Raw genomic sequence first — 41,259 nt, 5'->3', positions numbered from 1 at the left:
ATTACCAAATATTCCTGTGGATCACGCAAAAGCGTTTATTGATGCGGTGAAGGAGTACGGGAAATAGTATACAGTAATTAGTGTTCAGTTTGCAGTCTTTACTACAAGGTTTTTTGGAAGATAAAGTGTACACCTGGGTATTATTGGGAATTAATTTAGATACTTTTAGTCGCTTTTTAGTCACTTTTTTTAAAGCATTATTATTTAGTGGTTTAAAAAAACTAAAAAATAATTTAAACACTTTTAACTTAAAATGAAACAACAATTTTACACCTACATACAAAACCTTCAAGACCAAATCTGTAAAGGATTAGAAGCGGTTGAAGGTCAAGCCAAATTCCGTGAAGACCTTTGGGAACGGCCGGAAGGAGGAGGAGGAAGAACCCGCGTGATCGAAAACGGCAAAGTTTTCGAAAAAGGTGGTGTTAATATCTCAGCCGTTCATGGGAAATTACCAGAAGCCATGCAAAAAATGTTTAATGTGGGCGAAGCTGATTTTTTTGCCTGTGGATTAAGTTTGGTAATGCATCCAAAAAATCCAATGGTTCCTACGGTTCATGCCAACTGGCGCTATTTCGAAATGTACGATGATAACGGAAATGTAATTCAGCAATGGTTTGGTGGCGGACAAGATTTAACACCCTATTATCTGTTTGAAGAAGATGCAATTCATTTTCATCAAACCTGTAAAACTGCTTGCGACAAACACAATCCGGAGTTTTATCCAAAATATAAGAAACAATGTGATGCCTATTTCTGGAATGCGCATCGCAATGAAGCGCGGGGAATTGGCGGATTGTTTTTCGATTATTGCAAAGAAACACCAGAGCGGAGTATGAAAGATTGGTTCAATTACGTTTCAGAAGTCGGCAATAGTTTCCTTGACGCATACGTTCCAATTGTGGAAAAAAGAAAAGATTTACCCTATACACCAGAACAAAGAACGTGGCAGGAAATACGCCGCGGTCGTTATGTCGAATTTAATTTGGTTCATGACAAAGGCACTTTATTTGGACTAAAAACCAACGGAAGAATCGAAAGTATCCTGATGAGTTTGCCACCAAATGTACAATGGGTGTACGACCATCATGCAGCAGCAGGAAGCGAAGAAGAGAAATTAGTTCACGTATTAGAAAACCCGAAAAATTGGATTTAAATACTTTATCAATTAAGCGATTAAGAAAAATTAAGTTTAAGAGCTTAATGAACCTTAATTTCTTAATGGTACAAAAAATAAATTAAAGTTTAACTTTAAACGAAAATATATGTTCCCATTACACAGAGGCAGAAGATTAAGAACGAATGAATCCATAAGAAGTTTAGTTCGTGAAACCAGTTTAAGTCCATCAGATTTTATGTTTCCTATGTTTATAGCTGAGGGCGAAAATGTACAAGTAGAAATTTCTTCCATGCCGGGTATATTCCGTCGTTCGATAGATTTAACTGTAGAAGAAGTCAAAGAAATATTTGCATTGGGCATTCGTGCAGTAAATATTTATGTAAAAGTAAGTGAAAATTTAAAAGACAATACGGGACTGGAAGCGTGGAATCCAAACGGATTGATGCAAAATGCCATACGTGCCATCAAAGCTGCTTGTCCGGAAATGATTGTAATGCCTGATGTGGCTTTGGATCCTTATTCTATTTATGGACATGACGGAATCATTGCAAAAGGTGATATAGAAAACGATTCGACGAATGATGCTTTGGTAAAAATGGCTGTTTCTCATGCGCAGGCCGGAGCCGATTTTGTAGCGCCATCGGACATGATGGACGGACGTGTATTGCGTTTGCGCGAGGGTCTGGATACTGCCGGTTTTCATAACGTAGGTATTATGAGTTATTCGGCAAAATACGCATCTGCTTTTTACGGGCCGTTCCGTGACGCGTTAGACAGCGCTCCTGTTGACGCCACTGAAATTCCTACAGATAAAAAAACATACCAAATGGATTATGCGAATCGCATTGAAGCCATCAAAGAAGCGTTATGGGACGTGGAAGAAGGCGCTGATATGGTCATGGTAAAACCTGGAATTGCCTATTTAGACATTGTTCGCGAAGTTAAAAATGCGGTAAATGTGCCGGTAACAGTCTACCACGTTTCGGGTGAATATGCAATGATCAAAGCCGCTGCCGAAAGAGGTTGGCTCGATCACGATAAAATTATGATGGAGCAATTAATGTGTATCAAACGAGCGGGAGCCAGTTTGATTTCGACCTATTTTGCGAAAGAGGCTGCAATACTCCTTAACAAATAGAAATGAAAAAATGTTTAATAATAGTGGTTTTATTGCTTTCCAATAGCATTTTTGCACAAGCGGAAGTAGTTTCTACTTTCATAGAGAAATGGGATAATTCCAAAGATTATTTAGTGGCCGTTGCAGAAGCTATGCCGGAAGATAAATATGATTATAAACCCGCTGAACGTGAAATGTCCTTTAAAGAACAATTATTTCACATACAAGATAACATGAATTGGTTGGGCACAACTTATTTTTCGGAAGAGAAATATGTGAAAAAAGAAGCCGCAAAAGGGCTTTCAAAAGCACAAATAATCCAAGAGATAAAAACCTCTTTTGATACAGCAAAAAGAGTTGTCCAAAAAACCAATGATGCTGAATTATCCCAAAAAGTTACTTTTTTTGCGGGTCAAAAATCAAAATTGCAAATACTTAATTTGATGCAAGACCATGTCACCCATCACAGAGCACAAATTTTAGTATATTTGAATCTGAATCAAATTCAGCCACCCAAGTATATTGGATGGTAATTCTAGCCACTGAGCCACCTATAATTAAAAAAATTAACATGAGAAAGACATTATTTTTATTAGCCGTTTTAGCCTTAACTTCTTGTAAAAAAGAAGAAGCCAAAAAAGAACCTTTATACCCAACCACTACCGAAGAAATTGCTCAAACACCAGAGGAATTAGGAGAAGAAATTTTCAATGGAAAAGGTAATTGTGTCGCCTGTCATCAAGTAGACAAAAAGGTAATAGGGCCTAGTCTGCAGGATATTGCTAAGATTTATAAAGATAAAAACGCAAGTATCGTAACGTTTTTGAAAGGCGAAGGCGAGCCTATTGTTGATCCTAGCCAGTATGAAGTGATGAAAACAAACTTCGTGGTTACCAAAGCCATGTCTGATGACGAATTGAAAGCCTTGGAAGCATACGTATATTCCAATTTGAAATAATCCTGGCGTTTTTCAGGAGCTACTCCCGCTATCCGCTGTATTCCCGATAAATAAAAACTACGGATAAAAAGCCTTGTTTTTCTAAATCGCGAGATGCCGCTGCTATCGGGGCTAAAATACAAGAACCATTCGTCTCTGCGAATGGTTTTTTTATGCTCAAAACACTTTAAGTGCATTTATTTCTGAACTTTATTACTTCTTTAGGAACAATGTGGGTATTTTTTTTATCTTTAAAATATGGAAACCGCATACATCAAAACGCCATTGGGAATTGCCAAAATCATAGGCGATGAAAGTGGAATATCACGAATTTTAGTCACCGAAGAAGGGTTGTGTTCAAATACAATTCAGGCTGTTTTACAACAAGCCGTTGTACAACTCAACGAATATTTTGAAGGCAAGAGAACCGATTTCGATTTTAAATTAAATCCAAAAGGGACTGAATTCCAACAAAAAGTCTGGAAATCTTTACTGGACATTCCTTATGGGAAAACGAGAACATATCTCGAACAATCCAAAATTTTGGGTGATGTCAAAGCCATTAGAGCCGTTGCATCTGCTAACGGGAAAAATCCACTTTGGATAGTCGTGCCCTGTCACAGAGTCATTGGAACAGATGGTTCACTAACAGGATATGCAGGCGGATTATGGCGAAAAAAATGGTTATTGGAACATGAAAACCCAACGACGCAACAAAGTTTGTTTTAGTTGTTGATGAATAAATTTGGTATATTCGTTTAAGAAAATCTGTAAAAATCCACGTAAGCTGCGTGCCATCAAATGATAGAAAAAATAAACCTCAATAACATTCTGTTTCTGGACATCGAAACCCTTCCGGAAGCCGAAGATTTCAATGCATTAGATTCTGAAATGCAAGATCTTTGGGAACATAAAACCCAATACCAGCGTAAAGACGAATATACTCCCGAGGATTTCTACGATCGTGCGGGAATTTGGGCCGAGTTTGGGAAAATCGTTTGTATCTCCGTGGGTTATTTTACTATCAAAGGCGATATTCGGAATTTTAGGGTGACTTCTTTTTTTGGTGAAGAAAAGAAACTATTGTTAGATTTTAATACTTTGCTGAATACTCATTTCAACCAGCCGCAACATGTTTTGTGTGGGCACAATGCCAAGGAATTCGATATTCCGTTCCTTGCCCGACGCATGATTATCAACCAAATCGCCATTCCAAACAAACTGAATTTATTTGGAAAAAAACCATGGGAAATCCCCCATTTGGATACCTTGGAATTATGGAAATTCGGGGATTACAAGCATTTTACTTCTTTGAAATTGATGTGTAAAGTCCTTGGAATTCCTTCGCCAAAAGGCGATATCGACGGTAGCCAGGTAGGACATGTATTTTATGTAGACAAAGATATTGATCGTATTGTAACCTATTGTGAGAAAGACACCATTGCCGTGGCGCAGATTTTCTTGAGATTAAGACGGGAAGAATTATTGATTGAGGATGAGATTATTCATGTATAGATGAAGTAACACAGGTTTAATCTGCGTAAATCCGTACAATCTGTGTTTGAATTTTTGGTGCTTTGTATGCTTAAATAATTACATTTACAAAAATTATAGATTATGGTATTGAGTAGATTTTGGTTGGTCATTTTTATTTCAGCAATTGTATTTGTAGTGTTTAGCTTGTTTTCGGGAGACAGTTATACTATTGACCACGTTTTGAACGGAAAGAAAGATGATCCAATTCTGGTTTCGGAGAAATTTCCCGAAGAACTTCCTGCCTTTATTAAAGACAGCATCAAAAAAGCACCCGAACAAACCATGATAATTAATCGTGATACGCTAAATGCGGATACGACTTATGTTTATAAAAACAAAACCGTAAAAATATACAGTGGCGTTCAAAAATCAGATGGTTTACTGCCAACGTGCAAAAGTACTTTGCTTGATTTAGTCCTTCCGTTGATGGCTTACTTGGCCTTTTTCTGTGGATTAATGGAGCTTTTAATCATTTCCGGAGCTTCTGGAAAGTTAGCGAAAGCATTGAGTCCAGTTTTTGTAAAAGTGTTTCCTAGTATTCCTAAAAATCATCCTTCCATTTCCTATATGACCTTAAATTTTGCTGCTAATTTCTTAGGATTAGATTCTGCTGCAACTCCTTTTGGTCTTAAAGCCATGGAGAGCTTGCAAGAAATAAATCCTGATAAAGACAAGGCCAGTGATGCACAAATTATGTTTATGTGTTTGCATGCTTCGGGTCTTACTTTGATTGCAACCTCTATTATAGGGTATCGTGCTGCGGCTAATGCCAGCAATCCGGCGGATGTGATGTTACCTTGTATTATCACTTCTTTTATAGGAACTATTGCAGCATTTCTAATTGTTGGAGTGAAGCAAAAAATCAATTTCAAAAGTGCTTCTCTAGTGATTGTATTGATGGTTTTAATAGCTGCAATTGTTGGTTTGTTGATGTATGTAAACCATTTAGATTTAATCGGGAAAAACTATTTTACGGCTAATCTTTCTGCTTTAATATTAATTGGAATTATTGCTTTTACCCTGATTTTCTCCTTTATAAATGAGAAGAAGTTTACGGTCGCAAGTACTACAGTTTTTGATTCTTTTGTAGTAGGAGCAAACAATGGTGTGAAAACTGGAGTAACTATTTTTCCTTATGTATTGGGAATGTTGGTTGCCATTTCTTTATTTAGAAACAGTGGTTTATTTGAAATTATTAGCAATTGGATCGCTTTTATTTTCTCAAATATGGGTGTTAGCAAGCAAATCACGGATGCCTTACCAGTTGCGTTGCTTCGTCCCTTTAGTTCTGCAGGATCAAGAGGATTTTTGATTGATTCAATGAATACTTTTGGTGCTGATTCCTTAACGGCAAGATTGAGTAGTATTTTTCAATGTAGTGCCGAAAGTACTTTCTATGTGATAGCCGTTTATTTTGGTTCCGTAAATATTAAAAATACGCGTTATGCATTAGGAACGATGCTTATAGTCGATTTGATTTGTGTGATTACGGCTATTTTTGTGGCGACTTGGTTTTTCTAAAAGCTGAATTAAAAGCTGAATTTCCCTGTAAAAATCAAAAACAACTGATTATTTGAGATTTTTGTTTTGAGATTGAAATTACTACAAATGCTATTTTAAAAGTAAGTAAAAACGAATCTTTCTCTTTAATCACCTCTTACAAAAAAACAAAGTGAATTTTGGTTTTAAAATTGATTTTAAAATTGATATAATTAAAAATCATAATACTCAATTTAATTTAAAAACTAGATCCTTTATCTATTCACTATTAGATACTCCATGTTTTTTTTTTGAAGTATCTATTTTAAACAAAATTAATTACACAAACATGAAAAAAATAATAATCGTAATGGTTTGTATTTACTCTTTGTCGGGATTTTCCCAAACTAAAAAAGACATTATAAATTCAATAGGATTAGATGAAGTGGTTGTAAGTACACAACGATTTGCAAAACCAAAAAGAAAAATTACGCAACAAATTGAAAGTATTTCTAAAAAAGAAATCGAGTTTAATAACTTCCAGTCCAGTGCCGATGTGTTAGGGAATTCGGGGACTTTAGCAGTTCAAAAATCGCAACAGGGCGGCGGAAGCCCTGTTATTAGGGGTTTTGAATCCAGTAGAATTTTATTACTCGTTGATGGAATCCGAATGAATAACTTAATTTACAGAGCTGGACATTTGCAAAACATAATTACTGTTGATAAAAATATGCTTGAAAATGTAGACGTGCTTTTTGGACCATCATCTACTATTCACGGAAGTGATGCGCTTGGCGGAGCCATTTATTTACAAACTAAAATTGCAAAATTGCTTTCCGATACGGAAAACCAAAAGGTTAGCGGAACTGCTTTAACAAATTATAACTCTGCAAACCAAGGAAAATCAGGTCATTTAGATTTCAACTTTGCGGGTCAAAAATGGGGTTACTTAACTTCATTCTCCTATAATGATTATGGGGATTTAAAAATGGGAAAACATAAAAATGGTAGCAATGATTTTTTTGGAGAAAGACCTTTTTATGTGGTAACCAAAGATGGTATTGACACTAAAGTTGCTAATGATGATAAATATGTGCAAAAATTTTCTGGATATAAACAATATGATTTTATGCAAAAAATTATTTTTCAGCAGAATATCAGCACACGACATAGTATAAATTTACAATTTTCTACCACATCAAACATTCCCAGATATGACAGGCTAACTGATTTGAGTTCAAACGGAAAATTTAAATCTGCAGTTTGGAATTATGGTCCACAAAAAAGGTTAATTTCTTCTTATAAATTAGACAAAAAGAAGGTATTCTTAAACAGTGATATGAATTTGGTTGCCAGTTATCAAAACATCGAAGAAAGTAGAATTACCCGTAATTTCGGCAATCCAACGCAAAGTTCAAGGATTGAAAAAGTTTCGATATTTGCCATCAATTCTGATTTTAAAACAAAAATAGGTAATGGTGATTTTATTTATGGCGCCGATGTTTATTATGATAATTTAAATTCTTTAGGAAATAAAAAAAATATTTTAACTAATGCTGAAAGCATTACTGATTCGCGTTATCCAGATGGAAAAAACAATACTTTTAGAGCCGAAGGTTTTGCATCCTACAGCAATGACATTAACAAAACAGCCTCGTGTAATGTAAGTGCTAGGGCTGGTTACACGACTTTGAATAGCGAAATTTTAACCAATTTTCTGAATTTACCTTATACTAGCGTATCACAAAAAAACTTTACCTATAGCGGTGCCGTTGGAATTGTAAATAATGCCAGCGAAAACACAAAAATAGGTTTTAATTTAGCTTCTGCATTTCGAGTTGCAAACATTGATGATTTAGCAAAAATATTCGAATCGGCAGCAGGAACTTTAATTGTACCAAACAAAGATTTGAGGCCTGAAAAATCAGTAACGGCTGATTTGAGCATTACTTTTTGGGAAGGTAAACGTTTTCAGTTTGAAAATATTTTTTATTACACAAGACTGTATGATGCAATAATAACGGGTTCTTTTACGTTAAACGGACAATCTTCGATTGTTTATGAAGGAAAAAACAGTCTCATTCTTGCCAATCAAAATCAAGGAAAAGGAAATATTAGCGGAATTTCCTCTACCTTAAGAAGTTATATCACAAAATCATTCTTGTTTTATGGCGTTTTCAATTTTACTCACGGTAGAGTCCAAAATGCGGGGGGTAATTTTCCTTTAGACCATGTTTCTCCATTTTATGGAAAAACAGGTTTTAAATATGAAAGTAAACTAGTAAATTTGGATTTATATATGTTGTATAATGGAAAAAAAGAGTTGAGCAATTACTCGCCTAGTGGAGAAGATAATTTGCAATATGCTCCAAAAAATGGAATGCCTTCTTGGGAAACCTATAATTTGAAAGGATCATTATCTTTAACGGAACAGTTCACTGTTTATTCCGGTATTGAAAATGTTTTAGATATACAATACAGGACTTTTGCCTCTGGAATTAATGCTAGCGGAAGGAGTATTTACCTTGGAGGGAAATACAATTTTTAGAACCTAAATCACTAAATACAAAAAGCCCTAAATTTCATTAAATTGTGTTTTTTTTGTGTTTTTAAGACTCGGGCTACTCAATAACCATTTCCGGAATTTCACCTTCTATGATCAAATCCGCCTCAGTAGAAGCAATAATATGCGCTACAGTTACACCAGGCGCGCGTTCCAATAATTTGAAGCCTTGTGGGGCTATTTCTAAAACGGCTAGTTCAGTAACGACTTTTTTAACGCAACCTACCCCCGTTAAAGGCAAGGTACATTTTTTAAGTATTTTAGATTCGCCAGCTTTGTTGACATGCATCATGGCTACAATAATATTCTCGGCAGAAGCCACTAAATCCATTGCCCCACCCATTCCTTTGACCATTTTACCAGGAATTTTCCAGTTGGCAATATCACCATTTTCGGAAACTTCCATTGCACCAAGGATTGTTAAGTCAACATGTTGTCCACGAATCATTCCAAAACTGAATGACGAGTCGAAGAAACTTGCTCCAGGCAAAGTAGTTATGGTTTGTTTTCCGGCGTTGATTAAATCAGCGTCTTCATCGCCTTCTAAAGGGAATGGACCCATGCCGAGAATTCCGTTTTCACTTTGAAATTCGACGTCAATTCCTTCTGGGACATAATTAGCAACTAATGTTGGAATCCCGATTCCGAGATTCACATAGTAGTTGTGTTTTAATTCTTTTGCAATGCGTTTTGCAATTTGATTTTTATCTAAAGCCATAATCAGAAAATTTTTCTCACGGTTCTTTGTTCAATTCTTTTTTCATATTTCACACCTTGAAAAATTCTATTTACAAGTATTCCTGGAATATGAATTTCGTTTGGATCTAAACTACCTACAGGCAACAATTCTTCTACTTCGGCGATGGTTATTTTTGCTGCTCCGGCCATACAAGGATTAAAGTTTCGTGCTGTTCCTTTGAAAACAAGGTTGCCGGCTTCATCACCTTTCCACGCTTTTACGATGGCAAAATCAGCTTTGAAAGCGTATTCCATAAGATGCATTTTTCCATTGAATTCCCGTGCTTCCTTCCCTTCGGCTACTTCAGTTCCATAACCGGCAGGGGTAAAAAAAGCTGGAATTCCTGCTTGTGCCGCACGACATCGTTCTGCAAGAGTTCCTTGCGGGATTAATTCTACATCGAGTTCTCCAGATAGCATTTGACTCTCAAATTCGGCATTTTCACCTACGTAAGAAGAAATCATTTTTTTGATTTGGCGTTTTTGCAAAAGCAATCCAAGGCCAAAATTATCTACTCCTGCATTGTTTGAGATACAGGTTAAATCCGTAGTTTCTTTTTTTACTAATTCGGCGATGGAATTTTCTGGAATACCGCATAATCCGAAACCGCCCAGCATGATGGTCATCCCGTTTTCAATTCCTTGAAGGGCTTCATGTACGTTATTTACTTTTTTGTTAATCATAAAATTGAATGCTAGTTGACGAATTTTAATTTAAAGAAGAACCCAATCTGTTTGTAGTATTAATAACAACAAGATTTAATTTTAAGAACGAATTGCCTAGCCCAGATAGAAGCGACATCCTTTTAGTCTTCTTTTTTAAGGAGACTAAAAGATATAGCGGATGGCTGGATTAGCTCCAGATGAAAATTTTACAATTCAAATTCATCGGTATTTTGTTCAATATTAGTGGTGTCTATTACTTTTGGAGCGGTGTAGCAGTCTACTTTTATGGATAGATTTGCGGGCCTTTCAAAGGATGCTTTGGATACTTTTAGAGCGGGATCTTCGTAACAAAGTTTCATAAAATAACCCCAAACCGGCAGTGCTGCTGTGGCACCTTGTCCGTAAGTTATGCTTTTGAAACGGGCAGAACGGTCCTCGCAACCCACCCAGACTCCAGTTACAAGATTAGGAACCATTCCCATAAACCATCCGTCAGATTGGTTTTGTGTAGTTCCTGTTTTACCTGCAATAGGATTTTTAAATTGATAGGGATATCCTGTCCAGCGTTTGTCTCCGTTTCCGCCGCCGGTGGTGCGCAGACGATCTCCGGACCCGCCTTCCGTAACGCCTTCTAATAATTTGATGACGGCATACGCGATGTCTTTGTTTAAAACATCATGTGATTCAGGGATGGGTTCGTAAATAATTACGCCACCTTTATCTTCGATTCGAGATATAAATTGGGGTTTCATATACACGCCTTGATTGGCAAAGGTGCTGTAAGCAGCAACCATATCTTCGACGGTTATTTCAACGGCTCCCAAAGCAATGGAAGGCTGAAGCGGAATCTCTGATTTGATGCCTAATTTATGGGCTAAATCGACTACAGCTGCCGGACCTACTCGGTCTATTAATTTTGCGGATACAATATTGATGGAATTTGCCAATCCTCGTTTTAGGGTTACCATTCCGCTGTATCTGTTGTTGGAGTTTTTTGGTTCCCAATCTTCGGTAACATTATGACGTCCTTTTCTAATCATAAAAGGGGAATCAATAATGGAATCACAAGGTGACATATTCAATTGCTCTATGGCTGTAGCATAAACAAAAGGCTTGAAAGTGGAACCAACTTGTCTGGCACCTTGCCCTACGTGATCGTATTGAAAATATTTATAATCGATACCCCCAACCCACGCTTTTATATTTCCCGTTTGAGGTTCCATCGCCATGAGTCCGGATTGTAAAAAATGTTTGTAATACCGAATGGAATCCAATGGCGTCATAATAGTGTCTTTTTCTCCCTTCCAAGAGAAGACTCTCATTTTAGTTTTTATGCTAAAGGATGCTATAATTTCTTCGTCCGTTTTTTCCAGTGATTTTAATACCGCCCATCTGTTCGAGGATTTCATGGCTTGGCTTAAAATGCGTTGTGTTTCTACAGAAGAGATGTTGACAAATGGCGCATTTTTATTTGTTTTGGATTGCTCGAAAAATTCTTCTTGAAGATTGGCCATGTGCTCCGTTACTGCTTTTTCAGCATGCAGTTGCATTCTGGAATCAATGGTAGTATAGATTTTTAGACCATCTTTGTAGATGTCATAATCTGAACCATCCGGTTTTTTATTTTCCTCCGCCCATTTTTTTAGGTAGTCTCTTAAATATTCTCTGAAATAGGTTGCTGTTCCGTCTTTGTGCGTTTCTAATTTGAACTTTAATGTGATTGGTAAAGCTTGCAGTCTTTCTTTTTCTTCTTTTGAAATTATTTTTCCTTTTTCTAATTGCAGAAGCACTACATTTCTTCGGTTTATCACTCCTTGTGGATTTCTCACAGGATTGTAAAGACCAGAATTTTTAAACATTCCCACTAATATTGCCGACTCGCTGATGGTTAAGTCCTTTGGTTCTTTAGAAAAATACGTTTTTGCGGCTGAACTAACTCCGACAGAATTGTTTCCAAAATCGTATACATTACAATACATGGCAATGATTTCATTTTTAGTGTATTGTCTTTCTAATCGGATGGCAATAATCCATTCTTTTATTTTTTGTACAATTCTAAAAGGCAGGAATTTAGATCCTTCTCCGTGAAATAATTGTTTGGCTAATTGCTGCGTCAAGGTACTGGCTCCTCCGCTGGTTCCTAAGCTCGAGATGGCTCTCAAAGTACCTCTTCCGTCAATGCCGGAATGCTCATAAAAACGAGCATCTTCCGTTGCGATTAGTGCTTGAACCAAATTTTTTGGCAAGTCAGAATACTTTAATTGAGATCTGTTTTTTTCGAAATATTTCCCTAAAACCACTCCGTCAGCGGATATGATCTCAGTCGCTAAATTAGAATCGGGATTTTCTAAATCTTCAAAAGAGGGCATCGAACCGAAGATTCCCCAGGAAGCAAACAGGAAAAATAAAGCAAGACTTCCTAACCCTACAAAGAATATTTTCCAAAAAATATTTTTGTAATGAGCCATGTCTTTGTCATTATCTTTAGCGGGACTGTTGTTTTTTTTGATAGCCATAATACTATTTTATTCTTTTTTTTCTATTCTAAAACCTACATCTGTAACTCCGTCTAAAGCCGTCACGCCGGGAACTTTGCCGTTTTCTCTGACTGCTTGCTTAATATGAACGGTGTATTTGGATCGAAACCGTACATTTTCCTTATAAAAAAGTTTGCTTTCTTTTATGTCTGAAAATCCATTCCCTAATAGTAATCCCTCCGGATCAGCCATTTGGTATTCGAGCGTGTCTACTTTTGTAAAACCATTAGGTAGTTCTAAAGCTACAATTAAGAACAAATTGTTGTATTGATACGCATTATTCGCTCTCAAATTCACAAACAAATTATAGCGTTTTGTGGAATCTAGTTCTGGTAAATGGAACGTTACAATGCTGTCTTTATGCCACGCACTACCCACAGATTGATAGTCATCAAAAACCCTTTTTTTATCACACGACCAGAATAGAATTACTACCAAAAGAAGTAAAGCGCTATTTTTTATCCACATTTTTAGTAATAATTATAGGTTTTCTTGGCTCCACAGGCTTTTTGTCATTTGGAGTTTGACGGGTATTGTTTGCAGGTTTGTTGCTGTTTGCTACAATTGCATTTTCACCGCCCGGTTTTCGTTTTTTATTTGGTTTTTTCTTCGTTTTGGGTTGGTCAAAACGAGTTAAACTTTCTTGTCCCATTGCATTATTGAAGTTTTTCTCTGGTTCTGCAATGATTTCTATTGCAAAATCTTCTAGCGAAGAAACTTTATTTTTCAGTTTGTTTTCAGCGATGATTTCTCGGACTTGATCAATTTTCAATACGTGCCAATTTGCAAAATTATTGGTGTAGGCAAACCACATTAATCCTTTGAAAATATCTTGTTTCTGGCAAATGGCATCTCCTTTTTCCGTTACCAATTTTGTTTCAAAATCCGGGAAGTCTTTCAAAGCATCCATGTACGTATCCAGTTCATAATTCAAACAGCATTTCAATTTTCCGCATTGTCCGGCTAGTTTTTGTGGATTCAAAGATAGTTGTTGGTACCGTGCCGCTGAGGTATTTACACTTCTAAAATCCGTCAGCCAAGTCGAACAACACAATTCTCTTCCGCAAGAACCTATTCCGCCTAAACGAGCTGCTTCCTGACGGAAACCTACTTGTTTCATTTCTATTCGGGTACTGAATTCTTTAGCAAAATCTTTAATTAATGCTCGAAAATCAATTCGGTCATTTGCCGTGTAATAAAACGTAGCTTTTGATCCGTCCCCTTGAAATTCGATATCTGAAATCTTCATTTCCAGTTTTTGAGCAATCGCCAGTTCCCGTGCGCGCACCTTCATTGGCTCTTCTTTTTCCCGTGCCGCAGACCAAATATCAATATCTTTTTGGGATGCTTTTCTATAAATTTTCGGAATTTCGTTGCCCAGGTGATTGGCTCCTTTTTTCTTCATTTGAATTTTAACTAATTCTCCTGTCAAAGTAACAATTCCTATGTCGTGTCCCGGAGAAGCAACAGTAGCCACGATATCGCCCATGCTTAACGTTAATTTCTCTGTATTGCGGTAAAATTCTTTTCTGCCGTTTTTGAAGCGTACTTCCACACAGTCAAAAGGGGCGTCACCATTAGGCAGACTCATATTAGAAAGCCAATCAAAAACCGTCAATTTATTGCAGCTGTCGGTGCCGCAAGTCCCATTATTTTTACAACCTTTAGGTGATCCACCATCAGAAGTTGAACAACTTGTACATGCCATAATTTTATATATAGTGTTGCGACGAGCACAACTTATGTTTTTAAAACGTTTAATGTGTAAAGATAGTATTTTTTAATTTTACGTCACAACGCATAAAAGCACGAATGCCTCATAAATTTTCAATAAAAAAACCCATTACAAATTAGTTTGTAATGGGTTAGTTTTGAATCCCTTCTTATAAAGATATGATGTGTTTTATATCTATTTTGATTTCAAAGATTGCCCCATGAATGTCTCCAACCGTTGAAACGGTTGGCTATAGTTTAATAGATGTGTTTGTTTTTTGAACATAGCCCACGATTTCAACCGTTGGCAACGTAAAGAATAACACATTGTTTTTCAAAGATTGTCCCATGAATGTCTCCAACCGTTGAAACGGTTGGCTATAGTTTAATGGCTGTGTGTTTTTTGAACATCGCCCACGGTTTCAACCGTTGGCAACGTAAAGAACAATACATTATTTTTCAAAGGTTTTCTCATGAATGTCTCCAACCGTTGAAACGGTTGGCTATAGTTTAATGGCTGTGTGTTTTTAGAACATCGCCCACGGTTTCAACCGCTGGTAACGTAAAGAACAATACATTGTTTTTCAAAGATTGTCTCATGAATATCTCCAACCGTTGAAACGTTTGGCTATAGTTTAATGGTTGTGTGTTTTTAGAATATAGCCTACGGTTTCAACCGTTGGCAACGTAAAGAACAATACATTATTTTTCAAAGATTGTCTCATGAATATCTCCAACCGTTGAAACGGTTGGCTATAGTTTAATGGTTGTGTGTGTTTTGAAGATAGCCACGGTTTCAAATTTGGCTTAACCCATGTAATTTTATAAATTCGTCAAATTCATCTTGAGAATTTTTCTTTAAATGATGTTGCTTTTGATTCTTTATGTAATTATAAACGGATTCTAATTGAGATTCACTAACGGAATAAGCGGCATAACCTGTTTGCCAAACAAATTTTTCAATCATTAAATTTTCTCCATTTATATAATGTGACGAGCTCCCTTTAATTTGTTTTATTACATCTGCAATTGATTTTTGTGGATTTAATAAAAATAAGGCGTGAATATGATCTGGCATTCCATTAATGATTCGTACGGGACATCCCAATTCAATTAATTCTTGTCTGATATAGTCGTATACTTGTTTCTCTATTGAAAAGTCAATTAATTCACCCCTGTTTTTGGTTGCCCAAACAGCATGAATCCATAATTTATTAAAGGAATGTGGCATACAATTAGTTTTAAATTTCCACTAATCTACAACTTTATATAATTTATCTGACAATCGAATCCGGAATGGCAATTTAAAAGTACAAGTGTCTCCAGAAACTGCTTTTTCTTGTGCTAAATCGTTCACCAGCATTTCTTCAATAATTACTATTTGTTCTCCGGTTGTAGCTCCTTTAATCAGAATCGTATCACCAATTTTGATTTCGTTTTCTTCAATTAGAAACTGACCAATACTTGGTTTTGGATAAAAGTGAGTTCCTTTTCCAATGTATTGTTTTTTGATCTTTATTTCTTTTTTGAGAACGGTAGCTACTCTGCGAGCAATTTTTGACTCAGCCAATTCACTAAGATTCGGAACTCCTGCTAATGGATCTTGATTATTTTTGAAAGTCAAAACGTCTGATTTCCCTTTTTTGAAAATCTTATTTCCGTTTTTAATTCCTCTGCGGATGGCTTTTTGTTCTTCTTCCGGCAAATGAATCACAGTTACACATTCCGTAGAACAGCAACCTTCCATTTTTTCCTTGCACGAGTCACATTGAATAAAAAGTAAATGACAACCTTCGTTCACGCAATTCGTATGTACGTCACAAGGTGCGCCACATTGATGGCATTGCGAAACAATATCGTCTGTAATTCTTTCGCCCAAGCGATGATCAAATACGAAGTTTTTACCAATAAATTTACTTTCTAAACCTTCGGCTTTTACCTGACGTGTGTATTCAATAATTCCGCCTTCCAGTTGGTACACGTTTTCAAAACCTTTATGTTTGAAATAAGCACTGGCTTTTTCGCAGCGAATTCCTCCGGTGCAATACATCAATAGTTTTTTGTCTTGTTTGTGTTCCGTAAGCTGCTCTTCGATAATGGGTAATGATTCCCGAAAAGTATCCACATCTGGTTTTATAGCTTTGGTGAAATGTCCAATTTCACTTTCGTAATGATTTCGCATATCGACTACAATCGTGTTTGGATCTTCTAGAAGTTCATTGAATTCTTTGGCTTTTAGGTGAATTCCAATATTCGTTACATCAAAAGTTTCATCAACCAAACCATCAGCCACAATCTTATCACGCACTTTTACAGTCAGTTTCAAAAACGAGTGATCGTCTTGTTCTACGGCAATATTTAATCGGATTCCTTTCATAAAATCGTAGACCTCGATGGAATCTTTGAATGCATAGAAATTATCGGCAGGCAATGATAATTGGGCGTTGATTCCCTCACTGGCTACATAAATCCGACCCAAAACTTCAAGTGGGTTCCACGCCAGAAATAATTCGTTACGAAATTGTGTTGGATTTGAGATTTGCGCATAAGCATAGAAAGACAAAGTAAGACGTTGTTTTCCGGCATCATCAATCATGATGGCTCTTTCCTCTGCGCTTAATGTGTTATACAGTTGCATGCTATAAACAGTTTTAAGTTGAGAAATATATTTTTTGCAAAAGTATGAAAAAAGGTTCAGAGAGGCAAAGTTTTCAAGGGACTAAGGTTCATAATCAATAACAAGGCATGCTTAATTTACGGTAATGTCTTGGTTATTTATTTTTTTAGGAGCTCTTTCCGGCTGTTCACTATATCTGTTGTGGCGAACGCCGCCACAACAGGATGCCGTTTCCATCTGGGCTAGGGCATTAGTGACAAATAGAATGTTTAGTTTCTCAGAATTGTAATTAGCTCTTCAAGCCACACGAAAGGATTCGTGCGGGAGCGGGGGACAATTTTGGGTTGACCTTCCTGCGTTTATTTTGTCATTCTGAGGAACGAAGAATCTTTATCTGTTGAGCAATTTATAAGGACTCTTCCTTAGTCAGAGTGACAACTTTGTCTTAAATGCAAATAATAATCACCATCAATAAACAAAAAAACCACGCCGAAACGTGGTTTTATATTCTATGCTTTGACTGGGATTAACAATACTCGTTGAAAGCGTCTTTCAAATTTTCAGCAATTAGTTCTGCTGGGCGACCTTCAATGTGGTGACGCTCTAACATGTGCACTAATTCTCCGTTTTTGAACAAAGCCATACTTGGCGATGATGGAGGAAAAGGGAACATATGTTGTCTTGCAGCATCAACTGCATCTTTGTCAACTCCTGCAAAAACAGTGATTAAATGGTCTGGTTTTTTAGCGCCATCCAAACTCATTTTTGCCCCCGGACGTGCGTTTCTGGCAGCACAACCACAAACCGAATTTACAACTACAAGCGTTGTTCCTTCTAATTTCATTGCGTTTTCTACTGCTTCTGCACTATGTAAATCTTGAAAACCTGCAGCGGTTAATTCCTCTTGCATTGGTTTTACCATTTCTTCTGGATACATATCTTTTTTATTTTAAATAAATACTAATTTTGAATTGCAAAGTTACAAAGTTTACAATCAAGTATAGAAGTTGAATTATAAAGTTTTGTTATAGTTTGATTGCTATTTTAATGATTTGAAAGCAACGTGAAAAATAGCTTTTATAAATAGCATTTTGGGACATTTTAGAATAACGGTAATGTCCTCAATAAAAGAAGTTTCCTCATCCAGAAATTTAAAAATTAATGTTGGATTGCCTTTTTTGAACATCGAAGAAAAGATAGAAGAACCCAATTCATTTTTTCGGTCTAAGATGTCTAACAAAAGCAAATCGTAAAACCAGAATTTGGTTATTTTGTGAAACTTAGTGAAGTCGGTTTCCCTTTGTAGAAAGGCAACCAATTCTGTTGATTTTTTATCCGAATTTTTGAAAGTATAGCCCGTACTGGCTTTCGTCCAACCACCGGCAGTTCCTATGTTGATTGCGTTTTTCGTATTTTCTTTCCAAAAAGGATAACACGTCATGGGAATGCTGCCTTGCTCTTTTTCGACGATTTCATAGTTTGTAATCCCAAGTTTTTCGATATATTTCTGGATTTCGTTTTCGTATTCCTCGGTTTTTAAATGTTTGTGCGAAAACAACGTGTATTCCAGCAAAGCTTCAGTTTTGGAAGTAGGTAACACATACATAAAACGGGTATTTCCTTTTTGCTCCACCGAAAAATCCATGAAAGTAGCTTGTTCGGGATTGAAAACAGCTTGCTCACTTTTAATAAACCAACCTATAAAATGCTGTTGTAAAACAGGATATTTTGTCTGGTTTTCTGCTTTTTGTTTGTTGTAAATGCTGTTGAATAATTTCGTGCACGAAAAGGATTCACTTTCGGTTTGTACCAGAATTATGGTTTCGGATTCTTCAATTTCCAATACTTTTTCATGAATGAAAGTAATATTTTTTTGTTTCGAAAGCAGATCAAATACCTGAGTGTAAAAATACAATCCTTTCACCATATTGTAGCGGTACGGTTTCAAGTCTAAATCCCGGCGAAAATCTCCATTGGCAAACAAAGCCGAATCCCATTTCTTTGAAATAGATTGTTCCCAAAGTGAATCGTTAGTTTTCCAAAAACACCACGTTCTGTCGTTTGTTTTTTTGGTATTTTCATCCAATAACAAAATACTTTTATCTCGGAATTTACCAGATTGGACCATTTTATACACGGTCATCAAAGCCGATAATCCTGCGCCGGTAAAGATGTAATCGAAGTGTTTCATTTGAGAATTTGACATTTCCATCAAAAATAGACAATTTTATTCTTTTAGTTTGGCTAAAATCAGCTTAAATTCTTTTGGGTTTAAGTAGCCGTTGTGCTGAAAAATAATCTCATTTTCACTGTTCAAAACACACAAAACAGGAAAGTTCAGTTGCTTGTTGACTGTTCCTAATGCGAGGGCCAGTTCATGTATTCCGGAGTTGTTTCCCGTGGGTCGGAATTGAAAACTGGTTTTGTTAAAAATAACCGTTCGCTTTTCCTCGGCATTAAAATCAATAAAATAGAAATTAGAATTGAGCTGGGTAATAATTTCCTTGTTTTTAAAAGTGGTGTTTTTCATGGCATGACAAAATTGGCACCAATCGGTTTGAATAAAAACTATCGTTTTTCTCTTTTTGTTATTTTGTAAACTGTCTATTTTTTCGAATGAAACCGAATGCAACTGCGCAAATCCAGCGGAAATCGCACAGCATAAAAGCAACAGTATGAAAAGTTTATTTTTCATTATCGCAACGTATATCGAAGTCCGAAAAAACTTCTGATTCCTTGATTGGGTCCATACACATACGTCGTGTCAAAAGTCAACCCATACGGATTTTCAGGCGTTGCTAGAACTTGTCCGTTTGAGTCGTACGTTACGTTCTTATCAAAAGGATCATTTGCTCTTGCAATCAAAAACGGATTATTTTGTTTAGGCAAAAAGTTCAACAGGTTTTTGATGCCAGCATAGAATTCAAAAGCTTTTAAACCAGAATACGTGCATTGAATGTTTTGTAAACTGTACCAAGGTGATTCTGGAGCACGGGGATCTAAAGCGCTTAAAAGTGGGAGTCGCATAGGGCTGTATAGATTTCCGGTGTAATCAATATTTAAATCGATAGCTTGAATTTTATAGGAAACACTCCAAGTTGCTGTAAATTTTTCGGTTAGAAAAGGTGTTTCTTTTAGGCCATTTTGAACGTTTTTGTTGTCTAACAAAGAAGCGCCGGTGATAATTTTTAATCCATTAGGAAAATTGAAATCGACATTCATACTGATTCCTTGACTTATCGCATAACCATTAATGTTGTCGTAGATGATTTGGTTGGGATCAGTAACATAATCCGAAACAATTTTATTGCTAAATCTGGTATGAAAAAGGGAAGTTTCAATGCCAATAAAGGTTCCGTTATCAAAATTTATTTTCTTAATATAATTCAAATTAGCATTGATGGATTGTTCCGGCTTCAAATTATTTACGATTACAATTTCACGAGCGCCAGTCAAGGCAGCATGATCTTCGGTAAATAAATTTACCACTCTAAAACCTGTTCCGGCGTTCAGTCGAATAATATTATTATCGTTCAATTTCCATTTATAGGCAATTCTTGGCGTCAAGATACTTCCGTGAAAGGAGTTGTAATCGTAACGCAGTCCCAAGAGTATCTTGTGTTTTTCGGTAAATGTAATTTCGTCCTGAACAAAAATTCCCGGCAGCCAGGTTTTCTCGGGATTGTTATTTCCCTGTTTTAATGTTGCCGGTGTATTGTCATCGTAATAATTATACCGCGTGGCAATTCCGGTAAGCAAATCATTTTTTCCTATTTTTTTATCCCAAGTCAATTGTAGAAAACCAATTTTTTGATTGGCAATATAACTGGTTGTCCCGTAGCGACTGTCTTGAAAATGCACATTTCCTGAAAAGGATAGCATCAGTTTTTCCTGAAAAGGCAATTGGTAACTTCCTATTAATTCGGCTCGTTTGGTATAAATGCTTTCGCCGTAAATCTCGTCTCCGCCACGGTGTTTTTTCTCCCAACGCACATCGCCGCCAAAACGGTCTTCATAAACGCCACGTGCCGCGATGGTGAACAAACGGTTTTCTTTTCTGTTGAAAGTCCATTTTTGAAAAAGGGAAATTCGGTCTGAAAGGGTAACATCAGTAAAATTGTCGCCATCGTTGTCTATTTTTTGATTGTAGCTAAAATAATTTAAACCTAGAAGTGCCGTAGCTTTCTGTCCAACATTGAGTTTTACTCCTAAATCAACATTAGTTTCCAACCAAGAAGTAGAAAACACATCTGCGGAGAATAGGGGCGCGTTTGTTGGATTTTTGGTAATAATATTAATCAAACCTCCAACAGCCTCACTGCCGTATAAAGACGAAGCGGGACCTTTTACGATTTCAATTCGTTCGACCAGTGAATTCGGAATTCCAGATAATCCGTACACCGTGGATAAACTGCTCACGATGGGCATTCCGTCAATTAGAACCAAAGTATACGGACCTTCAAGCCCATTAATATGGATGTCGCCCGTATTGCAAACGCCACAATTAAGCTGTGGTCTTACACCATTTACATTCTGTAATGCTTCATAAATACTGGCCGTTGGATTTTTCTTGAAAAATATTGGGGAATAAACCTCGACAGGAACGGGACTTTCCAGTCTTTTTACGGGTTTTAAAGTTCCGGAAACCACAACTTCGTTAAGTTGGTTTTCATTATTTGAAAGTTCCAAATCCAGAATAGTGTTTTCATTAATTTTGACCGTTATATTCTTTTTTAAAGTTTGAAAACCTTCTGCAACAATTTGTATTTTGTAATTCCCTTCAGCAATATTCGCTATACTGTAATTTCCTAAACTATCCGTTTGGGTGGCGTATTTTGTTCCAATTAAAAAAACACGAGCTTCCGAAACCCCTTTTTTTTCTGATGAAATAAATCCCGAAAGACTTGTTTTTTCTTGGCTGTAGCCAAAATGAAACATAAGGAAAACTAATAATGAACATAATTTTTTCACAATGCTTAAATTAAATTTAGGCAAAACTAAAAATTATATTTTGCAAAACCAATTTTTTAATTACATTTGTATCAATAACTTAATTGGTTTAGTGAGAAGTCTTCAAGAAGAAATCAATAAATTGATTTGTATTAAAATTTAAAAAGAGTATTCAAAAAACATAGCATGACCTTTTCAGAAGAAAATTATCTCAAGACCATTTACCACCTTACGGCTGTTTCAGAGGTGGATATCAGCACCAATGCGATTGCCGAAAAAATAGAAATCAAGGCGTCATCCGTTACCGATATGCTCAAGAAACTCGCCGAAAAAGAGTTAGTCAACTACATCAAATACCAAGGTGTTTCCCTTACTGATCAGGGACAATTAGCCGCTAAAATGATTGTTCGAAAGCACCGGCTTTGGGAAACTTTTTTAGTTGAAAAATTAGATTTTTCATGGGATGAAGTGCATGATCTTGCGGAACAATTGGAACACATCAAATCTGAAAAACTCATCAATAAGTTAGATGATTTTCTGGGAAATCCCACTGAAGATCCACATGGAGATCCGATTCCGGATGCTAACGGAAGAATTATAAAAGTAGACAAACAACTGCTTTCTGAATTCGAGAAAAACCAAATCGGGATTTGTGTGGGTGTCAAAGATACATCTTCTGATTTTTTAAAATATTTAGACAAACAAGAAATCGCTTTGGGTTCCCAAATTGAAATTATCGAAAAGGAAAGTTTTGATTCCTCTTTGAGAATTCGGGTTGGAACAAAAGAAATAACGGTTTCAAATAAAATAGCCAGTAATATATACATCAAATAATTATGTTTCAATCTGTAGTAGATTATTTTACGAGTATCGACCCAATATTAGCCGCTTTGTATGCGAGTTTATTCACTTGGTTTCTTACGGCCTTAGGAGCCTCGTTTGTTTTTTTGTTTAAAACCATGAACCGGACGGTACTGGACGGAATGCTTGGATTTACCGGGGGCGTAATGGTTGCTGCAAGTTTTTGGAGTTTATTGGCTCCAGCTATAGAAATGACCGGCGGCGAAGGTTTTCAAAAAGTGATTCCCGCAGCTTTTGGTTTTTTTCTTGGTGCCTTGTTTATTTTTGGGATTGATAAAGTATTGCCACATCTTCACATTAATTTTAAAGTTACGGAGGGAATTAAATCGCCTTGGCAGCGTACTACATTACTGGTTTCGGCAATTACACTGCACAATATACCTGAAGGATTGGCCGTAGGGGTTCTTTTTGGGGGAGTGGCTGCCGGGATTCCGGAGGCTTCCATTGCGGGAGCTGTTACCTTGGCCATTGGTATTGGAATTCAGAATTTCCCCGAAGGTATTGCCGTGGCTATGCCGTTGCGTCGTATGGGAATGAGTAGAAGAAAAAGCTTTATGTACGGACAATCATCAGCTTTGGTAGAACCTGTCGCTGCTGTTTTAGGCGCTTTTGCTGTCACATTTTTTACCCCAATTTTACCGTACGCTTTGGCCTTTGCTGCAGGTGCTATGATTTTTGTTGTGGTAGAGGAAGTGATTCCGGAAACACAACAGGATAAAAATACGGATATTGCCACACTGGGATTTGTTGGCGGATTTATAGTGATGATGGTTCTGGATGTGGCTTTGGGATAGGGTTTTTAATTTTTGCCATTTGTTATTAAAAAGAAGCGTAGCTTTATCTTTTAAACCGCGTTTATGAAAAAGTCAGTAGTATTCCTTTGTATGATTATCAGCAGTGCAGTTTTGGCGCAAATCCCAAAATCCCAAAAGGTCAAATACAGTACAATACATCAGAAAATATGCCACAATCAAAAAGGTTTTCAGTTGGTTCTAAAATCGATTTCTTCTGATTCCCGTTGTCCGGAAGGGGTTACTTGTATTTGGGAAGGGGAAGTTTCGGGAGTTGTTTCTGTTTACAAAGATTTAAAATTAATTGAAAACAGGATATTGGTTTTTTCGATGGAAAACGAAAAAGAAAATAAAGAGTGGTTTTCTAAATATTTGCCTAAAAAGCAAAAAAACATAAAAAACTATAGTGTTCTTCCATATCCAAAAGAAGGTGTCAAAATCAACCCGAGTGAATACTATGTGAAAATTGGGTATTTAAAATAACTTTTTATATCACTACTGAATGACTGCATTGCATATCACTATAGCAAAATGAAAAATATTTTCATTGGGATTAAATATATATAACTTATATATCAGATTTTTGTTAAAATTATGATGGTCTAATCGCATACGGATTACTAATTCATAATAGTACCATAATTTCAATTTTTGTAGGGATAAAACTAAAATCATGTTCAAAGTCAAATTAGATACGAGTTCAAATTTGAAAACATTTTCTAAAACATACAAACGTAAACTGTTGATATTGAGTCTAAAAATTCATTCTATTAAAGTACCGCACTTTTTTTATATTTTAAAGAAAGCACAGACTTATTGTTTTTTAAGATAGTTCAGACTACTACCAAACATTTTACATGGGCTCTTTTTTAACGTTTAAATACGAAATAAAATTTTAATGGCAGCCGCAATCACCACCACTGCCACAATTTTTATCTGATTTTTTCTTTTTGAGGAAGAATTTTTTAATCAAAAAAGCAAGTGCTATTCCAAGGGCAAAAAAAGCTAAAATTTCTTGAATATCCATATTGTAAAAATAAGAAAAAGCAACCAAAAGAGGTTGCTTTTTTGAGTTAAACTAATGAGAAAGTTTTTTACAACTGTGCCATAATTCCAAAATTGATGTTAAAAGGCATTCCAGGTCTTAATCCTGCTGGAACTCTTGAAACGGCATACTTTTCATTCATTAAATTAATGATATTCGACATCAGGCTCACTTTTTGACTAAGGTGGTATCTTGCTGAGAAATCTACAATAAAATTATTGTTTACTTTGTTTTGGGACGGAATAGTTCCCGTTCCTGCCAATGTTCTAAACGCATCTACATATTTTCCACTGATGGCCAAATTGAATTTTTCTGTTTCGAAAGCGGCAGTCAGAGCAAATTGATTTTTGGCGATGTACGGAATCTCATCTCCACGTGTTACATTTCCCCATATTGGGCTGTTAAAGTTACTATTTAATTTCGTATCCGTCAGAGTATAGGAAAAGCTAAGCGGTAGTTTATATCCTTTTTCTGAATTTTTCAGGATTTCATACGTGGCCAAAAATTCAATTCCCTTTACGATTGCAGCACCTGCATTGAATAAATCTCCAGTTCCAGTTCCGCCACCGGACATGTTATCCGAACCTTGTAAATTAGAAAAATCATTGTAATAGCCAATCAATTCTCCGTAAAAGGCATTTTTTTGAAAGCGAAAACCCAGTTCTGAGTTGATACTGTTTTCGGCATCTTCTCCAACTTTAGCGCCCGGAGGAGAAAACCCTTTGTGAACACTCGTAAACACATTGTAATCTTCATTTATTTTATACAGAATTCCCATTCCCGGTATCCAAACATCAGAACGGTTATTTGCATTTACGATATTTGTACCGGTTCTTGTAATATCGTTGCTCCCGTAATTAATCGATTCTAAATTGATATTTTCATATCGGACTCCTGGCGAGAACGTAAATTTATCATAGGTAATCGTATAAAGCACATGAGCGGCAATTGCTTCGGCGTAGGTAATCCTATTTGCATCTGTGCCTGGAGTTCCGTTTGAAGTTCTATTCATCACTCCATTTTGTATGGCGTATCCGTCAACCCATTGAAAGCGATCTTCATAATCTTCGTGGTAGCGAAATCCAAAATCAAAATCGTGTTTCAGCGCTCCTGTTGCAAAATTATAATTGGCTACTGATTGGATTCCTTTGGCCTCGTACATCCGATTGTTGGCTTTAACTAATAAAGCATTATCAGCAGTGTTATTAGCTCCTGTTAAAGCTAAATATTCCGCATTATACTTTATTGGATCAATTAATATAGAATTGATTCCTACTTTTGTAGTTCCAAGTTTTAAGGCATCAAGTTTATACCAATTTCTGGCAAAATCATTCTTGTAGGCCTTTGTGGTGATGTTGAAATTTTTTGAGGGTTGAATAAAATGGGTCAACATGATTTGTTTGTGCTCCGTATCAAGATAATCTTCATTTGATCCGGCATACCTTCTGTAAGGACTCTTGTTGTAATCGTCTTCGGTCAAACCAAGGTAAGTTTCATTGGCAAAATCTTCGCCAAACTGGACTTTAGCGGTTAAGGATTGAAAGATTTTGGCATCGAGATCCGTATTAATTCTAAATTTAGCAACATAATCATTTCCCTGAAAACCGGTGTTTTTAGAACTGTTGTCTATTTTTTTAAATCCGTCTGAATTTCGGTTGTTGTATTCTAAAACGTAACCAAAATTTTTGCGTTCATCTCCAATATTTACGTATGTTTTTTTGGTATTGAAACTACCAATGCTGGCTACAACTCGGGCTTTGAAACGATTTGGGATTTGAGTAGAAACCATATTGATGGCGCCGCCGGTAGTATAAGGACCGTATTGTATTTGACTTCCTCCTTTTACAATTTCGAAAGACTGCATTCTGTTTACTGTTGGGAAATAATACGCGGCAGGAGCGGCATAAGGAGCAGGTGCTATTAGAACGCCATCCTCCATTAGTGTAATTTTACTCGAACGATCTGGGCTGGTTCCTCTCATACCAATATTTGGGCGGAGTCCAAACCCTTCTTCTTCCTGAATATTGATGCCGGGAACGGTTCTTAGAATCCTGGAAACATCATCATAATTAAAGGTTTTTAATTCTTTTGGAGAGATAAAATATGTTGATCCGGCTTTATTTTTGGCTTTAAATTTACTTCCAATGATCGCATCGGTGGTAATAATAACTTCGTTTAAACTTTCAATACTATCTTTTTGAGTTTTTGTAAGTTCCTTTTCTTGTGCAAACAAAACGGACGTAATTAATAGCGAGCCGATAATTATAATATTTTTCATTTTTATTTAGATTAATTCTACACTGCAAATGTAGAACCTAAATCTTATTTAGACAAATTAAAAATAATAAAAATTTGACATTTTAACTTTTGTTGACATATAAGTAATGAGATTAAAATAATGTCGTATTTGTTTTTAACTCAACCTCAGTCTTTATTGAAGGTTTGACATTATAATATGTGACAATATATCGTTCCTATTACTTAGTTCTCATAAAGGAATTAAATTTATGAGTCTTAAAAGCATGTATAACCAAGTGCTTTATCCTATTTTGCTTGATCTTCTTAATTTCTTTTGCTGCTAATTCGCAAATTGTTTATCCAACTTGGAGTTATTTAATAAGTAATCAAATCGCACGGCAAAAGGCTAAGATCTGCATTTTAATTTTTTTAAATTTTAGCTTTTTTCACTCACACTCATACGAGTGATTTTAAAACCATTGTAGTGTGTGATTACTTTAAAATTTGGTATGCAATTAAAGCAACAACATACGCAAATCCGGACATAAAGATCAATTGTCCTGCCGGCCATTTCCAGGAATTGGTTTCTTTTTTAGTAACGGCGAGTGTACTGGCGCATTGCAAAGCAAAAGCATAAAAAAGTAATAGTGATATTCCGGAAGCAAAATTAAAAACCTTTTCTCCGGTAACCGGATTAATCTCGGCAGCCATTTTATTTTTAATAGTAACTTCATTATCGCTACCACCCACACTGTAAATAGTGGCTAATGTTCCCACAAAAACCTCCCTGGCGGCAAAGGAACTGATGATGGCAATTCCTATTTTCCAGTCGTAACCCAGAGGAGAAATAGCAGGTTCAATGGCTTTTCCCATGATTCCGATATAAGAGTTTTCCAGTTTTTGGGAGGCCACTGCATTCTCAAATTCAGCTTCAGGTAACGGATTATTTTTGGTGTTTTCAGTGACAATGGTTTCTGCATCATTGAATTTTTCTCCTGGTCCGTACGAAGCTAAGAACCATAAAACTATAGAAATAGCCAGTATGATTTTTCCGGCACCAAAAACAAAGGCTTTTGTTTTTTCGATCACATTAATACCTACGTTTTTGAAAAGCGGTAATTTATAATTGGGCATTTCTACCACAAAGTATGTTTTTCCTTTTATTTTAAGGATTTTATTCAATATGTACGCTGAAAAAATAGCCGTTCCAAAACCCAAAAGATACAACATCATCAAGGTCATTCCTTGCATGTTCAGAAAACCCAAAACACGAGTATCCGGAATTACCAGAGCAATGATTATGGCATAAACAGGTAATCTGGCGGAGCAGGTCGTGAATGGGGTGACCAGGATGGTGATCAATCGTTCTTTCCAGTTTTCAATGTTTCGGGTTGCCATAATTGCCGGAATCGCACAGGCCGTACCGGAAATAAGTGGGACTACACTTTTCCCTGATAATCCAAATTTACGCATAATTTTATCCATCAGGAAAACAACTCGGCTCATGTAACCGCTTTCTTCAAGAATTGAAATAAACATAAATAGGAAAGCAATTTGAGGGATGAAGATCAAAATACCTCCAATTCCAGGAATTATTCCCTGCGAAATTAGATTGGTTAAAACGCCGGCCGGTAATTGCTCGGCAGCAAGAGCGCTTATTGTAGCAAAGGTACCGTCAATGAAATCCATTGGAATTTTAGACCATTCGAAAATAGATTGAAAAATAACAAACAAAATCATGAAGAAAATCACATAACCCCAAATCTTGTGAGTCAGGACGCGATCCAGTTTGCTGCGAAAATCTTTAGCAATTGTCTCATCGACTTTTAATCCTGTTTTCAAGACGTCATTGATGAATTGGTAGCGTTTTATGGTTTCTTTTTGTTGCAAACGCTTTAGATCCGAATGCGATTTAGTAAATGAATTTCGGATTTCATTTCGGTCTAAATTCAGGAAATTGACGTCTTGAGTAATGACCAGCCATAATTTATACAAGAGCTGGTTGGGAAATGTTTTTCTTAAAGTATTAAAATATTCCGGATCAATGCTTGAGGCATTCAAGCAGGGTTCATTCGAAAGGGATTTGTAGTTGACTATCAATTTTTTTAGTTCATCAATTCCAAAACCTTTTCTCGAACTGATCAGCGCAATTTTTGTTTTTAAGTGCGCTTCAAGATACGGAATATCCAGCGTAATTCCTTTGAATTTCATTCTATCGGCCATGTTGATGACTAATATGGTTGGAATTTCAAGGTCTTTTATTTGGGTAAAAAGTAATAAATTTCGTTTTAGATTCTCCACATCCGTAACTACAAGGGCTACATCAGGGTATAATTTATCGTTTTTATTCAGTAATAATTCAATGACAACGTTTTCATCAATCGAACTGGCATTTAGGCTGTAGGTTCCCGGTAAATCCAAGATATTAGCCTTGATGTTATTGGGTAATTTGCAAAAACCCATCTTTTTTTCAACGGTAATTCCAGGGTAATTCCCTACTTGTTGATTCAAACCGGTCAATTGATTAAAAACAGAGGTTTTTCCGGTGTTAGGATTTCCAATTAAAGCAACATTGATATTTTGATTGGTCATTATAAATTAGTTTTTAGTATTTCAACTTCAATCTCACGGGCAGTTTCCAATCGGATAGCAACGTGTGAACCATTGATGTTTAAATATAAAGGATCGCCAAAAGGAGCAATTTGAAGTAATTCTACCAGATTGCCCGGCAAGCAACCCATTTCCAATAATTTTAATGGAACTGTATCAATGTCAAAGTCTTTTATAATGGCCTTTTCGCCTTTTTTGAGAGAATTTATCGTTGTTTGCAAATCTTATTTAGATTGAATTAAGATTGCAAAAATACACATTTTAATACAAATAAAAATGATAAATATCACATTTAAACCTTAATTAAGACAAAAAAAATGCATGGATTGGGATGGGATTTATCAGAAAAGGCGAAGAAATTAAAGGTCAATTAATCTTATTCGGCACTCAAAAAACGAATGTCGTCGATTAATCGTTTCATGTCTTCTTTGTTAGTGCCGTCATAAAACCCACGTACTCTTTTTTTAGTATCTACCAATACAAAATTTTCTGTGTGTACCATGTCGTATAATTCGCTTGGTTCTCCCAGTTTAACGGCCAAATACGATTTTCTGGCCATCTCATAAATTTCTTTTTTATCGCCGGTGACTAAATTCCATTTTGAAGCATCTACCTTATATTTTTTGGCGTAAGCCTTCAAAACCGGAACGCTGTCCGTCTCCGGAAAAACAGTATGCGACAATAACTTCACCTTGGGGTCATTGGCAAAAACTTTCTGGATATCCGATAAATTGGTGGTCATTTTTGGACAAATGGAGCCGCAAGTGGTAAAGAAAAAATCAGCCACATATATTTTTCCTTCATAGTCTTTTTGGGTGATGGTTTTTCCGTTTTGGTTGACAAACGAAAAATCAGCAATGGTATGGTATTTACTTTTATACTGAATCGTACTATCTACTAATTCCGGATTTACATCAGAAGGATTAAAAATAGGAAGTGTTTTTTTTGGCTTTAAGGCCGAATAAAATAAGGATAAAACGACTGCAGAAAAAACCAGGAAGACCCCTAAAAAGATTCGGTATTTTTTTAAAATTCGTAACATAATGTTATTTTAATACAAAAATACGAAAACGAAATTTGTTTTTAATTCAAATTAACACAATCTTATTGGGATAAAATTTAACAAGAAGTTAAAAGTTTTATTGATAGCTTTGTAAAACTAACTAAATATATATTAAAAATGAAAAAGAACATCAATAAGCAGTTGCTTTTTGTGATTCCTGCAATCATGGGTTTTACGGTAAGTCAAGCCCAGAACACAGCCGTGGCGAAAGAGCCAGGAATCAATGTGAACCACATGGACAAGAATGTACAACCCAACAATGATTTTTTTCGCTATGTGAATGGAACATGGTTGGATAATACAGAAATTCCAGCTGATAGAACCCGTTGGGGAAGTTTTGATGAATTGCGTCAAAAAACAGATGCCGATGCTTTGGCAATCTTGAAGGAAGCCACTAAGAATCCGAGTTATAAATCAAATACTGATCAAGGGAAAGCCGTTAATTTATACCAGTCGATATTAGATACCATAGGAAGAAATAAGCTTGGGATAGCGCCTTTAAAGCCGTATTTGACAAAAATAAACGCAGTTAAAAATGCGAAAGACCTAGAGGCATTATTAATTGAAATGGAGCCAATTGGCGGTATTGGATTTGTGGGAGCCAGTGTAGGCACTGATGCAAAGAACAGCAATAGAAATGTAATTAATGTAGGATTGGGTAGCGTAGGTTTGCCAGACAGAGATTATTATGTTTCTGAAGATGCCGACTCTAAAGAAAAACGAGCTAAATACGTGCTTCACGTTGCTAAAATGTTACAGTACCTTGGTGATACTCCGGTAGTTGCTAAAGCGAATGCCGAAAAAATCCTGGCACTTGAAATCGCCATGTCTAAACCAAGATTGGATAGAGTAGAAAGAAGAGACCGTCGTAAATCATACAACCCAATGACGGTTAAAGATTTACAAAAACTGACGCCTTCAATCAACTGGGATAATTATTTCACAAAAATAGGATTGCCTAAAGTGGATTCCTTGATAGTGTCGCAGCCTAAATATATGACTGCTTTAGAAACAATTTTCAAAGAAAATAAAGTAGAAGACTGGAAAGCATACATGCGTTGGACTTTATTAAACAGAGCATCAAGTCAATTGTCAACTACTATTGAAGACGCAAACTGGGAGTTTTACGGAAAAACCCTGACGGGCGCTGTAAGTCAAAGACCACGTGACGAAAGAGCACTTCAAACCATCAACGGAACGGTTGGAGAAGCGTTAGGAAAATTATATGTAGAGAAAATGTTTCCGGCTGAAGCCAAAGCCAAAGCGGAAAAAATGATCAAAAATATATTTCTTGCTTTCGAAAACCGAATCAATAATTTGCCTTGGATGTCTACAGAAACTAAGGTAAGTGCACTTGCTAAACTGCATAAATCAAGAATAAAAATTGGATATCCAGACAAATGGAAAGATTATTCAGCCTTGACCATTAAAAGTCCAAAAGAAGGCGGAACGTATTTTGATAATGTTAAAAACTTGGCAAAATGGCGTTTTGAAGAAAACATAGCTGAATTGAACAAGCCAGTCGATAAAGAAAAATGGGGCATGTCTCCACAAACGGTGAACGCCTATTTCAACCCATCAAATAATGAAATTGTATTTCCAGCAGCTATTTTGCAACCGCCTTTTTATAATTATCAAGCAGATGAAGCCGTAAATTATGGTGGAATTGGAGCCGTTATCGGGCATGAAATTTCACATGGGTTTGATGATTCGGGATCGCGTTACAATGCTGACGGAAACTTAGTAGATTGGTGGACCGCTGAAGATTTGAAACAATTCTCTGCTTTAACAGGAGCGCTTGCAGCTCAATACAGCGCTTTGCAACCTATTCCAGGAACTTTTGTAGATGGTAAATTCACGCTTGGTGAAAACATTGGAGATTTAGGAGGCGTAAATGCCGCTTATGATGGTTTGCAATTGTACCTGAAAGCAAACGGAAACCCGGGATTAATCGATGGATATACTCCGGAACAACGGTTCTTTATTTCCTGGTCAACGATCTGGCGTTCCAAAATGCGTGATGAAGCCTTGAAAAACCAAGTGAAAACAGATCCGCATTCTCCAGGAATGTACCGTGCGTATGTGCCTTTGCAAAATATTGATACGTTTTATCAAGCCTTTGATATTAAAGAAAATGATGGAATGTACATTGCTCCAGAAAAGAGAGTAAAAATCTGGTAGAAATTATTCACGAGAGTATGATCCTGATGTGATTTCTCCTTAGTCGAATGACACAGATACGTAGCTTCAGTCCAGAAAAAAATACAGGTATAAAAATTATCTTGTAGTATGAAAAAGTCCCATTTGCCTGAGCAAATGGGACTTTTTTTATTCTGTTTTGATACTGTTTTTTCGGGTTCTTCTCAGCGAATAATTCACCAGATACAAGCCAAATAAGGTGACGCCACCTCCTACGGCTATGGCAGTATTGAGGGTTTCCCCAAAGATTATTGCGCCTAAAATCACGGCAATAATTGGGTTGATATAGGAATACACACTACTGATCTCCGCAGGAAGATTTTGAAGAGCATAAATAAAGGCAATGAAAGTAAGTATGGAACCAAAAACAACTAAATAAGCGATAGACCACCAGGAAGCAGCAGGAATTTCGCTTAATTTGACGGAAATTCCAGTTGCGCCAGTGTAGGCGAAAACTAAAATACTAGAAATAAACATTTGCAGTCCCAAACTAAAATACGGATTAAAAGTGGCTGCTTTTTTCTTCGTGTACAAGGTGCCAAAAGCCCAAGTTAAAGTAGAAATTATGGAAATGATTATTCCAAATCTGAAACTAGGAATCAAAAAATCACTCAGGTGGTCGTAAAAAATCACACAAACCCCACTGAAACTGATAATCAAACCCACAACTGATACTCTGGATAATCGGTCGCCTCTAAAAAAAGTAATGATCACAATCCATAAAGGGACACAAGCACCAATAATTGCGCCTAGACCACTACTGATATACTTGACGCCCCAAGTGCTTAATCCGTTGCTTAAAACAAAATTAAGAATGCTTAGAATGATGATCGTTTTCCATTGTTTTCCCTTTGGCCAAGGCGCCTTTTTAAATAAAAAATAGGAAATATACAGGAATCCTCCTAAAAATTGTCTGATGGCGACAAGTTGTAAGGCGGGCATGTGTTTCACGCCCTCTTTAGAAGCAATCCAGGTAGTTCCCCAAAAAAAACTGACCCAACACAAAGCCAAAATTGGCAGTCCAATAGTGTCTATTTTGGACGAAACGGCATTCTTAATTTTAGTTCTCACATTACAAATTTGGTTTCGTAAAAGTATACTTTAAAACCGTTTCTATGCGAGCACTCAAAATTATTTTTCCAGTTGAATTTTCTTCAGAATTAAATTTTGGCAAAGCTAAATCCAGATCCTTCGCTTTTTGGGTGTAGTACTGTTCTCGAGAAGGATGAAATGGAGCCACTGCATTGAAGGTTTCATTCCATGAATCCGTTTCAATAATTTTTTCAATGATTCCAATACAATCGTCTTGATGAATTAAGTTAATGGTTGCATTAGGGTTGTCAAGATTTTCTCTGCCGGCCAAGAATTTTACAGGATGGCGGTCCTGGCCAATTAATCCGCCAAAACGCAATACCGTCGTTTTAAAATGACTGTTGTTTTGCAAAAGCTGTTCTGTTTCCAGTAATTGTTTGCCGCTTTCCGTATCCGGTTTTGGGATAGTTTCTTCAGTAACAAAAATAGCTTCATCATTATAAACAGATGTCGAACTGATGAAAAGTACGTTTTCAACAGAAGATTTTTCGATAGATGGAATCATATTTCTAATCTTGGCAACAAAGTTTTCTTGCGCTAAACCACGAAGTTTTGGTGGGACATCAATGATTAAAATTTTAGAATTTTCCAGAAAATCAGAAAGGTTTCCTGTGGTTTTATTTTCTGAAAGCGCAATTAAGAAAGGAGCGATTCCGGCATTTTTCAATACGTCTAATTTCGCTGTAGAAGTCGTCGAGCCCTTCACGGAAAATCCTTTTGAAAGGAAGGCTTTCGCCAAAGGCAAACCCAGCCATCCGCAACCCAGAACACTAATTTTTGTCATTTTCGTTTTTTGTAATCAATCGTAATTTTCAAATTTATATGCGGTTACAATTGGTGGCCGTGCATTCTCATAAATTTAAATTTATTCAAGGTCATAAAATGTGACCTTAAAGAAATTCCATCATAATTTTTTCAAACTGTCTTTCACTACTGCTAAACTATCTTTTACAACAGGATTTGTTACAGTAGTATTCAAAGTATTCACAACAACCGGACTCGCTTTTATTTTTTGCCTAATGACAACCGCATCGTTCAAAACAAAAGGGGTTGGCATCATCCAGTTTTCTCTTTTCGTGATTTCAAATAAAGGATTTGAAAGTAGGTCAAAAGAACTTTCTAACAGTTCCATGTTGAACGCAGTTGCAGCATTAAAACTAAACTGCAATTCTAAAGGGGCGTTTCCTACCACATAATAACTCAATATCTTCTTTCCTTTTCGCTGGTAAATTGAATTTTTCCGACCTAGTGTAGTCACGCCATTCGCTTTTAAATTATGAAGTATCATTTTTTCATTGGCAAAAATGTCATAGCGATTAACGTTTCTGTTCGGGGAAATTTTTATTTTGACATGTCTTTGATTTCCTATAATTCGGTCTTCCAGAAATGCGATAGTTGGTTTCGGAATCGCTTTTTTAGGAGCTTTGGCAGCATAGGTAAAACCAGAATTGTATTTGCTAAACAACGGAATTTCGTTCAAATTGGTTGCCTTTTTCGGGTTTACACCCAAATAGCCTGTGGTCCAGGAATCGAGATTGGTGTCATACGTGGCCCAATAGGCTTGATCTGTGTCAGCATTATAGAGGTATAATAAACTATTTGACTTCGCTTTTCCGGGTTTGTATCCCGACTCTAAATGCGCTTTCGCAAAAAAGCCAATGGAAAGCAAAAGCAGGAGTATAGACCAGATTCCCTTTTTGGCGAAAGCCCCAAAAATAGGCAGCAATAATCCGAACATCAATACGGTAAGAAGGGCACTTCCAAACAATACCTTTAGTCCCAAACCGATAGGAAACATTTGGATAAAAGGAGCTATAATGATCAAAGCAGGAATGCTAAAAATAAGATTTAATGTTTCACTTGATTTTTGAGTCACAATGAAAACCCCAAAAAGGAATAGACCAAAGTACACCGGAATAATCAAGAATCCAGCTCCCGGTAACATAAAAGCTATGATGGCATTAATCACAATCCAAATAAATAATGGCGCTACATAATGATTGATGTTGACTTTACGACATGAAAATAAATGATAAAAGACCATGCTTATTGCTAAAGCCAGCAGTACGAAAGCAGCTATGTAAGCATGTCCGTTATAGGTAAATCCGTTCAGCAAATCCGTGTATTGAGGATAGACGAGCAGCAATCCTTTCCATCCAAAAAAGGTAATTATTCCCGTTGCCGTCAGGGAACCAAACAGCGGAATGAATCCTTTTACAATTTCTCGGGCTGATATAAGGCGTTTGGCTCTTCCTATAAATAATAGCGAAAGAAACAACGCTAAGGCGAGTAGAACCATAGGCAAAACCCAACTGAAAGGATAGCTTATAAAAGTGTATGGAATGGTAAAATAGACATACTCTTCACTGGATTGCGCCGCATTTAAATCCGTATTGGAAAAATAATTTAACAACGGCATTAAATATGAACCCTGATGAGCCAGCGTATTTTTGTTTAAATGCTGGATGTCATCCTGAGCGGTATGGTAGTTAAAATGGTCGTCAATAAATGCAAAGTTATAGCCCTGAATATCGCCTTGTTCCCTAAAAACGGTCAAATCAGTGTCGTTGGGTAACATTTTATAAATACTGTACATCAAGGAATTAGATACTGGAAAAGTCGCTTTTGCAGCAGCAAACTCTTTTACTAATCCTGCATTTCCATTGTTAGTTTCCATCAGCATGTAGCTGGGGCCGGAAGAACCACGGGCTTCAAAGTTGAGTACCAGTCCCACTTGTTTTGCCCATTGATGTTGGGTTACAAAAAGTGCAGCACCATTAAGTCCTAACTCTTCTGCATCCGAAAACAGAATAATAATATCGTTTTTATGCGGGGTTTTATTGTATAAAAAAGCCCGAACACTTTCCAGAATTGTAGCTACACCGGAACCCGCATCACTAGCTCCAGGCGAGTAGGAATGGGGTGCGCTGTCATAGTGTGAAAGCAACAACAAGGCTTTGGAACTATTAGAACCTTTGATACGAGCCAAGATGTTTTTTGATTGTACAAGATTTCCCCAGTCACTTAGCGTATAGCCGGTTTGAACAGAAGTTTGCAGTCCTAACTTTTTTAGCTCTTTCAGGAGGTAATTTGCGACCACTTCATGATTGTCGGAGCCTACATAATGAGGTTTTTTTGAAATGGATTTGATGTGATTCAAAGCCCTTTGGGTCGAAAACTCAGTAAGGGACCCTTGATCATTGGAAGTCCATTGCGGCATCATCGTAAAGTAGATTAACGCTAGGGTTACTGAAATAAACAAACCGGCAAAAATGGAGAAATAATCTTTTTTCATGGTAAGTAAGTGGATTTGGATGCGGTGTTAAATGTCTTTTTTGACTAGCATGTAATACTCATTGTCTAAAACTAAATACCCCTGATCGTACAGGAAATAGTAAGTATTTCCTGTTTTGGTTCGCAGAATATTAGTAAAAAATTCAAAATCAAAACCTTTGCTTAATAATTTTGCGCGGGTGGTTTTTGATTTTCCATCGGGATTAAGTTCAATTAGAATGCGGTAATTTTTACGCAACTTATTGTTGATGTTGCGCATAAAATTAGTGCTGTCTTTGTTCATTTTATTGTTGTAGGCGTTGCGACATCCGTCACTACAAAACTTTTTATCTTCACGGCCTACAATTTTCTCTTCACATTCTAAGCAGGTTTTTGTCATGGATTTATTTTTTTGATATCGTATAAATCAGTTCTACGGTCTTTTAGAATGCGTACGCTACCGTGCTCGTGAAGCTCTTTCAGTAAATCTAAATCTACGTCAACAATGAGTGTCATCTCGGTATTTGGGGTTGCTTCGGCTTTGATTCCATTACTTGGAAAAGCAAAATCAGAAGGTGTAAATACTGCTGATTGCGCATATTGAATATCCATGTTGTTTACCTTTGGAAGATTTCCTACACATCCTGCTATGGCTACATAACATTCGTTTTCAATCGCTCTGGCTTGTGCGCAATGTTTGACTCTGGTATAGGCGTTTTGAGTATCTGTTAAGAACGGTACAAATAAAATATTCATGCCTTCATCTGCCATTAATCTAGAGAGTTCCGGAAATTCAACATCATAACAAATCATGATGCCTATTTTACCACAATCGGTATCAAAGGTCTTAATTTGTGATCCTCCAGTCATCCCCCAGTGTTGTACTTCGTTTGGAGTAACATGAATTTTGGCATACATTTCTGAAGTTCCGTCTCTCTTGCATAAAAAACCCACATTGTAAAGCGTGCCGTTTTCTAAATGAGGCATACTTCCTGTAATAATGTTGATGTTGTACGAAATGGCTAGCTCCTGAAAGCGTTTGCGAACAGGCTCTGAATGTTTGGCTAATTCCCGGATGGCTTCTGCCTCGGACAAATGATTGTAATCCGCCATCAACGGAGCGGTAAAGAGTTCTGGAAAGAGTGCAAAATCACTGCCATACCCGGAAACGACATCAACAAAAAATTCACATTGTTCAAATAAAGCTTCCAGATTGTTCAGTTGGCGCATCTGCCACTGAACGAGTCCCAGGCGGATGACACTTTTCTTGAGGTTTATTAATTTAGGGCTTTCGTCGTAATAAATATTATTCCATTCTAGTAAAACGGCAAATTCTTTAGAATCGGTATCGCCTTCCAGATAGTTTTTCATGACCCGGATTACGTGAAAATCATTGCTCAGCTGAAAAGAAAGCACAGGGTCGTGTAGCTCTTTTCTTTTTACTTTTTCGATATAATTTTTAGGAGTGAGGGTTTTGGCGTGTTGCCCATAATTTGGAATCCTGCCGGCAAAAACAATTGCTTTCAAATTCAATTGTTCACATAGTTCTTTACGGGCGTCATACAAACGTCTTCCCAAGCGGAGTCCTCTGTAGCTTGGATGAATAAACACATCTATTCCATACAAGACATCCCCTTGTGGATTGTGGGTCGAAAAGGTATATTTTCCTGTTATATCAGAATAATTATGGTTTTTGTCTACTAAGCTTTCATCCACAATTAGCGATAATGCAGAGCCTACAACTTTGCCGTCTACTAAGATTACGAGTTGGCCTTCCGGAAAAATGCTCAATAATTTTTCAATATGATGTTCTCTCCAATAGGAACCAACCATTTCCGGATACGATTCTACCATTGATTTTTTGAGCTCTTTATAGTCTTCAATCGCTAGATTTCGTAACTCTACTTTGTTTATTTTGGCTTGCATGAAATAATGATTTTATCAAATATAGCTAAAATTTACCAATTACAAACGGTTACAAATAGTTACAACCGAAAGTAAATAGTTAACAACCGAATGCTTTTTAGCTATGATCGCATCTTTGCCCTGTTGATTTGAAAGACCAATTCAACAAACATACACTAACATTTAAATAGTATACGCCATGAGCACATTAAGAAACAAAGTACAGTTAATTGGACATGTAGGAAATGATCCGGAAATCAAATCATTTGACGGAGGAAAAAAACTAGCTAATTTTTCCTTAGCTACAAATGAAAGCTACAAAAACGACAAAGGAGAAAAAGTAGAAGAAACCCAATGGCACAAACTCGTTGCTTGGGGAAAAACGGCCGAAATCATAGAGAAATATGTTACCAAAGGAAAAGAAATTGCCATTGAAGGAAAATTAACCCATAGAAGTTATGACGATAAAAATGGAGAAAAACGTTACATCACTGAAGTTGTCGTTGATGATGTTTTGCTTTTAGGGAAATAGGTTTTTCAAGACTAAGCAATAAAATAATGCCCTCTGTATCAGAGGGCATTTATGTTTTGAATCAGGATACTTTTTTTAATAAATCAAACAACGGACACCGCTTACAGCGATTGTCTTCCCCTTTTTTGAATTTTTTGCAACATTTAGATTTGCAGTTTTCTGCAATCTTAATGGTTTTAAGGATTTCTTTTTGATTTTTTTTCTTTTCCTTTTTTTTCTTTTCCAATTTTTATAAAGAATTAAAAACTAAGGCAAATGTATATTATTTTTATCTGTTCTAAATAAATTTTAACATTTAAATAGCAGGTTTGACAAGCGCCACTTGTTGTAAGTCTCTGTCAAATAAGTATAAACCGCCTTTGTCATCTCCTATTAAGTTGATTTTGTCCAAAATAGATTTTGCGGTCGCTTCTTCCTCAATTTGCTCGGCAACATACCATTGCAGAAAGTTATGTGTGGCATAATCTTTTTCAGAGAAAGTGATGTGTACCAACTCATTTATCGAATCCGAAACAAAAATTTCATGTTTATAAAGTTCCTCAAACATATCTTTGAAGGTTTCATAAGTAGTTTTTGGGGCTTTTAAGTCCGTTATTTTTGCATGGCTACCACGTTCATTTACATACTTGATTAATTTGAGCATGTGCAGGCGCTCTTCGTCAGATTGGGCAAACATGAATTGAGCAATTCCTTCCAGTCCGCTCACTTCAGCCCAACACGCCATAGAAAGGTAGGTTTGCGAGGATTCTGCTTCAATGCGAATCTGTTTGTTTAGGGCAATTTCAATATTTTTAGATAGCATAATTTTAGTTTTTAGTAAAGTTAAAAAAAATAAGTCACTACTGATTCATCAATTCCTGAAAACAATCCACAAATTGTCCCAGATGAAAACCGTCCATTAATCCATGATGTACATGAACAGACATGGGCATGGTTCTTTTGCCACTAGGGGAGACTTTCATTTTGCCAAAAGATATTTTTGGACAGCTGTCCGGAAAGGAAAAACTTCTAGCATGGGATAAAGAGGAAAAATCCAGCCACGGAATTGCTGAAAAATGGATCACGTTATCCTCCTCAAAGGTTCGGGTAAAAAGTCCTGTTGTGGTTTGAATGCGGGCAATCTCTGTAGCGGAGGTCGTTTTGAAAACTGCAAAATCAGCATTGTATTCGATTAAAGAAAATCCGAAAGTGCCGTCCTCCCGACCAATTGTAGCTGAAGCATTAATTTGGTCACAAATATATATTTGGTCCTCTGAAACTCGATACTTAAAAGATTCAATGGTATTTACCGCTACTAATGTTTGGTGTAAATAATAATTAAAAAAAGAAGAATTTAGTGCTTTTGCAGCTGCATAAGCTTTCGTACAATCAATTTTGACTGTGGCTCCAAAAAAAGGTTCTTCAAATTGTCTAAAAAAATGAAAATGTTCTTTTCTGGGCCAATTTTCTATATCTAAAAGGGTTCTCAAAATGAAGGGATTTTATTTAAAGTTCAAAAGTACAGCTATTCTTTGTGAATAGTTAGGAGTTAGTTGATTCTCTATTCTAAAATGGAACAGTTAGATAAGGTGTAGTTCTAAAAAAAGCCCTAAAGAAATTTTGGACATGCCCCAAAAAGTTAGACACTATTTGGGGCATTTTTTATGGAAAAAAAAGTAAAATATGATTATGCATTTA

General features: G+C 36.4%; 37 protein-coding genes. 14 read left to right on the top strand and 23 right to left on the bottom strand.

The window, feature by feature from the left end; translation table 11 throughout:
• Positions 1 to 253 precede the first annotated feature (253 nt).
• From hemF to EKM05_RS00145, 8 genes are all read left to right on the top strand, one after another.
• Positions 254 to 1,156: an oxygen-dependent coproporphyrinogen oxidase gene (gene hemF, locus EKM05_RS00180; protein ID WP_126552797.1), complete on the top strand. Its 903-nt coding sequence runs from the start codon at positions 254 to 256 to the stop codon at positions 1,154 to 1,156.
• Positions 1,157 to 1,265: 109 nt separating this feature from the next.
• The gene (hemB, locus tag EKM05_RS00175) at positions 1,266 to 2,258 is read left to right on the top strand and encodes a porphobilinogen synthase (protein ID WP_126552795.1); all 993 of its coding nucleotides are present in this window, start codon (positions 1,266 to 1,268) and stop codon (positions 2,256 to 2,258) included.
• 2 nt (positions 2,259 to 2,260) lie between these two features.
• Positions 2,261 to 2,770 (top strand): DinB family protein, encoded by a 510-nt coding sequence (locus tag EKM05_RS00170; RefSeq protein ID WP_126452232.1) that lies wholly within the window; start codon positions 2,261 to 2,263, stop codon positions 2,768 to 2,770.
• A 38-nt stretch (positions 2,771 to 2,808) separates the two neighbouring features.
• Positions 2,809 to 3,195 (top strand): c-type cytochrome, encoded by a 387-nt coding sequence (locus tag EKM05_RS00165; RefSeq protein WP_126552793.1) that lies wholly within the window; start codon positions 2,809 to 2,811, stop codon positions 3,193 to 3,195.
• A gap of 237 nt (positions 3,196 to 3,432) precedes the next feature.
• Complete coding sequence (locus EKM05_RS00160) at positions 3,433 to 3,903, top strand: methylated-DNA--[protein]-cysteine S-methyltransferase (protein ID WP_126552791.1); 471 nt, start codon at positions 3,433 to 3,435, stop codon at positions 3,901 to 3,903.
• Positions 3,904 to 3,975: 72 nt separating this feature from the next.
• On the top strand, positions 3,976 to 4,689 hold the full coding sequence (locus tag EKM05_RS00155; RefSeq protein ID WP_126552789.1) for a 3'-5' exonuclease: 714 nt from the start codon (positions 3,976 to 3,978) through the stop codon (positions 4,687 to 4,689).
• A gap of 102 nt (positions 4,690 to 4,791) precedes the next feature.
• Complete coding sequence (locus tag EKM05_RS00150; protein WP_126452223.1) at positions 4,792 to 6,231, top strand: nucleoside recognition domain-containing protein; 1,440 nt, start codon at positions 4,792 to 4,794, stop codon at positions 6,229 to 6,231.
• A 307-nt stretch (positions 6,232 to 6,538) separates the two neighbouring features.
• A complete protein-coding gene (locus EKM05_RS00145) occupies positions 6,539 to 8,737 on the top strand; it encodes a TonB-dependent siderophore receptor (RefSeq protein WP_126552787.1) in 2,199 nt (732 codons plus the stop codon).
• 73 nt (positions 8,738 to 8,810) lie between these two features.
• On the opposite strand, the gene EKM05_RS00140 is transcribed toward EKM05_RS00145, so the two are convergent.
• The 7 genes from EKM05_RS00140 to EKM05_RS00110 form a co-directional block, all read right to left on the bottom strand.
• Positions 8,811 to 9,470, bottom strand: a complete 660-nt coding sequence (locus EKM05_RS00140; protein WP_126552785.1) for a 3-oxoacid CoA-transferase subunit B — start codon at positions 9,468 to 9,470, stop codon at positions 8,811 to 8,813.
• Between the two features lie 2 nt (positions 9,471 to 9,472).
• On the bottom strand, positions 9,473 to 10,174 hold the full coding sequence (locus EKM05_RS00135; RefSeq protein ID WP_126552783.1) for a CoA transferase subunit A: 702 nt from the start codon (positions 10,172 to 10,174) through the stop codon (positions 9,473 to 9,475).
• A gap of 188 nt (positions 10,175 to 10,362) precedes the next feature.
• The gene (locus tag EKM05_RS00130) at positions 10,363 to 12,672 is read right to left on the bottom strand and encodes a penicillin-binding protein 1A (RefSeq protein WP_126552781.1); all 2,310 of its coding nucleotides are present in this window, start codon (positions 12,670 to 12,672) and stop codon (positions 10,363 to 10,365) included.
• Positions 12,673 to 12,681: 9 nt separating this feature from the next.
• Complete coding sequence (locus EKM05_RS00125; protein WP_126457707.1) at positions 12,682 to 13,161, bottom strand: gliding motility lipoprotein GldH; 480 nt, start codon at positions 13,159 to 13,161, stop codon at positions 12,682 to 12,684.
• Positions 13,145 to 14,401, bottom strand: a complete 1,257-nt coding sequence (locus tag EKM05_RS00120) for a regulatory iron-sulfur-containing complex subunit RicT (RefSeq protein ID WP_126457706.1) — start codon at positions 14,399 to 14,401, stop codon at positions 13,145 to 13,147. The genes EKM05_RS00125 and EKM05_RS00120 overlap by 17 nt, the downstream gene beginning before the upstream one ends.
• Positions 14,402 to 15,202: 801 nt before the next feature.
• Positions 15,203 to 15,637, bottom strand: coding sequence for an IS200/IS605 family transposase (gene tnpA / locus EKM05_RS00115; RefSeq protein WP_126552779.1), 435 nt, complete (start codon positions 15,635 to 15,637; stop codon positions 15,203 to 15,205).
• A 21-nt stretch (positions 15,638 to 15,658) separates the two neighbouring features.
• The gene (locus EKM05_RS00110) at positions 15,659 to 17,044 is read right to left on the bottom strand and encodes a rhodanese-related sulfurtransferase (protein WP_126552777.1); all 1,386 of its coding nucleotides are present in this window, start codon (positions 17,042 to 17,044) and stop codon (positions 15,659 to 15,661) included.
• Positions 17,045 to 17,168: 124 nt separating this feature from the next.
• On the opposite strand from EKM05_RS00110, the gene EKM05_RS14325 reads away from it, so the two are divergent.
• Positions 17,169 to 17,312, top strand: coding sequence for a hypothetical protein (locus tag EKM05_RS14325; protein ID WP_158615123.1), 144 nt, complete (start codon positions 17,169 to 17,171; stop codon positions 17,310 to 17,312).
• A gap of 237 nt (positions 17,313 to 17,549) precedes the next feature.
• On the opposite strand, the gene EKM05_RS00105 is transcribed toward EKM05_RS14325, so the two are convergent.
• From EKM05_RS00105 to EKM05_RS00090, 4 genes are all read right to left on the bottom strand, one after another.
• Positions 17,550 to 17,960 carry a BrxA/BrxB family bacilliredoxin gene (locus EKM05_RS00105; protein WP_126552775.1) on the bottom strand — a complete coding sequence of 137 codons (411 nt, stop codon included), beginning with the start codon at positions 17,958 to 17,960 and terminating at the stop codon, positions 17,550 to 17,552.
• A gap of 102 nt (positions 17,961 to 18,062) precedes the next feature.
• A complete protein-coding gene (locus EKM05_RS00100; RefSeq protein WP_126552773.1) occupies positions 18,063 to 19,214 on the bottom strand; it encodes a lycopene cyclase family protein in 1,152 nt (383 codons plus the stop codon).
• A gap of 36 nt (positions 19,215 to 19,250) precedes the next feature.
• Complete coding sequence (locus tag EKM05_RS00095; protein WP_126552771.1) at positions 19,251 to 19,718, bottom strand: thioredoxin family protein; 468 nt, start codon at positions 19,716 to 19,718, stop codon at positions 19,251 to 19,253.
• Entirely contained in the window at positions 19,718 to 21,961 is a 2,244-nt protein-coding gene (locus EKM05_RS00090) for a TonB-dependent receptor (RefSeq protein WP_126553163.1), read from the bottom strand. The genes EKM05_RS00095 and EKM05_RS00090 overlap by 1 nt, the downstream gene beginning before the upstream one ends.
• Positions 21,962 to 22,159: 198 nt before the next feature.
• Here EKM05_RS00090 and EKM05_RS00085 point away from each other — a divergent pair, with 198 nt between their 5' ends.
• The 3 genes from EKM05_RS00085 (at position 22,160) to EKM05_RS00075 (ending at position 24,108) form a co-directional block, all read left to right on the top strand.
• Positions 22,160 to 22,807, top strand: a complete 648-nt coding sequence (locus EKM05_RS00085; protein WP_126457701.1) for a metal-dependent transcriptional regulator — start codon at positions 22,160 to 22,162, stop codon at positions 22,805 to 22,807.
• Between the two features lie 2 nt (positions 22,808 to 22,809).
• A complete protein-coding gene (locus EKM05_RS00080; protein ID WP_126457700.1) occupies positions 22,810 to 23,628 on the top strand; it encodes a ZIP family metal transporter in 819 nt (272 codons plus the stop codon).
• Between the two features lie 63 nt (positions 23,629 to 23,691).
• Entirely contained in the window at positions 23,692 to 24,108 is a 417-nt protein-coding gene (locus EKM05_RS00075) for a hypothetical protein (protein ID WP_126552769.1), read from the top strand.
• A gap of 412 nt (positions 24,109 to 24,520) precedes the next feature.
• On the opposite strand, the gene EKM05_RS00070 is transcribed toward EKM05_RS00075, so the two are convergent.
• The 5 genes from EKM05_RS00070 to EKM05_RS00050 form a co-directional block, all read right to left on the bottom strand.
• Positions 24,521 to 24,652: a FeoB-associated Cys-rich membrane protein gene (locus EKM05_RS00070; protein WP_126457698.1), complete on the bottom strand. Its 132-nt coding sequence runs from the start codon at positions 24,650 to 24,652 to the stop codon at positions 24,521 to 24,523.
• Positions 24,653 to 24,719: 67 nt separating this feature from the next.
• The gene (locus EKM05_RS00065) at positions 24,720 to 26,948 is read right to left on the bottom strand and encodes a TonB-dependent receptor domain-containing protein (protein ID WP_126552767.1); all 2,229 of its coding nucleotides are present in this window, start codon (positions 26,946 to 26,948) and stop codon (positions 24,720 to 24,722) included.
• A gap of 452 nt (positions 26,949 to 27,400) precedes the next feature.
• Entirely contained in the window at positions 27,401 to 29,500 is a 2,100-nt protein-coding gene (feoB, locus tag EKM05_RS00060; protein WP_126552765.1) for a ferrous iron transport protein B, read from the bottom strand.
• Positions 29,500 to 29,739 (bottom strand): FeoA family protein, encoded by a 240-nt coding sequence (locus tag EKM05_RS00055; protein ID WP_126457695.1) that lies wholly within the window; start codon positions 29,737 to 29,739, stop codon positions 29,500 to 29,502. The genes feoB and EKM05_RS00055 overlap by 1 nt, the downstream gene beginning before the upstream one ends.
• Before the next feature lie 155 nt (positions 29,740 to 29,894).
• Positions 29,895 to 30,560: an SCO family protein gene (locus EKM05_RS00050; RefSeq protein WP_126552763.1), complete on the bottom strand. Its 666-nt coding sequence runs from the start codon at positions 30,558 to 30,560 to the stop codon at positions 29,895 to 29,897.
• Positions 30,561 to 30,698: 138 nt separating this feature from the next.
• On the opposite strand from EKM05_RS00050, the gene EKM05_RS00045 reads away from it, so the two are divergent.
• Complete coding sequence (locus EKM05_RS00045; protein ID WP_126452174.1) at positions 30,699 to 32,762, top strand: M13 family metallopeptidase; 2,064 nt, start codon at positions 30,699 to 30,701, stop codon at positions 32,760 to 32,762.
• A 147-nt stretch (positions 32,763 to 32,909) separates the two neighbouring features.
• On the opposite strand, the gene EKM05_RS00040 is transcribed toward EKM05_RS00045, so the two are convergent.
• From EKM05_RS00040 to EKM05_RS00020, 5 genes are all read right to left on the bottom strand, one after another.
• Entirely contained in the window at positions 32,910 to 33,851 is a 942-nt protein-coding gene (locus EKM05_RS00040; RefSeq protein WP_231507449.1) for a DMT family transporter, read from the bottom strand.
• Position 33,852: 1 nt separating this feature from the next.
• A complete protein-coding gene (locus EKM05_RS00035; RefSeq protein ID WP_126552761.1) occupies positions 33,853 to 34,656 on the bottom strand; it encodes an SDR family oxidoreductase in 804 nt (267 codons plus the stop codon).
• 120 nt (positions 34,657 to 34,776) lie between these two features.
• On the bottom strand, positions 34,777 to 37,167 hold the full coding sequence (locus tag EKM05_RS00030) for a M28 family peptidase (protein ID WP_370275716.1): 2,391 nt from the start codon (positions 37,165 to 37,167) through the stop codon (positions 34,777 to 34,779).
• Between the two features lie 27 nt (positions 37,168 to 37,194).
• Complete coding sequence (locus EKM05_RS00025) at positions 37,195 to 37,545, bottom strand: hypothetical protein (protein WP_126452170.1); 351 nt, start codon at positions 37,543 to 37,545, stop codon at positions 37,195 to 37,197.
• Positions 37,542 to 39,071, bottom strand: a complete 1,530-nt coding sequence (locus tag EKM05_RS00020; protein ID WP_126452162.1) for a bifunctional GNAT family N-acetyltransferase/carbon-nitrogen hydrolase family protein — start codon at positions 39,069 to 39,071, stop codon at positions 37,542 to 37,544. The genes EKM05_RS00025 and EKM05_RS00020 overlap by 4 nt, the downstream gene beginning before the upstream one ends.
• Before the next feature lie 178 nt (positions 39,072 to 39,249).
• Between EKM05_RS00020 and EKM05_RS00015 the strand changes: the two genes are divergently transcribed.
• A complete protein-coding gene (locus tag EKM05_RS00015; RefSeq protein ID WP_126452160.1) occupies positions 39,250 to 39,582 on the top strand; it encodes a single-stranded DNA-binding protein in 333 nt (110 codons plus the stop codon).
• 295 nt (positions 39,583 to 39,877) lie between these two features.
• Here EKM05_RS00015 and EKM05_RS00010 read toward each other — a convergent pair whose 3' ends face one another.
• Positions 39,878 to 40,384, bottom strand: a complete 507-nt coding sequence (locus EKM05_RS00010) for a ferritin (protein WP_126457689.1) — start codon at positions 40,382 to 40,384, stop codon at positions 39,878 to 39,880.
• Positions 40,385 to 40,421: 37 nt separating this feature from the next.
• The gene (locus EKM05_RS00005; protein ID WP_126457688.1) at positions 40,422 to 41,051 is read right to left on the bottom strand and encodes a chloramphenicol acetyltransferase; all 630 of its coding nucleotides are present in this window, start codon (positions 41,049 to 41,051) and stop codon (positions 40,422 to 40,424) included.
• Positions 41,052 to 41,259 lie beyond the last annotated feature (208 nt).

Source organism: Flavobacterium sp. GSP27, assembly GCF_003970395.1.
Taxonomy (GTDB): Bacteria; Bacteroidota; Bacteroidia; order Flavobacteriales; family Flavobacteriaceae; genus Flavobacterium.
This window is presented reverse-complemented; position numbering and strand designations above follow the sequence as displayed.

Bases quoted from the DNA above. Each gene is read 5' to 3' on its own strand.
- EKM05_RS00070 (WP_126457698.1), bottom strand. From the start codon at position 24,652: ATGGATATTCAAGAAATTTTAGCTTTTTTTGCCCTTGGAATAGCACTT.
- EKM05_RS00120 (WP_126457706.1), bottom strand. From the start codon at position 14,401: ATGGCATGTACAAGTTGTTCAACTTCTGATGGTGGATCACCTAAAGGT.
- EKM05_RS00170 (WP_126452232.1), top strand. From the start codon at position 2,261: ATGAAAAAATGTTTAATAATAGTGGTTTTATTGCTTTCCAATAGCATT.
- EKM05_RS00035 (WP_126552761.1), bottom strand. From the start codon at position 34,656: ATGACAAAAATTAGTGTTCTGGGTTGCGGATGGCTGGGTTTGCCTTTG.
- EKM05_RS00160 (WP_126552791.1), top strand. From the start codon at position 3,433: ATGGAAACCGCATACATCAAAACGCCATTGGGAATTGCCAAAATCATA.
- EKM05_RS00020 (WP_126452162.1), bottom strand. From the start codon at position 39,071: ATGCAAGCCAAAATAAACAAAGTAGAGTTACGAAATCTAGCGATTGAA.
- EKM05_RS00065 (WP_126552767.1), bottom strand. From the start codon at position 26,948: ATGAAAAATATTATAATTATCGGCTCGCTATTAATTACGTCCGTTTTG.
- EKM05_RS00030 (WP_370275716.1), bottom strand. From the start codon at position 37,167: ATGAAAAAAGATTATTTCTCCATTTTTGCCGGTTTGTTTATTTCAGTA.
- EKM05_RS00110 (WP_126552777.1), bottom strand. From the start codon at position 17,044: ATGCAACTGTATAACACATTAAGCGCAGAGGAAAGAGCCATCATGATT.
- EKM05_RS14325 (WP_158615123.1), top strand. From the start codon at position 17,169: ATGTCTTGGTTATTTATTTTTTTAGGAGCTCTTTCCGGCTGTTCACTA.
- EKM05_RS00015 (WP_126452160.1), top strand. From the start codon at position 39,250: ATGAGCACATTAAGAAACAAAGTACAGTTAATTGGACATGTAGGAAAT.
- EKM05_RS00050 (WP_126552763.1), bottom strand. From the start codon at position 30,560: ATGTTACGAATTTTAAAAAAATACCGAATCTTTTTAGGGGTCTTCCTG.
- EKM05_RS00145 (WP_126552787.1), top strand. From the start codon at position 6,539: ATGAAAAAAATAATAATCGTAATGGTTTGTATTTACTCTTTGTCGGGA.
- hemB (WP_126552795.1), top strand. From the start codon at position 1,266: ATGTTCCCATTACACAGAGGCAGAAGATTAAGAACGAATGAATCCATA.
- EKM05_RS00085 (WP_126457701.1), top strand. From the start codon at position 22,160: ATGACCTTTTCAGAAGAAAATTATCTCAAGACCATTTACCACCTTACG.
- EKM05_RS00080 (WP_126457700.1), top strand. From the start codon at position 22,810: ATGTTTCAATCTGTAGTAGATTATTTTACGAGTATCGACCCAATATTA.
- EKM05_RS00075 (WP_126552769.1), top strand. From the start codon at position 23,692: ATGAAAAAGTCAGTAGTATTCCTTTGTATGATTATCAGCAGTGCAGTT.
- EKM05_RS00025 (WP_126452170.1), bottom strand. From the start codon at position 37,545: ATGACAAAAACCTGCTTAGAATGTGAAGAGAAAATTGTAGGCCGTGAA.
- tnpA (WP_126552779.1), bottom strand. From the start codon at position 15,637: ATGCCACATTCCTTTAATAAATTATGGATTCATGCTGTTTGGGCAACC.
- EKM05_RS00105 (WP_126552775.1), bottom strand. From the start codon at position 17,960: ATGTATCCAGAAGAAATGGTAAAACCAATGCAAGAGGAATTAACCGCT.
- EKM05_RS00165 (WP_126552793.1), top strand. From the start codon at position 2,809: ATGAGAAAGACATTATTTTTATTAGCCGTTTTAGCCTTAACTTCTTGT.
- EKM05_RS00130 (WP_126552781.1), bottom strand. From the start codon at position 12,672: ATGGCTATCAAAAAAAACAACAGTCCCGCTAAAGATAATGACAAAGAC.
- EKM05_RS00010 (WP_126457689.1), bottom strand. From the start codon at position 40,384: ATGCTATCTAAAAATATTGAAATTGCCCTAAACAAACAGATTCGCATT.
- EKM05_RS00045 (WP_126452174.1), top strand. From the start codon at position 30,699: ATGAAAAAGAACATCAATAAGCAGTTGCTTTTTGTGATTCCTGCAATC.
- hemF (WP_126552797.1), top strand. From the start codon at position 254: ATGAAACAACAATTTTACACCTACATACAAAACCTTCAAGACCAAATC.
- EKM05_RS00100 (WP_126552773.1), bottom strand. From the start codon at position 19,214: ATGAAACACTTCGATTACATCTTTACCGGCGCAGGATTATCGGCTTTG.
- EKM05_RS00125 (WP_126457707.1), bottom strand. From the start codon at position 13,161: ATGTGGATAAAAAATAGCGCTTTACTTCTTTTGGTAGTAATTCTATTC.
- EKM05_RS00140 (WP_126552785.1), bottom strand. From the start codon at position 9,470: ATGGCTTTAGATAAAAATCAAATTGCAAAACGCATTGCAAAAGAATTA.
- EKM05_RS00095 (WP_126552771.1), bottom strand. From the start codon at position 19,718: ATGAAAAATAAACTTTTCATACTGTTGCTTTTATGCTGTGCGATTTCC.
- EKM05_RS00155 (WP_126552789.1), top strand. From the start codon at position 3,976: ATGATAGAAAAAATAAACCTCAATAACATTCTGTTTCTGGACATCGAA.
- feoB (WP_126552765.1), bottom strand. From the start codon at position 29,500: ATGACCAATCAAAATATCAATGTTGCTTTAATTGGAAATCCTAACACC.
- EKM05_RS00135 (WP_126552783.1), bottom strand. From the start codon at position 10,174: ATGATTAACAAAAAAGTAAATAACGTACATGAAGCCCTTCAAGGAATT.
- EKM05_RS00150 (WP_126452223.1), top strand. From the start codon at position 4,792: ATGGTATTGAGTAGATTTTGGTTGGTCATTTTTATTTCAGCAATTGTA.
- EKM05_RS00090 (WP_126553163.1), bottom strand. From the start codon at position 21,961: ATGTTTCATTTTGGCTACAGCCAAGAAAAAACAAGTCTTTCGGGATTT.